The organism is Thalassospira lucentensis, from assembly GCF_001613805.1.
Lineage (GTDB): Bacteria > Pseudomonadota > Alphaproteobacteria > Rhodospirillales > Thalassospiraceae > Thalassospira > Thalassospira lucentensis_A.
The window spans coordinates 285099-342769 of sequence record NZ_LPVY01000021.1 but is presented as its reverse complement, the minus strand read 5'-3'; the positions used below and the strand labels follow the sequence as shown (position 1 = coordinate 342769).

The 57671-nt window shown below is 55.8% G+C and carries 49 protein-coding genes and 1 pseudogene (1 of these 50 only partly in view); 19 read left to right on the top strand and 31 right to left on the bottom strand.

Features of this window, described 5'->3' with window-relative positions; translation table 11 throughout:
• Positions 1–55: 55 nt before the first annotated feature.
• Positions 56–913, bottom strand: a complete 858-nt coding sequence (locus tag AUP42_RS17235; protein WP_062952810.1) for a class I SAM-dependent methyltransferase — start codon at positions 911–913, stop codon at positions 56–58.
• 137 nt (positions 914–1050) lie between these two features.
• Between AUP42_RS17235 and AUP42_RS17230 the strand changes: the two genes are divergently transcribed.
• Together AUP42_RS17230 and AUP42_RS17225 are read left to right on the top strand one after the other, a co-directional pair.
• A complete protein-coding gene (locus AUP42_RS17230; protein ID WP_062952809.1) occupies positions 1051–3186 on the top strand; it encodes a Z1 domain-containing protein in 2136 nt (711 codons plus the stop codon).
• 157 nt (positions 3187–3343) lie between these two features.
• A complete protein-coding gene (locus tag AUP42_RS17225) occupies positions 3344–4462 on the top strand; it encodes a DNA cytosine methyltransferase (protein WP_062952808.1) in 1119 nt (372 codons plus the stop codon).
• A 129-nt stretch (positions 4463–4591) separates the two neighbouring features.
• Here the strand turns inward: AUP42_RS17225 and AUP42_RS17220 are convergent, their stop codons facing one another.
• Positions 4592–5203, bottom strand: a complete 612-nt coding sequence (locus AUP42_RS17220; protein ID WP_197468309.1) for a superoxide dismutase family protein — start codon at positions 5201–5203, stop codon at positions 4592–4594.
• 343 nt (positions 5204–5546) lie between these two features.
• Here AUP42_RS17220 and AUP42_RS17215 point away from each other — a divergent pair, with 343 nt between their 5' ends.
• Positions 5547–6959, top strand: a complete 1413-nt coding sequence (locus AUP42_RS17215) for a hypothetical protein (RefSeq protein ID WP_156484646.1) — start codon at positions 5547–5549, stop codon at positions 6957–6959.
• A gap of 66 nt (positions 6960–7025) precedes the next feature.
• On the opposite strand, the gene AUP42_RS17210 is transcribed toward AUP42_RS17215, so the two are convergent.
• The gene (locus tag AUP42_RS17210) at positions 7026–7700 is read right to left on the bottom strand and encodes a DUF5610 domain-containing protein (RefSeq protein WP_062952806.1); all 675 of its coding nucleotides are present in this window, start codon (positions 7698–7700) and stop codon (positions 7026–7028) included.
• Positions 7701–8095: 395 nt separating this feature from the next.
• Here AUP42_RS17210 and AUP42_RS17205 point away from each other — a divergent pair, with 395 nt between their 5' ends.
• Entirely contained in the window at positions 8096–11098 is a 3003-nt protein-coding gene (locus tag AUP42_RS17205; protein ID WP_062952805.1) for a leucine--tRNA ligase, read from the top strand.
• A gap of 132 nt (positions 11099–11230) precedes the next feature.
• Positions 11231–12520 (top strand): nucleotide sugar dehydrogenase, encoded by a 1290-nt coding sequence (locus tag AUP42_RS17200; protein WP_062952804.1) that lies wholly within the window; start codon positions 11231–11233, stop codon positions 12518–12520.
• Positions 12521–12559: 39 nt separating this feature from the next.
• Here the strand turns inward: AUP42_RS17200 and AUP42_RS17195 are convergent, their stop codons facing one another.
• The 8 genes from AUP42_RS17195 to AUP42_RS17160 are packed head-to-tail and all read right to left on the bottom strand — an operon-like array spanning position 12560 to position 20430.
• The gene (locus AUP42_RS17195; protein WP_062952999.1) at positions 12560–12898 is read right to left on the bottom strand and encodes an MmcQ/YjbR family DNA-binding protein; all 339 of its coding nucleotides are present in this window, start codon (positions 12896–12898) and stop codon (positions 12560–12562) included.
• Positions 12899–12956: 58 nt separating this feature from the next.
• Positions 12957–14048, bottom strand: coding sequence for a glycosyltransferase family 4 protein (locus AUP42_RS17190; RefSeq protein WP_062952803.1), 1092 nt, complete (start codon positions 14046–14048; stop codon positions 12957–12959).
• A complete protein-coding gene (locus AUP42_RS17185; protein ID WP_062952802.1) occupies positions 14045–14782 on the bottom strand; it encodes a glycosyltransferase family A protein in 738 nt (245 codons plus the stop codon). The genes AUP42_RS17190 and AUP42_RS17185 overlap by 4 nt, the downstream gene beginning before the upstream one ends.
• A complete protein-coding gene (locus tag AUP42_RS17180) occupies positions 14779–16257 on the bottom strand; it encodes a hypothetical protein (protein ID WP_062952801.1) in 1479 nt (492 codons plus the stop codon). Before AUP42_RS17180 ends, AUP42_RS17185 begins: the two co-directional genes overlap by 4 nt.
• The gene (locus AUP42_RS17175) at positions 16242–16985 is read right to left on the bottom strand and encodes a hypothetical protein (protein WP_062952800.1); all 744 of its coding nucleotides are present in this window, start codon (positions 16983–16985) and stop codon (positions 16242–16244) included. Before AUP42_RS17175 ends, AUP42_RS17180 begins: the two co-directional genes overlap by 16 nt.
• On the bottom strand, positions 16982–18121 hold the full coding sequence (locus tag AUP42_RS17170) for a hypothetical protein (protein ID WP_062952799.1): 1140 nt from the start codon (positions 18119–18121) through the stop codon (positions 16982–16984). The genes AUP42_RS17175 and AUP42_RS17170 overlap by 4 nt, the downstream gene beginning before the upstream one ends.
• On the bottom strand, positions 18114–19310 hold the full coding sequence (locus tag AUP42_RS17165) for a glycosyltransferase family 4 protein (RefSeq protein ID WP_062952798.1): 1197 nt from the start codon (positions 19308–19310) through the stop codon (positions 18114–18116). Before AUP42_RS17165 ends, AUP42_RS17170 begins: the two co-directional genes overlap by 8 nt.
• Entirely contained in the window at positions 19303–20430 is a 1128-nt protein-coding gene (locus tag AUP42_RS17160) for a glycosyltransferase family 4 protein (protein ID WP_062952797.1), read from the bottom strand. The genes AUP42_RS17165 and AUP42_RS17160 overlap by 8 nt, the downstream gene beginning before the upstream one ends.
• 140 nt (positions 20431–20570) lie before the next feature.
• Here AUP42_RS17160 and AUP42_RS17155 point away from each other — a divergent pair, with 140 nt between their 5' ends.
• The gene (locus AUP42_RS17155; protein ID WP_062952796.1) at positions 20571–21998 is read left to right on the top strand and encodes a WecB/TagA/CpsF family glycosyltransferase; all 1428 of its coding nucleotides are present in this window, start codon (positions 20571–20573) and stop codon (positions 21996–21998) included.
• Between the two features lie 38 nt (positions 21999–22036).
• Positions 22037–24043: a GumC family protein gene (locus AUP42_RS17150; RefSeq protein WP_197468308.1), complete on the top strand. Its 2007-nt coding sequence runs from the start codon at positions 22037–22039 to the stop codon at positions 24041–24043.
• 288 nt (positions 24044–24331) lie between these two features.
• Here the strand turns inward: AUP42_RS17150 and AUP42_RS17145 are convergent, their stop codons facing one another.
• Positions 24332–25696: an O-antigen ligase family protein gene (locus tag AUP42_RS17145; protein ID WP_062952794.1), complete on the bottom strand. Its 1365-nt coding sequence runs from the start codon at positions 25694–25696 to the stop codon at positions 24332–24334.
• A gap of 80 nt (positions 25697–25776) precedes the next feature.
• Between AUP42_RS17145 and AUP42_RS17140 the strand changes: the two genes are divergently transcribed.
• The 4 genes from AUP42_RS17140 to AUP42_RS17125 all read left to right on the top strand — a co-directional run bounded on the left by AUP42_RS17140 (position 25777) and on the right by AUP42_RS17125 (position 31216).
• A complete protein-coding gene (locus AUP42_RS17140) occupies positions 25777–26841 on the top strand; it encodes an O-antigen ligase family protein (RefSeq protein ID WP_062952793.1) in 1065 nt (354 codons plus the stop codon).
• Entirely contained in the window at positions 26828–28159 is a 1332-nt protein-coding gene (locus AUP42_RS17135; protein WP_062952792.1) for a hypothetical protein, read from the top strand. Before AUP42_RS17140 ends, AUP42_RS17135 begins: the two co-directional genes overlap by 14 nt.
• A 74-nt stretch (positions 28160–28233) precedes the next feature.
• The gene (hrpB, locus tag AUP42_RS17130; RefSeq protein ID WP_062952998.1) at positions 28234–30738 is read left to right on the top strand and encodes an ATP-dependent helicase HrpB; all 2505 of its coding nucleotides are present in this window, start codon (positions 28234–28236) and stop codon (positions 30736–30738) included.
• 85 nt (positions 30739–30823) lie between these two features.
• Positions 30824–31216, top strand: a complete 393-nt coding sequence (locus AUP42_RS17125; protein WP_082824826.1) for a VOC family protein — start codon at positions 30824–30826, stop codon at positions 31214–31216.
• A 7-nt stretch (positions 31217–31223) separates the two neighbouring features.
• On the opposite strand, the gene AUP42_RS17120 is transcribed toward AUP42_RS17125, so the two are convergent.
• The 3 genes from AUP42_RS17120 to AUP42_RS17110 all read right to left on the bottom strand — a co-directional run bounded on the left by AUP42_RS17120 (position 31224) and on the right by AUP42_RS17110 (position 33515).
• Positions 31224–31931, bottom strand: a complete 708-nt coding sequence (locus tag AUP42_RS17120) for a class I SAM-dependent methyltransferase (RefSeq protein WP_062952790.1) — start codon at positions 31929–31931, stop codon at positions 31224–31226.
• A gap of 114 nt (positions 31932–32045) precedes the next feature.
• Positions 32046–32528 carry a transcription elongation factor GreB gene (gene greB, locus AUP42_RS17115; protein ID WP_062952789.1) on the bottom strand — a complete coding sequence of 161 codons (483 nt, stop codon included), beginning with the start codon at positions 32526–32528 and terminating at the stop codon, positions 32046–32048.
• A 78-nt stretch (positions 32529–32606) separates the two neighbouring features.
• A complete protein-coding gene (locus tag AUP42_RS17110; protein ID WP_062952788.1) occupies positions 32607–33515 on the bottom strand; it encodes a LysR family transcriptional regulator in 909 nt (302 codons plus the stop codon).
• A gap of 97 nt (positions 33516–33612) precedes the next feature.
• Here AUP42_RS17110 and AUP42_RS17105 point away from each other — a divergent pair, with 97 nt between their 5' ends.
• Together AUP42_RS17105 and AUP42_RS17100 are read left to right on the top strand one after the other, a co-directional pair.
• Positions 33613–34077 carry an ester cyclase gene (locus AUP42_RS17105; protein ID WP_062952997.1) on the top strand — a complete coding sequence of 155 codons (465 nt, stop codon included), beginning with the start codon at positions 33613–33615 and terminating at the stop codon, positions 34075–34077.
• On the top strand, positions 34074–34997 hold the full coding sequence (locus tag AUP42_RS17100) for an NADP-dependent oxidoreductase (RefSeq protein WP_062952787.1): 924 nt from the start codon (positions 34074–34076) through the stop codon (positions 34995–34997). The genes AUP42_RS17105 and AUP42_RS17100 overlap by 4 nt, the downstream gene beginning before the upstream one ends.
• Positions 34998–35060: 63 nt before the next feature.
• Here the strand turns inward: AUP42_RS17100 and AUP42_RS17095 are convergent, their stop codons facing one another.
• From AUP42_RS17095 to AUP42_RS17080, 4 genes are all read right to left on the bottom strand, one after another.
• Positions 35061–36290 carry an MFS transporter gene (locus tag AUP42_RS17095; RefSeq protein ID WP_062952786.1) on the bottom strand — a complete coding sequence of 410 codons (1230 nt, stop codon included), beginning with the start codon at positions 36288–36290 and terminating at the stop codon, positions 35061–35063.
• A 79-nt stretch (positions 36291–36369) separates the two neighbouring features.
• Positions 36370–37323, bottom strand: a complete 954-nt coding sequence (locus tag AUP42_RS17090; protein WP_062952785.1) for a LysR family transcriptional regulator — start codon at positions 37321–37323, stop codon at positions 36370–36372.
• A gap of 67 nt (positions 37324–37390) precedes the next feature.
• Positions 37391–38596 carry a DUF3095 domain-containing protein gene (locus tag AUP42_RS17085; protein ID WP_062952784.1) on the bottom strand — a complete coding sequence of 402 codons (1206 nt, stop codon included), beginning with the start codon at positions 38594–38596 and terminating at the stop codon, positions 37391–37393.
• A 32-nt stretch (positions 38597–38628) separates the two neighbouring features.
• On the bottom strand, positions 38629–38847 hold the full coding sequence (locus tag AUP42_RS17080; RefSeq protein WP_062952783.1) for a SlyX family protein: 219 nt from the start codon (positions 38845–38847) through the stop codon (positions 38629–38631).
• A 110-nt stretch (positions 38848–38957) separates the two neighbouring features.
• Between AUP42_RS17080 and AUP42_RS17075 the strand changes: the two genes are divergently transcribed.
• A complete protein-coding gene (locus tag AUP42_RS17075; RefSeq protein ID WP_062952782.1) occupies positions 38958–39494 on the top strand; it encodes a class I SAM-dependent methyltransferase in 537 nt (178 codons plus the stop codon).
• A 56-nt stretch (positions 39495–39550) separates the two neighbouring features.
• Here the strand turns inward: AUP42_RS17075 and AUP42_RS21990 are convergent, their stop codons facing one another.
• From AUP42_RS21990 to AUP42_RS17065, 3 genes and pseudogenes are all read right to left on the bottom strand, one after another.
• Complete coding sequence (locus AUP42_RS21990; RefSeq protein ID WP_258547313.1) at positions 39551–39916, bottom strand: NAD(P)-dependent oxidoreductase; 366 nt, start codon at positions 39914–39916, stop codon at positions 39551–39553.
• A 30-nt stretch (positions 39917–39946) separates the two neighbouring features.
• Positions 39947–40453, bottom strand: a pseudogene (locus AUP42_RS21985) (NAD(P)-dependent oxidoreductase); the annotation flags it as partial.
• Positions 40454–40715: 262 nt separating this feature from the next.
• Entirely contained in the window at positions 40716–41129 is a 414-nt protein-coding gene (locus AUP42_RS17065) for a tellurite resistance TerB family protein (RefSeq protein ID WP_082824825.1), read from the bottom strand.
• A gap of 368 nt (positions 41130–41497) precedes the next feature.
• Between AUP42_RS17065 and AUP42_RS17060 the strand changes: the two genes are divergently transcribed.
• Entirely contained in the window at positions 41498–44635 is a 3138-nt protein-coding gene (locus tag AUP42_RS17060) for an EAL and GGDEF domain-containing protein (RefSeq protein ID WP_231858328.1), read from the top strand.
• A 47-nt stretch (positions 44636–44682) separates the two neighbouring features.
• Here the strand turns inward: AUP42_RS17060 and AUP42_RS17055 are convergent, their stop codons facing one another.
• From AUP42_RS17055 to AUP42_RS17045, 3 genes are all read right to left on the bottom strand, one after another.
• Complete coding sequence (locus AUP42_RS17055) at positions 44683–45327, bottom strand: Crp/Fnr family transcriptional regulator (protein ID WP_062952780.1); 645 nt, start codon at positions 45325–45327, stop codon at positions 44683–44685.
• A gap of 108 nt (positions 45328–45435) precedes the next feature.
• A complete protein-coding gene (locus AUP42_RS17050) occupies positions 45436–46821 on the bottom strand; it encodes a PepSY-associated TM helix domain-containing protein (protein ID WP_062952779.1) in 1386 nt (461 codons plus the stop codon).
• Between the two features lie 153 nt (positions 46822–46974).
• Entirely contained in the window at positions 46975–47421 is a 447-nt protein-coding gene (locus tag AUP42_RS17045) for a DUF2946 family protein (protein WP_231858327.1), read from the bottom strand.
• A gap of 328 nt (positions 47422–47749) precedes the next feature.
• Here AUP42_RS17045 and AUP42_RS17035 point away from each other — a divergent pair, with 328 nt between their 5' ends.
• Together AUP42_RS17035 and AUP42_RS17030 are read left to right on the top strand one after the other, a co-directional pair.
• Positions 47750–49678, top strand: a complete 1929-nt coding sequence (locus AUP42_RS17035) for a heavy metal translocating P-type ATPase (protein ID WP_197468307.1) — start codon at positions 47750–47752, stop codon at positions 49676–49678.
• A gap of 36 nt (positions 49679–49714) precedes the next feature.
• Entirely contained in the window at positions 49715–50284 is a 570-nt protein-coding gene (locus tag AUP42_RS17030; protein ID WP_062952776.1) for an HdeD family acid-resistance protein, read from the top strand.
• A gap of 10 nt (positions 50285–50294) precedes the next feature.
• Here the strand turns inward: AUP42_RS17030 and AUP42_RS17025 are convergent, their stop codons facing one another.
• The 3 genes from AUP42_RS17025 to AUP42_RS17020 form a co-directional block, all read right to left on the bottom strand.
• Positions 50295–51314: a hypothetical protein gene (locus AUP42_RS17025; RefSeq protein WP_062952775.1), complete on the bottom strand. Its 1020-nt coding sequence runs from the start codon at positions 51312–51314 to the stop codon at positions 50295–50297.
• A gap of 94 nt (positions 51315–51408) precedes the next feature.
• A complete protein-coding gene (locus AUP42_RS21445; RefSeq protein ID WP_156484645.1) occupies positions 51409–51630 on the bottom strand; it encodes a hypothetical protein in 222 nt (73 codons plus the stop codon).
• A gap of 87 nt (positions 51631–51717) precedes the next feature.
• Positions 51718–52635: an SMP-30/gluconolactonase/LRE family protein gene (locus tag AUP42_RS17020; protein ID WP_062952774.1), complete on the bottom strand. Its 918-nt coding sequence runs from the start codon at positions 52633–52635 to the stop codon at positions 51718–51720.
• A 102-nt stretch (positions 52636–52737) separates the two neighbouring features.
• Between AUP42_RS17020 and AUP42_RS17015 the strand changes: the two genes are divergently transcribed.
• A complete protein-coding gene (locus AUP42_RS17015; RefSeq protein WP_062952773.1) occupies positions 52738–53064 on the top strand; it encodes a winged helix-turn-helix transcriptional regulator in 327 nt (108 codons plus the stop codon).
• Between the two features lie 14 nt (positions 53065–53078).
• Here the strand turns inward: AUP42_RS17015 and AUP42_RS17010 are convergent, their stop codons facing one another.
• The gene (locus AUP42_RS17010; RefSeq protein ID WP_062952772.1) at positions 53079–55847 is read right to left on the bottom strand and encodes an ATP-dependent DNA helicase; all 2769 of its coding nucleotides are present in this window, start codon (positions 55845–55847) and stop codon (positions 53079–53081) included.
• 101 nt (positions 55848–55948) lie between these two features.
• Between AUP42_RS17010 and AUP42_RS17005 the strand changes: the two genes are divergently transcribed.
• The gene (locus AUP42_RS17005) at positions 55949–56794 is read left to right on the top strand and encodes an AraC family transcriptional regulator (protein ID WP_062952771.1); all 846 of its coding nucleotides are present in this window, start codon (positions 55949–55951) and stop codon (positions 56792–56794) included.
• A 5-nt stretch (positions 56795–56799) separates the two neighbouring features.
• Here the strand turns inward: AUP42_RS17005 and AUP42_RS17000 are convergent, their stop codons facing one another.
• Positions 56800–57402 carry a LysE family translocator gene (locus tag AUP42_RS17000; protein WP_082824824.1) on the bottom strand — a complete coding sequence of 201 codons (603 nt, stop codon included), beginning with the start codon at positions 57400–57402 and terminating at the stop codon, positions 56800–56802.
• Positions 57403–57578: 176 nt separating this feature from the next.
• Positions 57579–57671, bottom strand: the 3' end of a protein-coding gene (locus AUP42_RS16995; RefSeq protein ID WP_062952770.1) for a hypothetical protein. Its footprint extends 270 nt past the window's final position; 93 of the gene's 363 nt are visible here — the last part of the coding sequence; the start codon falls outside the window, past its right edge; it ends in the stop codon at positions 57579–57581.

Genomic DNA, 57671 nt, shown 5'->3' with positions numbered 1-57671 from the left:
GTTTGACACGAAGGATCACGGAAATCAAGGGAAAAACGCCGTTTTGCGTAGGGGCTTACCCCTTCACCCCGGCAAGTACATGAAAACAAATCGGAACCTGAAAATACCCGTCCGTCACATAAGGACGGAGCGCTTCGAACATTGCGGCATCAATCGCCCCGCGTTCCGCATCCGACGCTTTGCGCAATTGCGGCCCAAACAGCATTTCCATCTGCGGCTTCCAGAATGCCGCGCGTTCCGGGATGCGCCCGGCGGGACTATGGGTGGTGATTGTGACATCGCCAAACCCGGCCCGTGCCATGAGCGAAGTCGCCGACGCGGGATCGGCAAAGCCAAACAGATCAAGCCCCGCATCGTCAAACCCGGTCCCCAGCATATTGCCCAGAACCCCGTCCATGGCGGCAAATAACGGATTATCGACCAGCGGTGCCCACAACATGAAAGCCGCCCGGCCACCGGTACGCAACATCTGGTTGGCTTCGCCAAGGGCGGCATCGGGATCATGGCAAAACATCACACCAAACCGGCACGAAATCGCATCCATCGTCCCCGCCCCAAAGGGCAGCTTTTCCATATTAGCCGCAACCACCGACAGATTGCCAATCCCCTCGGCCCCGGCGCGTTCCGCCAAACCGGAACACATGCCCGGCACGATGTCCGATGCGATCACTTGGCCGTGCAGGGCGGGATCATCTTCGCTAGCCAGCATCCTCGCAATCCCGAAGGCCGGTTCCCCAACCCCAGACGCCAGATCAAGCACAATCAGGTCTTTCCCGCCAGCGGCCTGCGCCAAAGCTGGCAGATCGAGTGCTTCGACCAGATGTCGATTGATCTTTTGTGCCGCGGGGGCGAGTTGATCTGCCCAATTCAGCCAGTCTGAGGAGAGGTGGTGCCAAGTGTTTGTCGATTTCATTTGTTGAATACTATCTTTAAGGGTGGAATTTTTACTCTTGTATAGCTTATGCCGAAGGGGATTTTTTTGTTTTATATTTTGGTGTGTTTTGTTCTACTTTGTTTCAAGTATCTAATTAATTAAATTACGAGGGCTTTATGCAAGGGTTCTACGCGCGTTTAAGAGATAAAAGAAAAGATGACGATAGTCTGGCTGAATGTATTGAAAGGGTAGTAAATCAGTTAGAGAAAGTTTCGACTTCTGGCGATAGACCTGGAATGCTTTTGGGGAAAATTCAGTCGGGAAAGACTAGAGGCTTTGTTGGCGTTATCGCAAGAGCTTTTGATCGTGGTTTCGATATCGCAATCGTTCTTACAAAAGGAACCAAAACTCTATCTGCACAAACGGTTGCACGGCTGAGTTCTGATTTTGATGAGTTCATTGATGAAGATGAGCTTCTGGTTTTAGATATAATGAAGCTTCCGGGGCGGCTAACGAAAAGTGAACTAGGTAGAAAAGTTGTAGTCGTTGCAAAGAAACAAACAAAGAATTTAGAGAGATTGATAAGTTTCATGGAAAACCATGAGGCTTTACATGGGAGGAAAGTTCTTCTCGTCGATGACGAGGCCGATTTGGCAAGCGTTAGATTTGTCCGTAAACAAGGTAAGGGTGATATTGAGCAAGGAAAGATTGCAGATCAGATGGATGAAATTAGAAGGATGACAGATAAAGGAGTCGCCTTTTTACAAGTAACTGCAACCCCGTACTCACTATATCTGCAGCCCGAAGGTTACGAAAACATAAATTCGAATAACTTCGTTTTTAAGCCAAAGAAACCGGCATTCACGGAGTTGCTGCCAATTCACAGTGGTTACATCGGCGGTGACGATTACTTCGGTGGTCATTTGGAAGACGATCCTCGTCATTACCTAATTGTCGATGTTGATGCGAATGAGCAGGACGCGCTTCGGAAGGCCGATAAAAGAAGAATACACCCTGATAAAGTCTTTGAGAGTCCAAACACAGCAGGATTAAGGCGAGCAATCGTGACGTTCGTTGTTGCTGTCTGTGTCCGGCGTTGGCAGCAAAGTGAAATGGGCGAGAAGCGGCAAAAATACGCCATGATCATTCACAATGATACTCAAAAGTCCGCTCATTCATGGCAGGAACAAGTTATCGATTGGATATTTAATAGCCTAATCGAAAAAGCTGAAAGTGATCCTGCGAGCTTAAAGCCTTTGTTCAGAGAGGCATACGATGATTTGTACGCATCTGTTGGTGCGGACAAAGGTAGAATGCCAAGTGAGGATGTTTCTTTCACTCAGTTTATAGAGGCGATATTGAGCGACTCCTTTGTAAAGGAGACTGTTAATTCTGATAAAGATGTTATGAATCTTCTGGATGAAAAGGCAGAACTCAAGCTTCGGACACCTTTTAACATATATGTTGGAGGTAATATTCTGGATAGGGGTATTACCATTCCTAATTTGATCTCCTTCTATTATGGAAGGAACCCAAGAATGATGCAGGCCGATACGGTTCTGCAACATTCACGGATGTATGGAGCGAGAAAGCGGTCAGACTTAGCTGTTACCCGGTTCTATACTTCGGACGATGTATATAATAGATTGTATACGATTAATGAGTTTGAAAATGCCTTACGAGAGGCGTTTGAAACTGGAGCCCACGATTGTGGAGTTGTTTTCATTCAAACAGATGCAGACCGAAAGGTACGTCCCTGTGCGCCGAATAAAATACAATTAAGCGATGTTGTTGCAATTCGTCCTAACGGTATTCTTCTTCCAACTGGTTTCAACGTTCAAACTGGTCAGAAGATGGTAAATTTGCAAAAGCGGTTAAATGATCTAATCCGTGACGAATGGCGTGATTCTCATGATTTGGTTGCGCTTAATAGAGACAGTGCGTTCGAAATTATCGATTTGTGTCAAAAAACTATGAAATTTCCCATTTCTGAATTTGAATGGGACGCTATGAAAGGCCTAATAGACTATTTTTCTGACGTAGCCGGTCAGTCAGATGAGCTTTTTCTACTAGCAGAAACAGGTCGTAAATTAGGACGGGAAAAATCGGGTGACAAATCAGGGCTGTCTATTCTTGGTCCTGCACTTCGCAATAGGGTTGTCGATCCTGGCAGTAAAAAATGTGTTCTTGTTATGTTGCAGCAACAAGGAGATGTTGACAAAGGGTGGGGTGGGACACCGTTTTGGTGGCCTATTCTGATCGCACCCGGCAACATTGAACCATGCGTATTTGCAAGGAAAACGGCAAAGTAAGATTGGGGCAACTTTTAGTTGTTCTCACGCTAAGGTTTTGTTGTGGTTTCCTTGGTATCGAAATAAATTCTAAAATCTTTTAAAAGCAACAATACGGAGAATCTCCGTGTTGTTGCTTGTTTCTGTGTAACCTTTTGCACAGATTATGGGGTCATTGATGAGTACGTTTGCCGAATTTTTCGCTGGTGGGGGCATGGCTAGGTCTGGCCTAGGTCCAGATTGGGCATGTTTGTTTGCAAATGACAAAGATAAAAAGAAAGTGGCATCCTACCAACTTAATTGGGGCAATGCCGAGATTACAGACAAAGATGTGAAAGAGGTATCATCTACAGATATTATTGGTGAAATAGACTTGGTTTGGGCATCCTTTCCATGCCAAGATTTGTCTTTAGCAGGTGGTGGTGCTGGTCTTAAAGGTGAGCATTCGGGTACATTCTATCCATTCTGGAAAGTTATAGAACAACTGATCTTGGAAGAACGTTCGCCTAAAATTATTGTTTTGGAGAATGTGCTGGGAACCCTGTCTTCCCATGATGGAGAGGATTTTAGGGCAATCTGCCGCTCATATAAAAAGTCGGGTTATTGCTTCGGCGCTGTGGTCGTCGATGCTTCACTGTTTGTGCCTCAGTCACGAAAGCGATTGTTCATGATTGGGGTAAAAAACGATATTGGTTTGAATGAAGCTCTTGTCTCACCTGAACCTATCGAGCCATTCCATACTAAACGTCTGAGACAGGCCGTTAATCAATTAGATCCTAATTGTAGAGATAGTTTCGTTTGGTGGAATGTGCCAACTCCTCCACACAGAAATGTAACATTCGCAGACATAATTGAAGATCGCCCAACAGGCGTTGTCTGGCACTCAGAAGCGGAGACCGCACGATTGCTAGAGTTAATGACACCCGTCAATTTGGCTAAGGTGACAGCAGCACAGCGCTCTGAGCGAAGGATGGTAGGGGGGGTTTACCGGCGAATGCGTAAAGATGCAGATGGAAATAAAGTTCAGAGGGCTGAAGTCCAGTTTAGTGACGTTGCGGGATGTTTACGTACACCTCGCGGAGGCTCTAGTCGGCAAACTTTGCTGATCGTAGATGGTCAAAATATCCGATCTCGGCTCATTTCGACGAGAGAGACTGCACGTTTGATGGGGCTTGATGATACTTATAAGCTCCCTGAGAACTATAACGAGGCCTACCATCTTACGGGTGACGGTGTTGTTGCGCCCGTTGTTAGGCACTTGGCCCATCATCTATTTGAGCCCTTATTAAGCTACTGATTTGTTGTCATTTAGTCCTTTTTTAGTTTCATACTTTTGGGTCAAGTAATTATAGATATCTAACTTCTTCTGAAAGATTCGGTGACGCCTAACTCTATAAAAGGGGCTCCCAAAGGGAATGACAATCTGTCATTCAATCACCGCACAAGCAATCCGATCCCCGGCATCGCCTGAGGGCTGGGATTTATAGTCGTCCGCCCCGGCATGGATGATGACGGCTTTGCCGTGGATGTCGGTTTCGCCGGTGCCGTCAAAGCGCACGGCGTTATTGAGGATCTGGGCGTAAAGTTCGCCCTTGTCATTGACATACTGGTTCATTATGTCGCCCGCATGCGGGCCATCGGCGAATTCATGGCCGTGGGATTTGTTCGTCGGGTTGAAATGGCCGCCAGCGGATTTAAAGTCGCCCTGCGCATCGCATTCCCCGTTTTCATGGATATGAAACGCCACCCACTGCCCGGGCGGAAGTTCGCGAAGTTCGATCTTCAGGATCGCGGCATCCGGCACGCCATTGACGGTCAGTGTTCCGATTTCCGCACCACTTGCATTGATAAAGCTTGATTGGGCTTCCTCGCCCGCCCTGGCATGGCCGGGCACAAGTGCCATCGCTGCACCAAGGGCTAGAAGTGCTGCCGTGGCGGCGGTCGCCAGTGCCATGCGGTGGGCATTGTTGACGTTTGTGGCGGTGGGAATGGCAGCGACATTTGATTTCGGGCGGCAGATGTTTTCGCGATGGAACATGGGAAATCCTCTGCTGTTGCGGGCGGGCCCGTGGGCGGCATGGTGCCGGCTTGGCCGTTCTTTGAAAAACTGTCTTTGTAAAACTGGTGAGGTCGGGCTTTGTTCCGTAAATCTTTGGTTTTTTGGTTGAATTGCGACCGGAGTATTGACGGGGTTTGAGGCTATTTTGTGGGGCGGTATGGGCTCCGGACTTTGCGGGTGTGCCGGGGCGGGATTGATGGGGCGACGGGAAGCGCATGACAAAGGGGCCGCTGTCACAAGGGCGGGTCTGGGAGCGTCAGGTTTGAGGCGGCGCGGGCCGCCGTGATCAAGGCATAACCGGACGGAGAGCAAGACGCAGACCATGGCAGAGGAGAATGACCGGCAATCTTCGGGGGCTCCGGCACGGCCACCGTTATCTGGTGCATCTGGCAGCGGCGTAGGCGCAAAAGGATTGGGCGATCTGATCCGGCGTGTTCTGTTTGGCCGGGTTTTATATGTTCGCGGGGCGGCGATTTTGGGCTCTGTCATGCTGACCGGGTTGGTGGTGGTTTTGTATGTAGGGTTTGTCGTGACCCTGTTTGCCGGATTTACCGCCGATATCCAGCGCGAGCTTTTAAGCCGCGAGCTTGAGCTAAGCTCGCCTGGCGATCTGGAGCGGCTGGTGTTTCAGGGTTATCACGAGGCACAGCTTAAGGGCGATATCCATGCCATGCGCACCGAAATCAGGATGCTGGACGCTGCGTCGCTGAATGCGGCCCGGCACGGATTGGCGCTGCGGCAGGATGCGATTGCCGCGTGGCGGGCCGCGTTTGATCTTTATGCTGGGCTAGGCGCGGTGATGGTAGCGCAGCCAGACCGGTTTGACCCGGAATTTCGTACCGATTACCTCGCCGCCCTTAATCAGGCCTTTGCCTTTCTGGCGCAAAGCGATTTCAGTGCCGAGGCGGGGCGACCCTCGCCCGACACGGCGCGTACCGACGAGGGCAAGGAAGTGATCGCCAATCTTGACACTGCCCTGTCGCATATGAAGCTTGCGCCCGGCGTGAGCGAGGCCTTTGCAACCGATATCCAAAGCCGGATCGATGCGATCCGCAATGCGGTGATGAGCTTTGGCGAGAAAGCGGCGCGCGCCCAGGTGGCCTGGGCCAATATCACCGCCGAACAGGCGCAAGCCGACCGGCTGCGCGCCAGCCTGATGGCGGAGCTTTCCGACCTGCGCGAAGAACATGCCGCCCTTTGGGCCGACGAGGATGCGACGGATGATGGCGGGCGACGGTCGCTGGTCGCCCTGTTTCAGCAGCCGCTGGGCGGGGTGCTGTCGCTTCTGCTTCAGATGCCGGGGATTGTCCTGACACTGCTGGTGACGGTGGCGGCGGGCGGCCTTGGCTCCGTCGTCAGCTTCACCCGTCGCTATCGCCGGGTGGGAGAGGGCGGCGAGGCGGATATTGAGATGGCCGGAGGCGATATGGCACCGGTTCCGGCAGAACAGGCGCCCGAAACCGGTTTTGCTGCGGCGGGCCGCCTGATGGTGATGACCGGCGAGGGGATTGCTGCCGCGATTGCGATTTTCCTGTTTACCGAGGCCGGGATGCTGATGGTGACCCAGGGCGGGCCGGACGGATCGGGCAATATCGAAATCAGTGCGTTCCTCGTGACCTTCATGGCGTTCGTGTCGGGCTTCATGGCCGAGGACGCGTTTAACAAGATACAGGATGCGGGGAGAAAGCTTTTTCGCGTTGGCGGTGATGACGGGCCGGGACCGGCGGGGATGTGAGGGCGCAAAACAAAACCGGCAGGGGATGCCTGCCGGTTTGGAGGGATAAGCTTATGACCGCGAGGATCAGATGGCGGACGTGCCGTAACGCGGGGCGTTACGCTGCGTATTGCTGCCGGCTTCGGCATAGGCCTGGCTTGCCTGCGCGGTCTGCGTGACCTGCGACTGAAGGACCTGTTCATCACGTTCCGGCGTTGTATCGGCTGCTTCCTTGGCCGTGCTGTTTTCAAACAGTTCGGTCAGGCGGGCTTCGATGGATTTCAGCCCCTCGTTCAGACGATCTTCGGTTTCGTTGATATTGCCATTGATCGTGTCATTAAGCGCGCCAAGCCCTTCAAGGAATTCACGTGCCTGTTCAAGTCCCTTGGCAATGCCTTCGCTGGCCTGATCGAAAATCTCGCGGGCTTCTTCCTCGCTTCCGGCATTGGCGGCGATCAGATCGCCGACACGGGCAAGGATACGATCAGCCACCGCTTCGGGGGTGTAATCGGACGGATCGACACCCTGGATCGAAAGGCCGGTCGAAGACAGGCTTTCATTGATTGCCGAAACGATCTGATCGGCCGACAGAAGATTGGCTGACTGTGAAGAGAGCGAAACCGAGGTCGCACTGGCAAAAGAGGAGGCAATAGAATTGTTCGACCCGGATTTCGAGTCGTCATTACCGGGCAGGTAAGACTGCGCGCTGCGGCTGGAGCCGTTTGCTGCCTGCGATGTCAGTCCGCCGATGGTGATATCCATGCCGTCCTCCCTGGACGCGGGTTATATGTGTACAAATCCTTGATCGGGCTTGATACACGGTGATTTCCTGATGGCCTGCGCGGGCACCTGCTTGGTACGGATCGCGCGCCGGAAGTCTTTACGCACGGTTAATATCGCACAATCGGGGCGAAAAGGCCATAGACAGTTATATAGGTTCGGTCGGGCGATGTGCAAACCCGTCATGCGCGATACGCGGCTTTTCGGACTTGCATCGGGGCCGGTTGTGGCGGTTATCCTGCACTCTGATATTGCAACAGGGGCCAAGCCCGATTATTGAACAGGGTTTATGCGAGTTATGTTGCAAGAATTTCTTGCCCGGAACGCGTCGAGGTTTTCTCCGCATCCGGTATTTTGAGTTTAGGAGCTGTTTGACGGTGGCGAACTATCAGGAAAGTGCGCGCGAATTTGAAAAGCGCTGGCAGGATTACTGGCGGGAAAACGATATCTATCGTACCCCCAATCCGGGCGATGCCGATTTCGACGCCGCCAAAAAGAAAAAAGTCATCCTTGATATGTTCCCCTATCCAAGCGGGGTTGGTCTTCATATCGGCCATCCGCTGGGTTATATCGCGACCGACGTCAAGGCACGGTTCGAACGGATGCGCGGTTTCAACGTGCTGCATTCCATGGGCTTTGATGCCTTTGGCCTGCCGGCCGAGCAGTTCGCCATCCAGACCGGACAGCATCCGCGCATCACGACCGAAGCCAATATCGAAAACATGCTGCGCCAGTTGCAGGTGATCGGCCTTGGCCATGATCCGCATCGTCGCTTTGCCTCGACCGATGTCGATTATTACAAATGGACGCAATGGATTTTCCTTCAGCTTTTCAACAGCTTCTATGACCCGACCGTCGAATGGAAAGGCCCGCAGGGGCAGACCATCACGGGCCGTGCCCGCCCGATTGCCGAGCTTCGCGGGCTGCTTGAAAGCGGGGAATGGTTGTTGGATGAGGACGGCGTGCCGCAGCCAAAATCCGTCATTGGCGAAGGTACGAAGGCAGAAGGCAAGGAAGTGGACCGTGCGATTGATCGCGGGCGTCTGGCCTATGTCGATGAGGTTCCGGTCAACTGGTGCCCGATGCTGGGTACGGTCCTGTCGAACGAGGAAGTCACCAACGAAGGCAAGTCCGAACGCGGTGATTACCCGGTTTACAAGCGCCCGCTGAAACAGTGGATGTTGCGCATTACCGATTATGCCGATCGTCTGGTTGCTGACCTTGAAGGACTGGACTGGCCCAACGGCGTTGTCGAGATGCAGAAAGGCTGGATCGGTCGTTCCGTCGGTGCGCGGGTCAATTTCCCGGTGGCATTGGCCGATGGCGGCAAGGATAAGATCGCGGTCTATACCACGCGCCCCGATACGATTTTTGGCGCGACCTATATGGTGCTGGCTCCAGAACATCCTCTGGTTGATGCGCTGACGACGGCCGATCAGAAGGACGCGGTTGCGGCCTATCGTGCCGAGGTCAAACTGGCTGGTCCGGTATCGTCCAAGGATGAAGCCAACCGTGAGAAGACAGGTGTGTTTATCGGGGCCTATGCCACCAATCCGGCCAATGGTCAGCAGATTCCGGTGTGGATTGCCGATTATGTCCTGATGGGCTATGGCACCGGCGCGATCATGGCGGTCCCGGCGGGCGATCAGCGCGATTTCGAATTTGCCCATAAATTCGGCCTGCCGATTGTTGCCACCACCAAGCCGTCGGAAAGCTGGCTTCGAGCCAATGCTCCGGCTGATGCGGTCGATCTTGACGATGCGGCCCTGCTGGCGCGTTACGAAACCGCCCCTGGTGATTTCAAAGTCGCGCAGACCGATATCGGCGATACAATCAATTCTGCCAATGACGAGGTTAGCCTGAACGGGCTCTCGACCCCGGATGCCAAGGCAAAAATCATTGAGTGGCTGGAAGCCAGAAACATCGGCCGCGGTCGGGTTCAGTACAAACTGCGCGACTGGCTGTTTTCGCGCCAGCGTTATTGGGGTGAACCGTTCCCGGTGCTGTTTGATCAGGAAACCGGACAGGTGCATGGCGTGGCCGAAGCTGCCCTGCCCGTGGTTCTGCCGGAAATGACCGATTTCAAACCGCAATCAAACGAAGACCCGAATTCCGAGCCTGAGCCGCCGCTGGCACGTGCCAAGGAATGGATGGAAGTCACCGGGATCGTGCTTGCCGATGGTTCGGTCCTGCCGGTGGATGCGGCTGTTGGTTCGACCCACAGCCATGCCGGTGCAGATTACGAAGTACGTTCGTTCCGTCGTGATGCCAACTCGATGCCGAACTGGGCCGGGTCGTGCTGGTATTATCTGCGTTATTTCGACGCACAAAACGATCAGGCTTTTGCATCGGATGCGGCGGCGGCCTATTGGGCCAATACTACCGATGACAATGGCAATGCCAAGCCGGGTGCTGTCGACCTTTATGTTGGCGGCGCGGAACATGCGGTGCTGCATCTTCTATATTCACGCTTCTGGCACAAGGTCCTATTTGACCTTGGCTATGTCGCGACACCCGAACCGTTCCAGAAGCTGTTCAATCAGGGCATGATCACGGCCGATGCCTATACTGACGCGCGCGGCGTTTATGTCGACATCCATGATGTTGAAATGCGCGATGTTGACGGTAAAAAGCAGCCGTTCAATGCTAAAACGAACGAAGCACTGATTACCGTTCCTGGCAAAATGGGCAAGCGGTATAAAAACGGCATCCCGCCGGAAGAAATTTGCGATCAATATACGATTGATACCTTCCGGACTTACGAGATGTATATGGGGCCGCTCGACAGTTCCAAGCCGTGGCAGTCCGATGCGATTGTTGGCATGATGCGTTTCCTCTCCAACGTCTGGAAGGTCGCAACCCAGATGGAACGCACCAGCGACGTCGATGGCAAGATCGAGACGCTTTTGCATAAAACCATCGCCAAGGTGACCAACGACATCGCCGAACTGCGGCTGAATACCGCGATTGCGGCACTGATCGAACTGACCAACGCCATGACCCGCCAGAATGCGGTGCATGACGATCATGTTCGTGCGCTTGCCCTGATGGTCGCACCCTTTGCGCCGCATCTGGGCGAAGAGCTTATGAGCCGTATGGCAGAGGCCGAATTTGGTTCCAAAAAATCGGTGATCAAGTTTGACTGGCCGGCATTTGACGCCGAAAAGGCTAAGGACGACGAATTTGAAGTCCCGGTTCAGGTTAATGGCAAAAAGCGCGGTTCGATCATGGTGGCGGCCGATACCGATCAGGCAACGGTCGAAACAATGGCAAAGGCCGATGAAAATGTCGCCCGCCATCTTGAAGGCATGCAGATCGTCAAGGTGATCTATATCGCCAAGCCGACCCCGAAACTGATCAATATTGTGGTCAAGGGTTAAGCTCATCGCGACAGGTTTCACACAAACAGGGCGTTCTTAAGCGAATACCCTGTTTGTCTTTGACTGGGATTATTGACGGTTGTGCACGTGCTGGCTAGAAGTCAGACAGAATTCAAATTCAAGGGTTAAGCAATGAGCCACGGGCGCAAGATTTCAGTTATTGGTTTGGGTTATGTCGGATTGCCGGTGGCGGTGGCGTTTGGGACCGAAGCCGGTCGTGTCGTGGCGTTTGATATCAACAAGGCGCGTATTGCCCAGCTTAAGGCCGGGCATGACGCGACCGGCGAGGTTGATGATCACGAGCTTGCAGCGGCCGATTTGCTTCTTAGCGATAACCCGGACGATTTGCGTCAGGCCGATTTCCATATTGTGACTGTGCCGACCCCAATTGACAAATCAAACCGCCCGGACCTGTCACCGTTGCGATCTGCATCGAAAACCGTTGGTGCAATCCTTAAGAAGGGCGACATCGTTGTTTATGAAAGCACGGTTTATCCGGGCGCGACCGAGGAAGAATGCGTGCCGATCCTGGAGCAGCTTTCGGGGTTGAAGGCAGGGATCGATTTCACGGTGGGTTATTCGCCTGAACGCATCAATCCTGGAGACCGCGAACATCGCTTTACCACCATAACCAAGGTTGTGTCGGGGCAGACGCCTGAAACGCTTGAAATCGTTGCGGCGGTTTATGGATCTGTCGTCAAGGCTGGGATCCACAAGGCACCGACGATCAAGGCCGCGGAGGCCGCTAAGGTGATTGAAAATACCCAGCGCGATCTGAACATTGCGCTGATGAACGAACTGTCGCTGATCTTTGATCGGGCGGGTATCGATACCCGTGATGTTCTGGATGCCGCGGGCACCAAATGGAACTTCCTGCGCTTTACACCCGGCCTTGTCGGCGGGCATTGCATCGGGGTTGATCCCTATTACCTGACCCACAAATCAGAGGAACTTGGTTATTACCCGCAGGTGGTTCTGGCCGGTCGTCGGGTGAATGACGGCATGGGCGAGGTTGTCGCCAATAAGGTCATTCGGGCGTTGTTGCGCGAAGGAGCGACCAAGAACCCTACTGTGACGGTGCTTGGCCTGACCTTTAAGGAAAACGTGCCCGACATTCGAAATACGCGCGTGATCGATATCATCCGCTCGCTCGAAGATGCCGGGATAAATGTTCAGGTCCATGATCATCATGCCGATGCCGAGGAAGTTCTGCATGAATTCGATGGTCTGAAATTGTGTGGTGATGCCGACCTGAAACCGGCGGATGCCGTCGTGCTGGCGGTGTCACACCGGGAATATGTTGCCAAGGGGTGGCCACTAGTAGAGGGGCTTTTGAAGGATGGTACCGGCTTCGTTGTCGATGTGCGCGCCATTCTGCCGCGTGATGACGTGCCCGCAGGCATCGACCTTTGGCGGTTGTAAAAGCCGCGCCGTTTATTCCTGATACAGATTAAGCTCGCGCTACATCTTTTTGGTCAGGCCGCGCGAGACGATTTTGTGGGATGCTGCCAAATGGTCACGCAGGCTCGCATCATCAAGTCCCGGTGCGTCATAATGCTGGATCCATTTCATCCCGCGCGAGGCAAGATACGGAGCAGGGCGCAAACCTGGTTGTTCCTTTAAAACCTCGTAGGCGATGTCGGATACCTTGAAGGTAATGCCAAGCGTATGACCCTTGGTCCAGCCGCCAATCGCAAAGACCTTGCCGCCGACCTTCCAGACATCCGCACCGCCCCATTGCACAACATGGGTTGTGACCGGCAGAGATTTGCAAAATGTGTTGAATTCATCGCGGGTCATGACGGTATCTTTCACGATTAAGGCTTGCTGGATATTTGGGCCGGCGTGGTTAAAGAGATCAAGAAATGATTTCCTTGATCAGTTGTTGAAGTTCCTTCTCAAACCGATCTGTCCGGAAGTTCTGGTTGCAAAAGGCCTTTGCAGCCCGCGCCATTTCGTGGGATTTGGTTGGTTGGATCAGGGCATCTGAAACAATATTTGCCAGCATTTCCGGATTGCCGGGCTGGCAGATGCGGCCGGTTTCGCCATCGCGAACGATATCAACCAAAGTTCCGATTGCGGAGCTGATGACGGGAACTCCTGCGGCCATGGCTTCGAGCACGACAAGAGGTTGTGCTTCGTTCGGGGAGCGTGACGGAAACAGAAAAAGGTTGGCGTTGGATAGAAGTTCGGTGCGGATATCCGCATCGACCGGACCATGATAGTGGCAGTGATCCGAAAGGTTCAAATTACGGATCAATTGTGCAAGTTCGCAGGTTGAGAGGTCGCCTTCGGCGCCTGCGATATCAAGCGCGAAATCGATATTACGCTGTTTGAGGATTGCACAGGCCGCCAGCACATCATCGATACCTTTGCTGCGAAAAAGGTTTGATAGATAAAGCATACGCGGCGTTATGGTGCTGATCGGGTCGTGATCGATCATGAAGGCCGTATCGGGCAGGCAATTGGCGATGATTTTTGATCGGCATTGAAGGCCATCAATTTCATTGCGCAACGCCTTGCCTAGAATAATGGCGGTTTGCCCGGCAAAGGCATGGCGTTGCAAAAATGCGATTAACCATTGGCTGCGCCCGGTTTGCAATCCACGGCCATGCAGATGCAGTATGGTTGCGATGCCAAGGATTTTGGCCGTCATCACATAAAGACAATCGCGATAAAACGCGCCCCCAGTTGGGGCGAAGCAGACATAAAGTGCATCGGGTTTTCGCCGGAGTGCGAGCAATAGTTTTAGCCAAAGTCCCAGAGCCATAACCAGTTTGCCCAATCTCATCCTGGCAATATCGCGGGGATTTTTGGCAAAGCGCATTTCAAGCACTGTCACATCACAGATTTTGCGAAGCGCGACCAAAGCCCGTTCATTCATGGTTGCCGCCCCGTGCATCGGCGGGGGCAGTTGCACCAAGGCAATGATCCGCGGTGGTTTCGTCATCGGCCAATCCCCGACAAACGTTTCAGATCGAAAATGCGCATCCAATGTGGTGGCGCGATAGCCCGGCGATGTCGGGCCAGAACAATGCGTAAAGTTTCTTGATAGACCGGGTCGGGGATGGAGGCAAAATGGCGTGTCTCGGGATTAGTGTTTCGCGTAATCAATTGTCGGCGAAACTGCCAGATGGAGGTCATGGGCAGGCTTGCGACGCGTAGATAAAAATCAAGATCGATGCAGCACGGCAGTACCGGGTCATAGCCACTGGCCATTTCCCAGATATCGCGATGAAACGCCAATGACGAGTGATGCAGCGGGTTGCTGCGATAAAGCCGTGTGGCCGGGATTTGTTGCCACGGGTTGCGGGCGTTTGGTGTGGCTGTTTCCTGTCCTGTGGCGAAGGCAAGGGCGTTTGGACGATCCATGAGAAAGGCGGCCTGTATCGACAGGCGATCCGGGTGAGACACATCATCGATATCCTGAATGGCAATCAGGTGGGTTGTCGCATTGGAAATGGCAAGATTAAGGGCGGCTCCCCTGCCAATCGGGGGGCAGCAAATCAGTTTGACTCTTGTTGCTTGGCCGGGAAGGATGACCGGGTTTACCGAACCATCATCGACAAGGATGGCAACATCCTGCGGGCGGAGAATTTTGTAAAGATTGGCAAAATAGCGTTCCAGAAAGGCATCGCCATCCCGAACCGTGGTGATCATGGTGATCGCATCATCCTTGGTCATGAGGGTCTCCAGACGATGCGAAGTGTTGCGGTGCCTTGGTTCGGGACAAAGATCGTTCTGACCGGGCCGGTTACGGCAAACAGGCTATCATCGGTGATATGGAGCGGATGGTCCGCGATCAGGTGGAGGTTCAAATCGGGGAAATCAATCCGGTTTTCGCCGGGTTTTTCGAAGGCCAAACCGGCGGGGACCAGCAGGCGGAACAGATGCAGGTTGGATCGGCTGTCTGTATCGACCTGATCATGGATGACAATTTCGTTCTCGTTGAATGTGATGTCGCGCTGGCCCCGGCGACCTGCCAGCCTGAATGTGATCTTTGCGGTGCTATCGCTTATCGTGCCGGATGTGAAGGTGCTCCACGCCTGTTGACCGGCAAAGGCCGGAAGTGGCAGTGATGCCGGGCCATAAAGGCTTGAAAAGTCCTCTTCGCCGCCGGTGGGAGGCAGGAACACATGACCGTTTGTGATCAGCACCGGCGCGGTCGTGATATGATAGGACGACTTTCCGCGCAGGCACATGCGGGCGTGATAATGATCGGTGTCGTGGATCAGCAGGAAATCGGCATTGGCGCGAATTGTTGGCGCATGTTCGGGCGAACTATCGATTGCTGCGCGCAGCAGCCAGAAGCCGGTAAAAGCCAGATAATCGTAATGCCGGTTATAGCTGTACCAGCCCGGTGTTTGTGGATTATCCGGGCCGGGATCATCTGGTAAAGGATTGGGGGCAAGCAGGTTGAGCGACAATGTTTCGGTTTGCAGCAAGGTCTGTTCAAGGCGAAACAGGATGGCTTCGGCCTCAGCGCGATAGCCGTGTTTGAGCAGGGCATAAAGGGCGGTCGTTGCGCCAAAGCTCTGTCCGGCACCGCGCCCGACAAGGTTGGGGATGCCTGTTGTTGCGCAAAGTCGGGCAATCAGATCAGTGGCCTTCGCCGCGATTTTGCGTTGGGCTGGCATAGGGCTATCGGTCAGCAAGGCGGCGCAGAAGGCATGATATTGCGCGGAAAAACAGCCGGGGCGGTCCATGAAGACCGGTGCGCGCCAGAAGCGGGTACGAGTATAAAGCCAGTCCAGTTTTGCACGCAGTTTATCCCGCCATGAACCGGATTGGCGGATACGCATTGCAAGGATGTGCCAGTTTGCGACACTGGGCGATTGGTATGGGGAGTTTCGCAAGATGGCATTACAGGTTTCGGCGTTTATGTCCGGGCAGTTTTCCAGTGCGTATTCGATGAATTCGCGATGATAACGGTGGTCCTGAATTTCGGTTTTCAGCGCATTGACGGCCGCCCTAATTTGTGGCGTGTAGTGATCGTCACCAAGGTTTTGCCAAAGGGCGACGGCATAGGCCTTGGCGTAAAAGCTGTGCTGGGGGAAATCGCCATTTTCGCATTGCTGATCGGCCAGTTGATCCGCGATCAGCCGGGCAAGGCGAAGGCAGCGTTCGTGCAAATCCGATTGGCCTAAGCGAAGCGACATGTGACCTCCAGCATCAGGGACTGACTTGATTTCAGCCTGTTAAGCGGGACTGCCTGTATTTCGGGACAGCGTCGGCCAAGTCGTTCGCGCAAGCGCCAGAAAGCAGCTTTGCCACCCGGAAAATTCCAGACCAGATGCGCCAGCCAATCCGGGGCGGACAGGGTGAACAATCGGTTGGCCCAGCGCAACCAGACGTGATCAACCGGACCGATTGGCAGCAGGCGGGCGTGAATGATCCAGTGATCGCCGCGATCACGCAGATAAATGTAAGGCGTAAAGCGACCGGCCCCGTCATAACGATCAAGCGTGACGGAAATGATTGTGCCATCGGTTCCCATCAGTCGGACGGTGCGGACGGGATGCAGGCGGTATCTGTCACTGTCGGTGTGGTGATATTTGCGACCGGCAATTTCGCCGGATTGAATGGTGGGTTTGTCAAAGATCAGCCGGATGACGGCATCCTGTAACAGCCCATCGCGGCGAGCGGAGAGTGTTGCCCGGATGCGAAGCGTTACGGGATCAATCCGGCTTGTCTGGTAATCAAGCGCCCAGTCGCCTTCGGCCAGTTGCCAGTGATCGCCAATCTGGCGTGTGTTGCGGCATTGATCGCTGAGTGTGACGAAAGAGTGCCGATCAGAGCATTCAAAACCCCATGGTCCAAAACGGATATCACCATACTGGCCGGTGATGAGGCGGTTATTGATGATTTCGGCCTGCAATTTCTTCATGCCGGTTTGTTCCGCAAAATGGGATTGCGGTGACATATCGCGATCAGGAGCAGGCAAAGGCTCAGGCGAAGCTGCATAATGATCACAGCATCGGTTTCATGAGGGGAAGCCGGAGGAAGCACGCCTGAGACAACCATAAGAGCAAGGCAAATCCAGCCGGGGAAGAACTGGTTTTCGGTTTCCTGCGATATCAGGATTTGACGCGAGACCATCGCAAGCAGCACGGGCCAGAAGGCCCCTGTGCGCAACAAGGCGACGAGGTCGACATTGACAGTGCCGTAAAAAAGCAGGGCAAGCGTTTCGGGCAGCATCAGAAGTATTGCAGTCATGGCAAGTGGTGGTGCGATCAGCCAGATATCGCGGAGCAGCCCGGCCTGCTTTTTGGCAAATAATGCCGCCGAAATGCTGGCGATGATCGCCGCCGTGATCAGGAAGATGCGTTGGGCCAGCATCAGATTGGCGTGCGCTGCGTCGGGCAGGGTTTGGTCGAGCAGCACGAAATCAAGATTGGGGAGTGCGCCAGCCAGCAGCGTGAAGCCGATCAGATTGATCATCTGGCTGTGGGTGATTTTGGTTATGGCAGTTGGGTGAGTGGCATGACTGCGAAGGGCAAGCAAGGCTCCAGCGATCAGGCTTGCCAGTGAGATTGCTGGTGCGATGGCAAAGAGGGCCAGATTGCTTTGGGTGACGATGGCAACGAAAGCGACGGTGATCCCGGCGATTTGTCCTAGAACGGCGATCAGGGCGATTTTGGAAAGCTGACCGCGTGCCGTGATGATCCAGTCCGGGGCAAGAGCCGCGACCATGGGCATCAGAAGGATCGGCGATGGGGGGATGTCTGTCATGATGACGGCAAACGCGGTTGCCGCGATAGCAAGTGTGAGGCGAAGCGCGCAAAGGGCGAAGGCGGCGCGGCGCTGGTTTGCCTGATAGAGCCGGATCAGAAGCAGGCCGCATCCGGCCTGCGCGATGGTTACGGCAAGGCCGATGGTGGCAACGGCCGCGAAATAGGCCCCTAACTGATCGGGGGCGAAATGATGGCCGATCAAAAGCAGAATGATCATACCGCCAAGGCGTGTGATCAGATTGGCTGAGAGCATCCAGAGCGGATAAATATACGTGCGGAACCTATGCATGGTGGGCAAGAACCCTTTCATAGGCGGCTTCGGATCGAGTGCCGTAATCCATGGTGATATTGGTTGCGATCAGGTCGCGGGCGGCGACGCCAAGTGCCTGAACACGTGCCGGGGCGGCATGCAGGGCCTGGATGGCGTCAATCAGAGCGTTGCTATCGCGGGGCTGGATCAGGAGCCCATTTTTTTGATGGGTAATTGGGATTCCGGCATCTGGGGTCGTGATCACGGCACAGCCAGCCGCCATGGCTTCAAGCACGGCAAGACTACTGCCTTCGGACAGGCTGGGGAAGACGAATATATCGTCGGAGAGCAAGTGCTCGGCAAGCTTCGCCTGTGGCATTGCACCGTGCCAGACGCAACCCTGCGGCAGTTTGGAAAGATAGGCGAACGCACAGGGCTGTGCCGCACCGATCAGATCAAGCGTGATGGAAGGCCCATGACGGGTGCGCAGCGCACGGAAGGCTTCGATCAAAATTCGGATGCCCTTGGCAATCGAGATATTGCCGATATAGAGAAGGCGGGTGATGCTGGGATTTTGTGTCGTTCGTTCGACTTTGACCAATTGAGAACACAGGCCGGACGCAAAGGGCACCAGATGAATGTGTGCCGGATCAATGCCGCATTCTTCAAGTCCGGCGGCAACCACGTTGGAGGGTGCAAAAACGCCATCGGCAAATCGGGCTTCTGCGATGCGGCGGCGGGCAAGGAAGTTTGATATCTCGCGATAACGCAAACCGTGATGGTGATATTCGTCGGCGAGCTGGCGATAGCGGACCGGGGCAAGCTGGCCGGTGACATCCAAAATGATCGTCATGCCATGCGCACGGGCAGCTCGCATGGCGGGAAGGCTGTAATTTCCCTGACCGTGGAGGATACGGGCATCGGGCATATGGAGACGCGCCAGCCATGACAGAGGCAGATCAGAATAGAGGTTTCGCGCGGGAAGATGAAGCTTTTGTGCGAGCTTTCCCAGAATATCGGGCAAGAGGTGTCGGCCGGGAACAGTGGAAAGATGTGGTTCCACCCGCCGGGCCGGCGGGGTGAGAAAACCGCTACCGTCATGACGCCAGAAACTGTCCCAGCGGACCAGCCGGTTATGGTGTGCTAGATGGGCGGCGAGAATGCGGAGCTGGTCATTGCGGCCAATCATCCAGACCGGGGCATTACTGACCAAAACGCGGTTATGCATCAGGCACCTCCGCGCTGGTTGCCATCTTGCAAGCCCGCAAGATGGTTTCGGCGTGATGGGCGGGGGTGTTGTTGGCGATGCGGGAATGCTGCCGGGCTTGGGTTTTCTGCCATGCGGCGCGATCACTTAGCAATCGCGCGCAGGCCGTCATCCATGCGGGCACGATGTTACAAGGCAGAATTTCGGCGGTGCCGAGAATATCGGGAACGCAGCCGACCCGGTTGCTTGCGAGGGCGACTGTGCCGCATGCAATGGCCTCGATCACGGTGACGCCATAGGCATCATTGCGGCTGGGCAGGAGGCAGAGTTTGGCCTGCTGATAGATGCCGGGCAATTTCGCCGGGGGGATTTCTGGCATATGGTAGGTGGCCTTGCTCAGACCTAGTCCCGCAAGCCGGTTTGCAAGGTCGTTCTGGTCGCAGGCCCCGACGATTTGTATACGCTTTGCGTGGCCTTGGCGGTGTAGCCCGGCTGCAATTTCAAGGAAGGTTTCGAAGCCCTTGGATAATGTCGGCCTTCCGCACCATAAAAGATCGACGGGGCGGTCATCAAAGCTGGGAAGATGATTGGGAGCCTTGAAGGAAGGCGGGATCGGGGCGATCAGGATATTGTTTCTGACCTTGCCGGATTCGACAAACCAGTCTTGGCCATTTTCCCCTGTGGCAATGCAGATTTTGGCATGCGCCATCATCGTTTTCCGGATGCAATCGCGAAGACGGTTTTGATAGGTGGCGTCCGATCCGGCCCAACCATCGAACTGTAAAATGGTCGGAATATTGTGTCGGCGGGCATAAAGATGTGCCTGCCAGTGTGCCAGTCCGAAACCGGCAAGGATCAGGACATCAGGCCGGGCGGCGTCAAGGGCGCGGATTAGACCGAAATTAATCGGGATCGTCCGGTTTTCACCAAGCGGGATTTTGATGCCGGGTAGGATTGATTGGGCGAAATCGCCGGTCAGCATCGGCCATGCGCGTTGCGGTTCGTGACGGTGGGTGCAGGTGACGTGGAAGTCGCCATCTGGATTGCGGGCCGGGTTGCAGGCATGAACAAGGCGGGCCAACATGCCATAGGCGCGTTGCCGGTAGGGCGGAACGATATTCGTAAGCAGAATGACCTTCACGCGCCATCACTCTTTGGTGTTTGTCTTGATGACAAAACAATCATAAGTTACTTTGAATTTCAATGCTTTGTCAGATGGTTGTCGGGGTGCGAACAATTGCAGCCATCACATAAAGGGACATTGGGGAGAGAGCGGCGGGGATGACCAGCGACCGAGGGGACTTTTTCGGCCTGATGCTTGATCTGCGCAGGCAGGCGTCATTGGCCGATCACATCTGTTCCAATATCCATCAAGAAGGCTGTTTCCGCCATTTGTCGTTAAATGCGGTCAAATTCGCACAAGCGTGTCGGGATGGCGGTCTTTGGCGTGTTTTGGCGCAGGCCGATTGCCTGTCGGCGGATGGGATGGGGATTGTCTGGTCGGGCCGATTGCTGGGCCTTGCGGTGCCCGAACGGGTGACCGGCATTGATTTGATGGAAAGCCTTTTGCCAAGGTTTGAGGCGGCGGGACATTCGGTCTTTTTGCTAGGCGCCCGTGATGATGTTCTGCATCGCGTGCAAGCACGCCTTCGCCGCGATTTTCCCGAACTGATCATTGCCGGGGTCCATCACGGTTACGACCCCGATGATGCCAAACTGGCCGAAAAGGTTCGGGCCAGCGGTGCGGACGTGGTGTTTGTTGCCCTTCCCAGTCCGCGCAAGGATGCGTTTGTGGTGAATTACGGGCCGAAAACGGGATGCCGTTTTATCATGGGGGTTGGGGGGGCTTTTGATGTGCTGGCCGGTGATATCAGGCGGGCACCGGCGATGATGCAGCGATGCGGGCTGGAATTTGCATGGCGCATTGCCATGGCACCGCGCACGATGGGGCCACGGTATGGCCGCGGGCTTTGGCGGTTTGCCGGTGGTATCATTCCGGCAATCTTGCGGGCATGGGCTGGACGATTTTACCGCGCCGCAGGTTGGGTCGTGATTGTCGGATTTGCGATCTGGCTTGTGTTGACACCCGCCGATGCCAGCGGACAGGTGGTTTTACCCCCACCTGAAATCGAAGCGGCCGAGGCAAATGCAAGCCAGATCATGCAATTCCTGACCGATCAGCTATCCGAAAACGACACTGTGGAAATTGACGATACGGTCGATGCCCTGATTGCAAGATTGTTGGGGCGGGATGTGGTGACAAGCGAAGGCAATCTGGGGCCAGAGGATTTCAGGATGGTCTTGCTGGTTCTGGATCGGGTTCTGGCATTGACGCAGATGCTCATGTCCGGCGGGACAGGCAGTTTTCTGATGGAATTGATCGTTATGAAGGCAGTGCTTCGGGTGGTGGCAATGTATCCCGAACCCATGATGCGTGACGCGATGGCAGCAGGAACGATGCCTGAAATCTCAAGGCGGTTTTTTGATGCGGGATATCGTGCGCAAGCCGTTGCTTCAGAGACAACCGACAATACCAGTCCCGGATCGATATCAAAGCCACCTCAGCCCTTTTTGCCAATTCGTTTCAGCATGTATTACAGGCAATGGGACCCGGCGGCGGCGCAAAGCTGGAACACGAGCCTTACGGAAGAAAGGGCAGATACCGATCAGTCGGACTGGATTGAACAGCCGTCGGTCAGCCCGCGATGAGGCATTCGGATCAACTGCAAACCGACAAGGATACAGACTTGACGTTGATCGATCTGTTCGCGGTGCTGTGGCAGCGCCGCGGGATTGTGATGCTGGTTTTTGTTGCGGTGTTGATGGTGGCCGCGGCTCTTATTCCCCGACTGATGCCAACCTATCGTTCGGTGGCCGAAATTGCCTTTGTGATCGATCGCGAAGATACCCCGATAGACGGGGGCGGGGTCGCGCAGCATCTGGAAACCGCAATGGCGGAGCTTCGCGGGAATGAAGTACTGGCAATCGCACTTTCGGTCCTGCGCGGTGAGGGCGTTCAGATCGTGCCCGCGATTGACGGAAGTGAAGGAAATGAAGCAGGCGATAACCGCGTACTTGGTGCCCTGCGATCACGGATCGAGGTGGTGCGCATTGGCAATGCGTCCGTGATCAAGGTTAGTGTGACCGATCATGATGCGGCGCAAAGCCAGAAAATCCTGAATGCTGTTATCGACAGTTACCTTTGGCAGCGCGAAAGTGCACGCAAACAGGGACTTCGCGCGAGGTTGATGGAAACGTCCGAACAGCTTTTGGCCGCGAACGCAAAGCTGGCGCAGGCCGAAACCGATCTTTCGGCGTGGCAGCAGCAGGCAGGCTTTATCGAACCCGATGAAAGCCGTTTGATGCTGGACCGGATTTATCAATTGAATGGCATGCTGGAGGTTGCGCGGCGTGATCTGGAACGGGCACGCCTGATGGCAGATGCGCGTAAGAATGCGCAGTCGATTGATGCCCTTCTGGCCCTGCCACCGATTGCCAATAATGAAACGGTTCGAAGGCTTTCTGGGCAATATGACGAGGTGCGTCGAAATCATGCGGCATTGGATCAGCGATACGGTCCCAAGCATCCGGCGATGATTGCTGTTCATCGCGAACTTGAAACCGTGCAGCGGCATCTGCGCGACGCCGTGTTGGTGGCGGCAGAGAAGATCGCGCTTGATCTGCGAGATGCGCAAAAACAATATGATGTGATCAGAAGCCAGCGTGATGACTGGCAGGAAAAATTGACTGTCCGCCATGAAAAGGCACAGGGGCAGGCCGCCCTTTTGCGCGCGGTGGAACTGATGCGCAGCGAAGCCGACAAGCTTGGCACAACGGAGCAGGAACTTCGTATCGCATTGGCTGCATTTCAAAGTGATGTGACGGTGATGCAGGCCGCAAGCCTGCCTGAAACGGCGGAGTTTCCGACTAGGCGCGATTTGTGGATGGCGGCAGTTCTGGTCGCGCTTTTTGCCGCTGTTGTTGCGGGGATGCTAAGACACTATTTCGATCAGGCGATCCATGATGACGGGAATTTGGAAGACCGGTTTGGTATTCCGCTTTATGCTCGGACTCCCCAAGTTGATGACCCCTTTGCCAGTGCGGTTTCGATGGAGGAAGCGGTTGGCCATCTGGCGGTTTTGATCAATATCCTTGCCAAAACGCGCGTGCATGCGGGCCGCGCCCATGTCAGTTGCATCGGGTCGGCTGTGCCGGGCGAGGGCAAAAGCAGACTGGCGCGTGATCTTGCGACAAGCTTTGCGACTGCGGGGATGAAGACTATTCTGCTTGATGGCGATCTGCGCCACCCAGCGGGATTTGCGCGTGTCGGCAACGTGTCGGATTTGACGGCGGCTCTGGCCGGTGACGGGACGTTGGAGGACGCTATTCAAAGCGGGGAAGATCACGAATCCTTTGACTATATCGGTGCGCGGGCGTCCGTACCGGGAAGTTTTGCGACCGGCTTGCTTCAGAATGGATTACGGGATGTTCTGGATCATCTGCGCGGTCGTTATGACCGGATCGTGATTGATACTCCGCCGGTTTTATCGGTGGCCGATGCGATACTGCTGATGGGGGCGGCGGATGCACGGTTGCTGGTGCTGCGCCGTGGTTACAGCAAACGCCGTGATGTGCGCGATGCGATCAGTCAGTTGAACGCCGCCGGGTTGGTGCCCGATGGCCTTGTCCTGGCTGCCACACGGGGCAGACCGGCGTATGGTCGGGACAATGCCGACAGGGCGGAGGACGCCTGATGCGTTTTCGCCGAACCCCTATATTTGCCGGGCTGGTTTTGATCGGGATCGGTTTGGGTCGCCTTGGGGCGGAGATGGCGGCATTGCGGAATGTGCCGGATATCGAGGCCGCTTTGCGTGATGGGGATGGATTTGCCGATTACGCAAAGCAGCACGCGGTAACGGCGGCTTTTAAATCAGGCGACTGGATGGCTTTAGAGATATTGACGAGTGCGGAGCTTTTGGATGCGCCGTTTGATCCGGTTTTGATGTCGCTTCGGGCTTTGGCACGGGCGCAGCAACAAGATTTTAATCCGCAGGCGATTGGCGAAGAACTGGATCGGGCCGCACGGATTGCCGGGGATCGTTACGATATTGTGATGCTGCGCGGCTTTGTAATTTCGGCCTTGCTTCAAGTACGGCCAGAAGGGACAGGAAGGGCAGAATGAGTGCAGGCATCGACGCGACCCAGCCGATGCTGGACATGATACCGACCAGAGCCGCAAGGCTGATCATAAGCGTTCGATCCAGACGGTTTTCGGCTGCTCGGAAAGTGCGTGTCAGCCGATACAGGATAAAACCAGCCATCGCTAGCGTTGCGGGAATGCCAAAGATGAGGGCGGCATCCAGCCATAAATTATGGCTGCTGAACCATGCGGCTTTGCGGTTAAGGTCAAGGGTTGCGAAATGATCCATCACCAGCGCAATCGCGTTCGGGCCAAAGCCGGTAAATGGGCGATGGGATATGGCGATGATGGCAGTGTGCCATGCCTCATCGCGCTGGATCAGATCGGGGCGGGCCAGTTCGGCAAAGCGATTGCCAAGATCGGGAATGAGCATGGCGATGACGATCAGGGCGGTTGTAACGCAGGCTACGACAAGAACGGGATAGGTGATGCGTGGCAGCAGGCGGTCTGCTTTTGGGCGAAGCATGATTGCAAAGGTGATGAGGGCAATCGCCAGTGTGAGAACCGCACTTCGCGAATGGCTGGCGAACAGGGCGGATGTGAAAATCAGCACAAGTGCGATCCAGCCAGCCGCGTGATCAATCCGGCTTCCGATTGTGGCCGTGACGTTGGCGCAGAAAAGGTAAAGGGCGCAGATCGCCGCAATCGTCATCAGGCCGCCAAAGGCGTTGCGATTGGCAAAGCTTCCGGTCCAGTCACCAAGATGGGCCTGCTTGGCAAACCAATAGGTGCTTTCAAACGAGAAGATATCGGCAAGACAGGCAAGTGCGACTTGCAGAATTGCCGCAATTATCACGGCCCATGCGATTATGCGGGTGAATTGATTACCTTGCATTTGCGCGCATCCGGCGGCCATCGCATAGACACCGACCAGCCACAAAACACTGCCGATCATTGGCAGGAAGGCGGTTGGGTAAAGGGCAAGGTGCGATGTGTTGAACGGGGCAGGCTGCGTTGGCCAAATCGGTGCGGCCTGCACGGCCAGCCATACAGACAGGAGAGCCCCGGCAATGCCAACCTGTTTGATCGGGCGGGTCAGTTTCGCGTGGCCGAACCATCCCGCCGCCAGCAACCCGATGCCGGTCAGGATGGTCAGAACCGCTATCGCCCAAGGTCGTGCACTGCCCAGCATGATCGGGGCCAGAACGATCTGGGATGTCAGGCAAAATGGCACCAGTCGCTGCATCAGCGTTCCGAAAATATCCATGATTTCAAGCTGATCACGATAGCGGAGTTTTTCGGGTTTGTCCTGTGGTGTGGCGGGGCCAGTTTCGGGTGGAGATGTTTATGGCCGAGCTAAACCTGAAATCGGGCAGGGCCGCGCCATTAAAGGGTGTTTCTATATCCGTCATCTTGCCGGGTACCTTCGCAATGCTGATATCCCTTTGGCTGACCGGGTTTGGTGGGATGGCGGCGAAGCTTGTTTTGATCGGATTCTGGGGTATTTGGGTATTTCCTTTGGTTTTCCGGGCCCGATTGACGGGCGATGGATTGGTCGCCTGCCTTTTGCTGTGTGGGTTGATCGCAATTGTCGGGGCTGGCAATGGTGATAGTGACGAGAAGCTGCGGCTGATCGGCAATATTTTGATTCTGCCGCTGGGGCTGGTTTGCGGGATTTGTCTCGGGCGGGAGTGTTTGCGCGTCATTGTACCCGCACTTGCGGTTTATCTGCCGGTTGCCAGTGTTTTTCAGGCAACGCACGAGGGATGGCGGCTTAATCACCCGTTTTTGTTTCTGGGGTTGTTTGTGCTGGCCTGTGTGATGGCGCGGCCTGCACGTGGTGTCATCGGTGCGATCAGCGGCATCGCCGTCTTGTTGAGTCAGACGCGGATTGCGGTTCTGGCACTTGTGATTGTTCTACTTGGGCGTGTGCGGCTTTCGCATGCGATGACCTGGCTTTTGGGGATACCGGTTTTGCTCGGCGCTTTGGTGATGGCAGCTATCTGGCTGCCGCGTCTCCTGATGACCCATGGCAGCGGGAGATTGGCGTTCTGGCAGATGTTTTGGGATGATTGGTTACAGGCTGACACCGTTCAGCAGTGGCTTGGTTTTGGCGCGGGAAGTGTAGAGGCAGTTTTGCAGCGGTTGCCATCTGCAGCGGCTTTTGGCGCGCTGCATAACGACCATTTCCGCATCCTTTTCGAGACGGGATTGATCGGTATAATTCTTTGGGTGATGGGCTGGGGGATGCTGATATGGCTTGTGCGGGGTTCACGGGTGGCTGTCTGTATTCTGGCATCGGTAGCTGTAACCATGGTGACGGATAATACGCTTTCATACGGGCATTACCTGATCTGTTGCGGGATGGCCGCCGGGATCGCGATGCGGGAGGGCATAGTTGAAAATCGATGATCTGATCGCCGTGCGCGATCGGGTGATGGTTGCGATTGTTGCCGCCGATTTTACCGGGGCCGATCCGTTTGACGGGCTTGAAAGCCGATTGTTCCGGGTAAGTGGTTTGGGGCGGTTTCGTATGGCGCGGCTGGTGTGGTTGCAGGCGATAAAGCGTGGGCCACGGGCACTGCGCCACATCGCGATGATTCCCGCATTGCAAAACCCGAAAACATTGGCGTTGCTTCTGGGTACCGCCGACGGCGTGCGGCTTTGCAATGTGGCGGGCAGGCTTTACCAGATGCAAAACGAGGATGGTGGTTGGGGATATCCGTTTGCGTGGCAGGCGCGCGCCTTTTATGTGGCGCGCGGTGCGTCCAATGCGATTGTCACGAGCTTTGCGGTTGATGCGCTAATGGAGCGGGGTATGTCCTCAACCGATCCGGTGATGCAACGTGCGGCGGGGTTTATGCGTGGGCTTTGGCGAGAGGGATATTTTGCCTATGTCGACCAAGGGAATGCCGAAATCCACAATGCCAGCCTTTGGTCAGCGTGGGCATTGCATCGGATTGATCCTGATAATGAGATGAGCCAGAAGTCGGTTGCGCGGGTTTTGACCTCACAGCGGCCCGATGGGGCCTGGGAATATGGCACGCGGGTGCATCATCGTTTTGTTGATGGCTTTCATACCGGATACATCCTTGATCTTCTTGATCGGTTCCGCGCATCCGGGATGGTCGGGTTGGATGACGCTATCATGCGCGGATATGCGTTTTATCGCGCGGAATGCTTTGATGCGAATGGCCATCCGCGCAGCTTTGCCGGGCGGGAAGGTTATGTGGATTGTCATGCGGTGGCACAAGCCATAGCGACACTTTGCCGGTTTGGTGAACTGACAGCAGCACAGAAAATTGCAGATTGGGTCTGTGATGCATTGTTTGATGCCAAGCGCGGAGTTTTTTATGCCGGGCGCTGGCGGTTTGGTGTGGATCGGCGTAATTACATGCGCTGGACGCAGGCATGGATGGTCTGGGCATTGTCGATTGTGATAGAAAAGACCACGATGACAGAAGCACTCAACCCTGGCCAACCCTTGGTTTTCGAACATCCGGATCCGGCCCGGCTGGAGAAGGAGGAAGCCCTTCTTGCGCTTTCCGAGGATGCATTTCGCGAACTGTTTAAAGTGACCCGGATTGAAGCGCAGAAAATGCGGGTAAGCGGGGATATGGAAGCGCTTTATCGCCTGACTCGGGGGCTTAAAACCCTGCAACGGATTGGCGGGGAGCGGGGAATTATCCTGAAGGCGGGGCGGATTGAGGCGATTGCCAGCGACACGTAACCTTGCCCGTTTGCGCATTTTGGGAAATAACCGGGGCAGATACCGGCCCCAAACCAGAAATCAGAAAGCCGTTCATGCCCAAAGCCTTTCCCGTCCTTCCGATTGATGCTGTTCTGCCCGACCTTTGTGCCGTGCTGGAAACCGGTACCAATGCGGTTTTGCAGGCCCCGCCGGGGGCTGGGAAAACGACCAAGGTTCCCTTGGCGTTGCTGGAAAGTGCATGGCGGAATGATCAGAAGATCGTGATGCTCGAACCTCGGCGGCTTGCCGCGCGGGCGGCAGCGCGCCGGATGGCCCAGTTGATGGGCGAGGGCGTCGGCGAGACAGTCGGCTATCGCGTGCGATTTGACAGCAAGGTTTCCGCCAGAACCCGGATCGAGGTCGTGACCGAGGGTATTCTGGTGCGCATGATCCAGGATGACCCGGAACTGTCAGGCATTGGCTGCGTGATTTTTGATGAATTTCACGAACGGTCGCTTGATGCCGATCTGGGATTGGCATTAGCGATGGAAACGCAGGCCGCCCTTCGCGATGATTTGCGCATTGTCGTAATGTCGGCAACCCTTGATGGCGATCCGATTGCGGCCCTGATGGGCGGTTGCCCGGTGATCACCAGCGAAGGCCGCGCTTTTCCGGTTGAAACAAAATATATCCCGATCCGCCCCGATGCGTGGATTGATCGGGAAATGACGGCGGCGATCCGGTTGGCACTTCGCGACGAAAGCGGGTCGATCCTGGCCTTCCTGCCCGGGCAGGGGGAAATCACGCGGGTTGAGGCGGCGTTGAAAGACGGGCTTGATCCATCGGTGATCATTGCGCCGCTTTATGGCGCGATGGAAACCAGGGCACAGGATATTGCGATTGAGCCAGCACCCGATGGCATGCGCAAGGTGGTGCTGGCGACTGCGATTGCCGAAACGTCATTAACGATTGATGGCATTCGGGTGGTGGTCGATTGCGGATTGCAGCGTTTGCCAAGATTTGACCCGGCATCGGGCATGACGCGGCTGGTGACGGTCAAATCATCGCAGGCCAGTGCCGAACAACGTCGCGGTCGTGCCGGACGATTGGAGCCAGGCGTGTGCTATCGCCTGTGGGCAGAAGCCGAACATCGCGCCCGTCCGCCTTTTACCACGCCGGAAATTGCCGATGCCGATCTGGCGCCACTGACGCTGGAGCTCGCCCGCTGGGGCGTGTCTGATCCGGCAAGCCTGCCGTGGCTGGATCAGCCCGACGGGGCAAAGATCGAACAGGCACGTGATGTGTTACGGCGGCTTGAGGCGATTGACGATGCTAACCGGATCACGCCAATGGGAACTGCGATGGCCGGATTGCCAGTGCATCCGCGGTTGGCACATATGATGTTGCGTGGCGCGCGCCTTGGACTGGGCGAGGTTGCCTGTGCGCTGGCAGCACTTTTGTCGGATCGGGATTTCATGCGCGGGCGTGGGGTGGATTTAAGGCTTCGGGTCGAGGCGATTCTGGCCCGCAAGGCCCCAAAAATGATCACGGAAGCCGCAAGACAGCTTGCAGGGCGACTGGGTGAGGTCGCAAAGAAAGAAGTGGCGTCCGACGCAGGCAACATTGAGGTCGGCCCTGTAGATCATGCGGATCAGGTCGGGTTGCTTCTGGCATTTGCCTATCCCGACCGGATTGGCGAACGACGCAAGGGTACGGATGCGCGGTATCGCCTGTCGGGCGGGCGTGGCGGGATACTGGCCAATGACGATGCATTGGCGAACGAACCCTATATCGCGGTGGCGGAGCTTGACGGGCAGGCGCGCGAAGCACGGATTTACCTTGCCGCACCTTTGTCGCGCGCAAATCTTGAAACCCATTTTGCCGATCAGATTTCCGAAGGAACAGAGGTCTTCTGGGAAGTGCAAAGCGATGCAGTGCAGGCACGATGGCAACGGCGGATCGGGGCGCTGGTGCTTGATGAAAAGACCACCCGTGACGAGGCCGGATCGGATGCGATTGCGACCGCGATGATCGAAGGCATTCGTCGTCTTGGCCTGCATTGTTTGCCTTGGGACAAGGCGGCCGAGGGACTGCGCGAACGGATCGCGTTCCTGCATCGGGTCGATCCGGAAAACTGGCCCGACATGAGCGATGATGCGCTTTTGGCATCGCTTGAGGATTGGCTGATGCCATATCTTGGCGGGATCAATAAACGCAGCCAGCTTAAACAGGTCAATATGGCCGAGGCATTGGTATCGGGCATTGACTGGAACAGGCGCCAAGAGCTTGATCGTCTGGCACCGACCCACTGGACCGTGCCGACCGGATCACACATCCGCATTGATTATAGTGCTGAAACACCGGCACTTCCGGTCCGGTTGCAGGAAATGTTTGGCGTGACCGGAACCCCCAAAATCGCCGGGGGCAAGGTGGCGGTGACGTTGCATCTGCTGTCGCCAGCACAAAGGCCGCTTCAGGTAACGTCTGATCTGGTCGGGTTCTGGAAAGGCTCCTATGCGCAGGTCAAGGCCGAGATGAAGGGACGTTATCCCAAACATTACTGGCCCGACGATCCGTTGCAGGCCGAACCGACCCGGCGGGTCAAAAGCCGGATGTAAGGATAAGACCAGGTCGCGTGGCAGGGCTATACGCATTTGACGCAGGCGGGCATAATCGTGCCTCGATTTTGCGTTTAACAGGATCATGATGATCACAGCCGCCACACCGCTTTTAAACGTTGCCGAGATCAACCGCAGCATCGATTTTTACCGTTTGCTGGGGTTTGAGGTGGTGGCGCGTACCTTGTCCGATCTGGATGAGCAACCGGTCTGGGCGATGCTGGAGGCAGGTGACGGGGATACCAGAATCCGTTTGATGCTGGCCGCGCATGGCGGTGTTTCGCATGAAGAGCGCCGGATGCGACCATCCTTTGCCGGGCTGGTCTGGTATCTGGAATGCAATGATGTCGACGGCATGTTTGACACGATAAACGATGCCGGGTTCAAGCCAGAGCCGGTGACGGAGCTTGAGGACGGCACGCATCAGTTCTTTGTCCGTGATCCGGACGGATATGAAATCGCCCTGACCGGGGGATGACATCCGGTTACGGCTTTTCCCATTCCATGATGTGGAAATAAGGGGCCCGGTAGTATCGTTCGTACATACCGCCATGTTCAGAGCCGGGCAATGGTTCGTCAAAATGGCGCAGTACAAGATTGTGAGATAACAGAATTTTCATATAGCGGCTAAAGGGTCTATGCCAGTTTTTGATACGAATGCCGCGCCATTGAACCCATTCCGGACGCTCTTCCATATAGCGATCAAGGCAGAAATGTTCGGATCCATTGTCACCTTTTACCCAAGTTGTCGGCGTTGCGGCTGTGCTGAAACTGTTCAGATTGGCAATGAGTAAGGTGCCACCAGGACGTAAAACACGCACCATTTCAGAAACAGCAGCATCAATATCCGTAATATCGATCATGCTAAGATAACTGATTACAAGATCGAATGCTCCATCGGGGAGATCGAGCTTTTCAGCATAGTGAACATAGTATGCGCCGTTTGGGTCACAGGATCGGGCATGTTCGATCAGGCGTTCTGTGGGATCAATGCCGGTGGCGGCGATACCTAGGTTGGAAAGCATGCGACAAAAACGTCCTTCACCGCAGCCGATGTCCAGTGCAGTGGCAAATTTTTGTTTGTTAATGCGCTCAAGCATTGGGCGGTCGAGGACATGTTGGCGGCTGAAATCCCCATCGCCGGAGTTATCCGCAATCCATGCATCAGCAGATTCATTCCATCCATTAGACATTTGGGGCTCCGTTAGTGGCTGGTGCAATTTGGAGAATGTTGGCTGTTGGGCGTGTTGGAAAAGCAATGCGTGACGGTCGCGTGTGGCTGATACAGCGACAATTTACGAACGTGTTTAGCTTTTCGGATAGCTGATTTCGAGGACTTCAAGCTCGTCCTCGCCCGCTGGCGTGCGTAGCGTCACCACATCACCGACACCGGCTTTCATCAGGGCGCGCGCGACGGGGGAAATCCAGCTTATTTTGCCTTTGAGGCTTTCGGCCTCGTCCTCGCCAACGATGCGGATGGTGACTTCTTCGTCCCGCGCATTCACATAGGTGACCGTGGCACCAAAGAAGACCCGGCTGTGGTCGGGTTGTTCGTGCGGATCGACAACAACCGCGTCCTCGATCCGTTTGCGAAGATAGCGCACCCGGCGATCAATTTCGCGCAGGCGTTTCTTGCCATAGATGTAGTCACCATTTTCCGACCGGTCACCATTGCCTGCCGCCCATGAAACCACGGCAACGGTTTCGGGCCGTTCCTTCTTCCACAGGTGATCAAGTTCTGAGCGAAGGGCTGCGAGCCCTTCGGGGGTCATGTAAATCGGTCTGTCCATCAGCGGGTTTTAGCTTAACGCTGCGCCGCGGGAAAGAGGCGATTTGGGTCGGCGGTGTAGCAGATGCCGGGCGTCTTGTTATCCATCAAGCGGCAGGCCCGCGACAAAATCGCGCAGCCAGCGTTGTGCGGGATGGACATCATTGCGGCGATGCCAAGACATGGTGAAGCCGATCGGATCAAGATCGAAGGGAAGCGATCGAATGGCAAGAGCATCGTCCTGGCCAGACGCTGGAATGACGCCAGCCATCAGGGTTGCGATCAGGTCGGAGCGTGCAATCACAAGCGGGGCGGCGTACATCGTTGGCAGGGTCACGGCAAGGCGGCGTTTATGGCCCATTTTTGCCAGTGCCGCATCCACCAGACCAAAGCGGTCATTTTCCGGTGATACCAGCAAATGCGATAGCGAAAGGAAAGCCGGAAGATCCAGCGGTGCCTTGGTTGCTGGGTGGTCACGGCGCAGAACGCAAACGAAGTCTTCCGAAAACAGTGGTCGGGTCAGTATGCGCCCGCTTGCCGTGGGGGAGACGCCAATCGTTAGGTCGGCTTCCCCCGCGTCAAGCAGGGTAATGGCGTCATCCCGCGCGGTGAAGTTACCGATCCGCAGCGTGATGCCCGGTGCCTTTTGACGTAGGGCATCAAGGAGTACCGGCAGGACCCTAAAGGTCGGGTGATCCGAAAGTGCGACGGAAAAGGTCGCGGTTGAGGTCGTCGGATCGAATGTCTGGGTGAAATCAAGCGTGCGCTGAATTTCGGCGAGCGCATGACCGAGTGGTTCGGCAAGATCAAGGGCGCGTGGGGTTGGTTGTAACCCGCCCGGGCTTCGGATGAAAAGTTCATCATTAAGCAATCCGCGCAGCCGCGATAGTGCGGCACTCATGGCTGGCTGAGTACGGCCAATACGTATGCCCGCACGCGTGACGCTGCGTTCTTTCATCAGCGCGTCGAAGGCCACCAGAAGATTGAGGTCGATGCCATGTAAATCCATGAGATGGATGTTGTCACATATTTTATATTGATTTCAAGTATGTCGAGAGGGTCGGTAGCATTTCCCCATATCCAGCAATCCTGAATGGGAAATGAAAATGACGGATCAAATTAATACGCCCGCGATTACCGGGGTATCAGACCCGGATCGCAACGCCATCGAAGCACTGTACCGGGCTTTCAGCAAAGGTGCCGACCTTTTGGATGAGGCGGTTTGCAGCGACTGGCAGGATATCCCGCTGGCCCCCGGGCAGGAACCGGGACGCGACGGCATGAAGCCGCTGATCAGGGCGTTTCAGGCTGCCTTTCCAGACGTGAAAATCATCGTCCACGAAATGATTGGCGGACCGGGCCGGGTTGCCGTGCGCGCCGAAATCACCGGCACGCATTCAGGCGAATGGTTCGGGATTGCGCCGACAGGCAGGGCATTTCGCATGCCGATCCACGAATTCCATTATGTCGAAAACGGCAAAGTGACCCATACGTGGCATCTGGAAGACTGGCTTGGCTGGTTGTATCAGGTGGGCGCATGGCCAATCACTGATCAGGAGGCCTCGCAATGAAAGCCGTCAGACTTGATGATTACAATACGGCACCTGTCATCCGCGATATTGCCACACCGGAAATCGGCCCGGAGGACGTGCTGGTCCGGGTGGGAGCAGCAGCTCTTAATCCGCTGGATGTCAAATTGCAAAGCGGCGTGTTGCAGGGCTATTTCCCGCTGGAATTCCGATACACGATGGGATCAGATATTTCCGGGATGATCGAGGACGTCGGCGCAAATGTGATCGGCTGGCAGAAAGGTGACAAGGTTATTGCCCGGCTTGATCCGGTCGCAGGTGGTGCCTTTGCCGGGTTCGCCTGTGTTCCGGCAAATTACCTTGTGAAGCTACCTGAAGACATGCCGCTTGAAGTGGCCGCAGGCATTCCGACGGCGGCGGGAACAGCGTGGCAGGTGCTGTTCGAGATGGGCGATCTTGGTGTCGGGCAGACCGTTCTGATCCATGCCGGGGCAGGCGGGGTGGGCAGCTTTGCCATCCAGTTTGCCCGTGCGGCCGGCGCGCGCGTGATTGCAACCGCATCCGGGGACGGGATCGACATTGCGCGGACATTGGGCGCAGATCAGGTGATTGATTATCGTCATGCCGATTTTGCTGAAATGCTTTCGGACATCGATCTGGTGATCGACAGCATTGGCGGCGAAACACAGCAAAAATCGTTTGGAGTTCTGCGAAGCGGCGGCAGGTTGCTATCGCTTGTTGCCCCGCCGGACGAGGCATTGGCACATGCGCACAATGTCAATGCGCAGTTTGTGTTTCATATGTCTGACGGGGAACGGTTGGCGCGGGTTGTTTCAGCGATACACGAGAATAAAGTGAAGGTCCTGATCGACCGGACCGTGCCAATCGATCAGTTCGGCGATGCCTTTACCCGGCAAGCATCGGGCCGGGTGCGCGGCAAGATCATTGTGACGATGGTTTAATATGAGAAAACCGTGACGCAGACTGTCTGTGTCACGGTTTTTGTTTTCTGAGATCGTCACTGGTCAGGCGTTGGCTTCAACCCGAAGGGCTTTGTCGTCAATCGGCATATGCACGAGGGCGGCAAAGATGCCAAGCGCGATGGAAGCGATCCAGACGCCATCGAAACTGCCGGTCAGATCAAAGATGACCCCACCCATCCACGCGCCAAAGAACGCACCGATCTGGTGGGACAGCATGACAATGCCAAACAGCGTTGCCATATAGCGCGGGCCGAAAACCTGCACGATGATGCCGCTAGTGAGCGGCACGGTTGACAGCCACAAGGCCCCCATCACCGCCGAGAACAGCCAGATGGTCTCAGCCGTTTTGGGTGCAATCATAAAGATCAGAATGACCAATGCGCGCATGCCGTAAATAAACGACAGGCCCCATTTCTTGCGCCATTTGCCGCCCGCCCAACCAGCCGTCAGGGTGCCGACAATGTTAAACAGGCCGACAATAGCAAGTCCCTGTGCCGCGACCGAACCGGGCAATCCGCAAAGCTGGGTAAAGGTCGGAAGGTGGGTTGCGATCACAGCGATATGAAAGCCGCAGACAAAGAAGCCGGCATTCAAAAGCAGAAAACCGCGATGTTTGCGCGCCTCGTGAAAGGCCGCGACCAACCCGGTCGGGCCAAGATCAACACCCCCCGAATTGGGGCCGTGGGCCTCGGCCTTGCCCGTAAGTGCAAAGGCAAACGGGACGATGATCATTGACATGACGGCAAGGATTGCAAGGGCAGACACATAGCCGACACTGTCATTCAGAAACTGGGTTGTCGGGGCCATGATAAACTGGCCGACCGAGCCCCCGGCAGATGCCAGGCCAAGGGCGAAGCTGCGTTTGTTGGGTGGGAAGGTACGGCTGATGGCGGCCAGAATGACCGGGAAGCTGGTCGCACCGACACCCGCCCCGATCAGGAAGCCTGATGTCAGATGCAGTTCAAGTGGGGAGGTCGAAGTCCCCATCAGATACAGACCCAGCGCATAAAACAGTGCCCCGCCGATCAGGGTGCGGGTTGTGCCATAGCGATCGGCAAGGGCACCGGCAATCGGGGCGGCAACACCCCACATCAGGTTCTGAATGGCAAAGGCCAGACCAAAGGTGGAAGCACTCCAACCGGTGGCCGTCAGCATATCGGGGATAAACAGGCCAAGCGACGGTCGGATTCCAAGATTGACTGCCAGGACAAGACAGCCAGCGACAAGAACAAGCCAGGGAAACCATCTGGCGGTGCGAAGAGTGGGGCTCATCGGGCTACTCCGGAGCGGATTTCAATAATTGTTCCGATTTTGAACGCGATGGCGCAATGCGTCCAATTCATTCGGATTATTATGTTGATAACATTTGCGCATTATTATCTGGCAGCGGATCGGATATCGCTCCGGCTTCGACGACAATTTTGCCAACGGTATCAATGATATCATCAAGATCGGTATTGGCCTGACGGCGGATCAGCATGATCCCCATATCCCAGTTCATGCCGGGAATATCAAGGATGCGAATGCGGTTTGCCGCCGGACTGTGCATGCAGAACCGCCGTGCCATGATGCCGTATCCCGCACCGGCGGCAACCATTTCGATCTGCAATTCAAGGGCGGAAACTTCGAGCACGGATTTGAACTGCACCCCGTTCTGACGCGCCCACGCATTGCCAAGTGCCCGGAAAGTACAGCCATCCGGCATCAGAACCATTGGATGTTCGGCCAGTTCGGCAATGTTTTTCGGGTGGTGTTTGGCCGATCGTGGTCCGATGGCAACGATTTGGTCATCAAGAAGCTTTTGCGCGCGCAGACTTGCCGGAATATCTCGGACATCGGTCCCACCGATTGTGCCATGTGGACCATCCAGCGACAGCATGGCATCAATTTCACCCCGCCGCATCAGCGGCAACAGCTCGCTTGACCAGCCGCTTTTGATCGTAAGCGACATGTCAGGAAAACGTGTGTGCAGGTCGCGCAGTTCACGTGCCGCCAGCAGAGGCGCTGCCCCGTGGCTGACGCCAAGGCGGAAGGGGCCCGTCACGGCATTGTTGCCGGTGATGCTTTCGGTGAAACCGTTAAGGCGGCGCAAAAGATCACGGGCTTCGGCCAATGCACGATGCCCGGCAGGGGTCGGTTGCAATGGTTTCAATGACCGGTCAAAAAGCTGTGTGCCAATGCGTTCTTCAAGGCGCTGGATGCGGCGCGTGATGGCGGGCTGCGTCAGGCCAAGGTGGGCTGCCGCCCCATGAAAGGATTTTTCATCGGCCACGGCAATCAATGCCTGAAGTTCGCGGGTATCCATAACGATCCATCCTTGATGCTGGAAGCGACAAGGATCGCGCAATTATACTCACGATGCAAGAAAAGCATCATGCTGGATCTGGCGATATATTTGATGCATGTCTGGCCTGTTTCAAGGCATCGGCCATTTTCTGCATTTTGGTTTTGCATGCTGTTGCTGCCGCGGTATAGCCGCCTTCGCCGCCATCAAGAAAATGAAAATGCGCATCGTTGGTGACGGATGGTACGATGCAGGTCATCAGGGCGGTTTTCTGGTGATGCACGCCGAAGTGAATGTCGCCGTGCTGTTCGGCTTCGAGCAGAAGGTCTTCAATATCGCGTGACTGATCGGGTGTGCAATTGACCGTCATCCACAGTCCATCACCGAATTTGCGAAAATCGGTATTCAGTGCCGTATAGTCGCGATAGCGCACCGGATCAAAGCCGCCGACGGATTTCCCGGTTTTAAACAGGATCAGCGCGATCAGGGAAATATACAGCGCCTGTGCCCATGCCTTGAAAAGCGATCCGCCTGGTGCGCGCGTTGCCAGCGCTTCAAGCCGCAGACCCGATGGCGGGAATTTGAATGCGGGTCCGGCAGCGGGGATCGGGCTGCTTTTTCGCGGGCTGCTATCAAGGATGTCAAACAGCTTGGCAGCACAGATATCAAATAGAGGTCGGTCTTCGCCGGGCAGAACGATGATCGACAGGATTTCGCTATCCTTGGTCGCCTTGATCGGTGACCAGCGACATGACAGGCCGCTAAGGTTTGGCTGGGTTCCTGCGGGGGCCGGGGCAACGAGATTGTTCCCCTGTTTCATCCGGTCTTCGGCCCATTTCATGCCGCGCCCGGAAAACATCGCATAGGAAACCGGCGGTGAAACCGCGTAACGTGCCACCCTTACATTGCGCCCGGTTGCCCGGATTTCGGCAATCCGTATCAGGGCAACCCTCAGATCAAAACCAAGGGCTTCGTTCGCCCATGTCGCGGTGGCTGCAAGGGCATCGCGCACGGCATCAATATGATCGGGCGGGCAGGCAAAACCGGCACCATCGCCGCCAAAAATAAAGGGATAATCGGAATGGCCAAGCGCATTGCTTACCGCGCAAATTACCGAGGCCCCGACCATGTTGACATCCTTGAACCGGCCAGCTGCGACGGCTTTGGTCGATCCGGCAATATCGGATGTGCCGACCCACCAGTCATCTGGCAGTTCGTGATAGATTGACGGATCAAGAACCTTGGCGAAATCGTTAAAAACCGGGATGTCGAGATAGGGATTGTTCACAGGCATCTCGCAGTTTCGCAGGGCCGGACTATGCCGCCTTAGTAATGAGGCGGCGGTGCATCATCTTCTGGTGATGTACGCAGGAAATCAACAAGCCGTTTAATATCTTCGGCCATCAATTTGTTGCGCCGTTCCAGCAGATCAATCCGGTCCCACTGCGATTTGATCATGTCGGACATGTCATGCATCGCGCTTTCGAGATGGGCAATATGGATTTCGAGTTCGTTGATGCGGGTATCGGGGTCTTGCTGGCTCATGTTGGCGTATTTGCTCTGACTGCGGGTGGAAAACTTGCCGGGCTTCAGTCCCTGTGGCAGGAGTAGGGAATGGACCGTAACATACATTGCCAAGATTGGTTAGCCGACCTGTGAGCGAATTATCCATCCTTGTCATTCTGGGCGTCGTTATTGCCTTGATCCTGATTTATGCGATCCGGCTGCGTGCGGTGCCGATGCCAAGTGGTCGCAAGGCACGAACGGAAATCATATCCTATCTGCCCAAGGAACCCTGCCGGGTGACGGATTTCGGATCGGGGTGGGGAGATTTGGCAATCAGCATCGCGCGAGCACGGCCTGACATTACCGTGACAGGTATCGAACTATCGCCTTTGCCCTATACTGTCAGCCGCATTCGTGCACGGCTCGCCCAGCTTGAAAACCTCTCTTTGGTGCGTGCGGATTTTAGAAAGCGTGATCAGGACCCGGGGGATGTTGTTGTGTGCTTCCTTGACCCGCGCGTGATGGCTGATGTCGGCGATGTACTAAATCAGCGTATGGTGCCCGGCGGGATCGTAATATCGCGCGCCTTTGTCATTCCCGGCTGGCAGGCATTTGGCGAGGTCCCGATGCAGTCGGGGAGCGATATGCTTTATCTTTATCGGGTGGGATCGCATCTGTCAGGATAAGGTGAAGCGCGGTTTGCAAAAAGCAGGGGCGCTTTGTGCGACCCTGCGTTTCGGCGTTATTCTTCTTCATAAATCTTGATCAGGGCGGAATGGTCAAGATCGCCCCCGCCCATTTCGATCAGTTCTTCGTAAAGTTCGAGTGCGAGGCGCGAGAAGGGCAATTCAAGGCCAAGCTCGCCTTCGGAAAATTCAAGCGCCTGATACAGATCCTTGCGCTGGGTGACGACCTTGCCGCCTGGTTCGAAATTACGTTCGATCATGCGTTCGCCGTGCTTTTGCAGGATGGCAGAATCCGCAAAGCCGCCGGTCAGGGCGGATCGCAATTTGTGCAGATCGACCCCGGCCTCGTCCGCCATGGAAAAGGCTTCGGCAATGGCACCGATGGTGATGCCGACAATCATCTGGTTGGCGGCTTTTGCGATCTGGCCTGATCCGATTTCCCCGACATGGGTGACGCGTGATCCAAGAACGCCAAAGACACGCTGGACACGTTGGAAGTCTTCTTCCTCGGCTCCAACCATGATGGTGAGTGTACCGTTTTCCGCGCCGTGTGTGCCGCCCGATACCGGGGCATCGATCCAGTGGCCGCCTGCTTCTTCGACGGCATCGGCAAAACGCCGCGTTGCATCGATGGCGGTTGTGCCCATATCGACAACGATGGTGCCTTCTTCCATACCATCAATAACGCCGTCTTCGCCAAGCAGGACATTCTCAAGCGCCTCGGTATTGGCGACACAGATGATGACGATGTCGGCATCGGCGGCGGCATCGGCGGGGGTCGGGGCGGTTGCAACGCCCAGATCGTCAAAGGCATTGAGCGTTTCGGGATTTCGCGTATTGACGGTCAGGATCGCGCCAGCCTTTTCAAGATTGAGCGCCATCGGGCGGCCCATCAGTCCCAAACCGATGAATGCGATATTTTCCCCGGCAAGTGCGGTCATAACGGTGTTCCTTCGTTTTGGCCAACGCGTGGGCCTTCAATGTGACGGTCAAAGCGATCAGGCAATCAAAAACATCCCGGTTCGTGGAACCGGGCGGGCGGCAGTAAAAATGCAGGTGCGGCCATAACATGGCGGTCTGACAAAGAAAGCAGCAATTCAAGGCACTTGCCTGATGTTATGCGCGTTTCATTCGAGTTCCGTCACTATCGGCCGACGCTATGTCGTCGGAATGGAAATTATGTGGTCGTTCTGTGCTGTCTTCGCTTTTATCTTCACGGGCCTAGAATTCGCCAGGGCGGACATAACGCGCGGCCATCGCGCGTTCAATGGCTGCACCTACAAGGCGGTCGATATCAAGGCGGTGACGTATCAATTCGAGAATGCGAAGTTCTTCCTGACTGATTTCGCTGTCAGACAGGACAATTTCACAGGCAAAGACATAGGCTGTTTCGCGCAATTTGCGCGGCAGGGCTTCGCGGATCATATCCAGCGTGCTGTCGAGCCCGTCTTCTTCGGCAAGTAACTTGGCACAGTCACGTGCAACTGCGGTGACACCGTCATTGTCAAAGCCGGCAAAAATCGGAAGGTAACGAACCCGACGCCCCATTGCGGACAGTTCTGCGTCGGTAATATCGTTATCCGAGGCCGAAACCATAACCATTGTGTAAATCAAGGCGTCCTGATGCGAGATCACGATGATTACTCCTTTTCCGGGTGACTGACCGTTAACGGATATTCCCGCCGAACGTCGACGCACCGGCTGATGGCGTGTGACAACTCCGATGGACATAGAACCTAAGACGGTATTTGATCCCCGGCAACAGTTAACCGTTTAAATCCTCACGATTTTAATGATTGCGTAGTGAAGTATGAGGCATCCTTTGGTCGTCGGGACACAGGGGGGGCTTGCTACGCATTCATGCGTAGAGGCTGTGAACCGAAGGGGATGCTTAAAAAATTACAACATGTTAGCGTCAGGAACGCATCGCATTCTCTCTTGGGAATAAAATAGGCCTTTGCAGCGCATGGGGTAATAGTTATGGTCTCGCAGCGATAACAAAAATGACGAATAAGCCGGGTATGGGAGTTATCATTTCAAGCAATGCTGCGGGAACTCTTGCGGCGTTGATTGGGCATCTTCGTGTACCGTCGGGGGTTTATGATCCCATCGGCGAGAGCCTTCTTGTCAATGCGCCGTGGGTACAGACGATCTCGCCTGACCTTGCCGATGATACCTGGCAAAAAATCGATACCCATCCCGAAATTGCCCGAAACATTCGTGAAATCAGTGCCGAAGCCCTTAATGCCGTCGGCTATTTTTCGCGCGTTGACCATATCGACGGTCGCGATGTTCAGTTTTTTGCCTGGCAGCTTTCATTTTCCGAACAGGTTTATGTTCGCATCATCGCCTTGCAGGATGCCGACGCAACGACAGGCACCGGGGTTCTGATTTCCCCGCAACCGGTTCTTGTGGTCGAACGCGATGGCGGTTTGCGATTCTCGAACAAGGCAGCAGAACAGGCTGCCCTTGAAATGGGGCTGCCCGGTGCATTGTCGCTGACCAAGCCAACCGGACAACGTGCCCTGTTCGAAGAAGGGGAGGATAACGGCGACTGGGATGAGGTTCGAACGGTCCATTACGGGCAGCGGATTTACCAGTGGCAGCGCATGCCTTTGCCGACGCAGGATGCGATTGCGCTGTTCGGGCAGGAACGCACGCGCGAGGAAAGCTATCGCCGGGCACTTGAACATGCCGTGCATGGTATTATCGATCTGGCGGCTGATGGCACCCTGACCAGTGTGAACGAAGAAGCCGCAACATTGTTTGGCTATGACAATGTCCGTGAACTCCGTCAGGCCTATCTGACCAATCCCGAAAAGTTCTATGCCCGATCCGAGGATTTGCGCGATTTGCGCCGCGATCTTGTATCGGGCAACGGCATTCAGGCGCGCGATGTGGAAATGCGCCGTCAGGATGGCAGTCAGCTTTGGGTGCGGATCAACGCGACAGAAATCCGCGGCGAGGGCGGATCGCTTCTGGGGTATAGCGTTACTGTTACCGACATCACCAAAAGCCGTCAGGCGGAATATGATCTACGCCGTCGACAGGAACGTTATCGTGCGTTGGTGCAAACTGCGGGTAGCGTGATCCTGTTCCTTGATAGCGAAGGACGCATTCTGGAATATAACCGCGAATGCGAATGGACATTCGGCTATTCCTGGATGGAAGCAGCGGGGCAGAATTTCTTTGATTTTCTGTTGCTTCCGGGGGAACGCGATCAGGTGCGTCAGGCGATCAAGCGCCTGATTTCCGGAGAGATCATCAAGGACGAAGTCATTTCATTCCGTCGTCGCGACGGCGAGGTGCGCCTGTTGCAATGGAATGCGCGTGCGCATTTTGGTGAAGATGGCGACGTATCGGGTGTGATCTGCATCGGGCAGGATGTGACCGAAAAACTGTCGGTCGAACGTGCTCTTCGCCGGGCCGAGGAAAAATATCGCGGTATTTTCGAAAATTCCGCCGAAGGTCTTTATCAAAGCCGCCCGCTTGGCGATATCCTGTCGGCTAATCCGGCATTTGTGTCGATCCTTGGGTATGACAGTGCCGATGAATTGCTTGTGTCACAAAGCGGGTTTTCGCAATGTTACCTGAACCCGACCAATCGGTTACGTTTGACGGGTAAACTGTTGCGTGATGGCGCGGTTCAGGGTTTTGAAGCCGAAATGCGCCGCCGGGACGGCAAGATCATCTGGGTCGAGGAAAATGCCCGGCTGGTCCGCGATGACAAGGGTGTTCCGGTTCTGATCGAAGGATCGATCACGGATATCACGGATCGAAAACGCAGCGAAGCCCGCATCCAGTTCCTGGCTCATCATGACGGATTGACCGGACTTCCCAACCGAACCCTGTTTCAGGAACGTCTTGCTGCCGCGGTCAAGCGCGGCAAGCATGAAAAGCGCAGTTTTGTGCTGATGCTGTTTGATCTGGATAACTTCAAGGACATCAATGATACGCTTGGGCATCCCATCGGCGACCTACTCTTGCAGGGGGTGGGGGAGCGCATGCGTGTCTGCCTGCGTAACGAGGATGTTGTCGCACGCCTTGGCGGGGATGAATTTGCCGTCCTGATCCATGATCCGGGCACGGTCGAGGAAGTGACCCTTGTTGCGCAGCGCCTGATTGAACGGGTGTCTGAACGCTTCATGCTGGACGGGAACGAGGTGCAGGCATCGACATCGGTCGGGATTTGCATGTTCCCGCAGGACGGGCGCGATGAAAAAGACCTGTTTCGGAATGTCGATCTGGCGCTGTATTGCTCCAAGGCCGAAGGGCGCAACCGGTATCATTTCTTCGAGCCGCGTTTGCAGGTCGAAGTGCAGGAACGCAAGGCGCTGGAACGCGACCTTAGCCACGCGATTGAAAATGACGAGCTGGAGCTGTTCTATCAGCCGATCATTGATATCGCGAACCACAAGATCATCGGGATGGAGGCACTGGTACGCTGGTTCCATCCGTCCCGCGGGCAGGTGAGTCCGGTCGATTTCATTCCCGTGGCCGAACGCATGGGAATCATTGCCGATGTCGGGCGCTGGGTGCTCAATCAGGCCTGCAAACAGACCCGGCAATGGGTCGATGCCGGTTATGGCGAACTGACGATTTCGGTCAATCTTTCGCCGCTGGAACTGGCGCGGCACGAGGATCTGATTGAAAGTGTCGGCGATGTTCTGGAACGGTCGCGTCTGAACCCGACTCAGTTGCAGTTCGAAGTCACCGAAAGTGCGGTGATGGATAACCCGCGCGAAGCGGCGATCACACTGGGCATTCTGCGCAATCAGGGGATCCGGATTGCGATTGATGATTTCGGGACCGGTTATTCATCGCTGGCCTATCTGAAACGGTTCCCGGTCGACAAGATCAAGATCGACAGGTCGTTTATCATTGATTTGGACAGTCGCGATGGCAATGCGGCAATCGTGCGCGCGGTGGTCTTCCTGGCGCGGTCGTTTGGCATGGCGGTCAATGTCGAGGGGATCGAGACGGAAATGCAACTTGAACGCATCGTTTCCGAAGGGGTCGACGAGGTGCAGGGCTTCTATTTCAGCAAGCCGATCCCGGCCAGCGATTTTGAAGTGCTGTTGAAATCGAACGTGACCATGCCGTTTGATGTGTCCTTTGGCGGGAACTCGCGGCCGCACTGATCATGCAGGCGACCGCATTCCCGGTTTTCAACAGGTTTCGTCCGTTATCACGCGGCGCGGTGATCCCAGAAATCACCGGCCTTCTGGCGCACGCGATCCCGGTCGATCACCACCGTTAACGGGCGTGACCGGCTTTTGCGCAGGACACCCTGACGACGTAGATCGGCAATCATGCGGCTTGCGGTTTCGGTGGTTGTGGCGATGATGCTGCCCAGCTTGTCGCGTGTCGGTAGAGGGCAGTGATCATCCTTGGCACTCCAGAGCAGGAACCGGCAAATCCGGCGCATCGCCGACCCGGTCCCCAGATTGACCTTCCAGTTATAGCCATCGACAACCTCACGCGCGAGCAGACGCAGGATCGCCTGTTGCAGTTCGGGATTGTTTGTCTGGGCCATGCGAACACGCGCAACCGGAATGCGCATTAGCACCGTTGGTGTCAGGGTTTCGCTGATCAGTGACAGACCCGGTTCGACAACGGTCTCAAGTCCGATGAGGTCGCCGGGACGAAACACGCGGCAGACCTGACGTTCGCCATCTTCGGCATAGTGACACTGCATCACAAGGCCCGACAGGATGCGATAAATATATTCGCTGTCCCCTTCGTGATGTCCGATGGCTGTATTGGCCCCCATATCAAGGGCCGGGTTTTCAGCAAGTTTCTCAAGATGTTTCAAGGCGTCTTCGTTGTTCATGGGGGAACTCCCGATGGCACAAGGGAGATACGCGGCATCTTGCGGGGTGCCGCGTATCGACACCAGATCTTTTGTCCGGCCGGATGGCCGGTTTGCTTTGTCTAACAATCAGGCCGCGCGTAATGCGCGGGCGGGCCGGGCAACAAACAACCAGTCCAGCAACCAGATCACCAGCATGGATACACCGACAACCGGGTAAATGATGCCGCCAATCGCAAGGATTGCTGTGACTCCGACCAGACTTTTTGTTCTTCGTGGCAAGGGTGGTACGCCAAGCGATCCGGCAGGGCGGCGTTTCCACCACATAACCCCGCCCGAAACGGCCATAAAGACAATCGCGGCACAGACAATCATCAGAACAATTTGGTTGATCACCCCGTATTCCTGACCAAGATGGACATTGATCGACCATTCCATGATCCGGCCAAAGATGCCGTAATCCTGATATCCCATATTGATCAGCGGTCGACCTGAATACTGGTCCAGATGAATGACACGCTGTTTGGACAGGTCATCGGGATAGATTGATGCACTGTAAACACCGGTTTCGCCACCTGGCAGTGAAATCGCATAGCCCGGCGCAATGCCAAGTTCCTCGAACTTTGTCACGGCTGCATCAATGCCGATGGGCGTTGGTTTGACACCCCCGGCATTTGCGATGCCGTCAACCGACATCGGGATCGGGGCGTTTTCGGTAGTCCAGCCGGTTTCGCCAAATGCGTCAATCATCGGCACGGTCGAAAGCGGTACATCGACGCGCACACCCGATGGATAGCCACTGGGTGTGCCGTTGGCGAATTCGTTGGCATATTTGCCCCAGAACACCGACCAGAACATGCCGGTCGCGGCTAGAAACACGATAAAGAAGCCAACAAAAATACCGGTTACCGCATGGGCATCGCGCCACCAGCGCCTGCGTGCAGGCGTATCGCGCACGGTCAGCACGCCGCCTGTCTGATCGCTGCGCGGCCACCAAAGGTATGTGCCGGTTGCGACCAGCAGGATGCTCCAGCCCGCGGCAATTTCGATCAGGTAATTGGCAATGGTGCCGAATTCGGCCAGGCTGTGGATGCGGCGCACCAGCCACATGATTGTGCCGCGATCAGGCATCGACCCCTGAACCAATCCTGTATAGGGATCGACATAAACCGACCGACGATCACCGCCCGATGTGGCAATGACGATTTCGGTGCTGCGGTCCGGCGAGGCCGGCGTGATGATTTTGACCGGTTTGTCGCCAACGAAATAGCGCACGGCATCAACCTGTGTGCTGATCGGAAGCGGCGGTACATCCAGAACATTGACGAATTTCAGGTCGGAATAAATCCAGTCATCGATTTCGTCACGGAAAAGATAGGCCGCACCAGTGACGGCCAGCAGAATCATAAAAGGCAGGACAAAAAGTCCGGCATAGAAATGCCAGCGCCAGACAGCGCGATAGAGGCTGCTTGTCCCTTTGGGCGCATTTTTGGCATGTGCCGATGCATTTGGCATCACGATATCCCCAATTCGGTCGCGGGTCTGTTGGAATACAGGCGCATAGGCCGGCCAATCCCTACCCGGAACTTAAACAATCTGAAATTGGCCGTGCTGGGTGGTCCGATGCCAAGAATGGCAACAGACATCATCCATCAGGCCGGGAGACCGTCAGACGGGAAAGGGCGGGGCACGTGGTGATGCCGCAATCGGGCAGAAGTCATGCAGGCGTGCCGTGATATGAAGGGCGGTGACCGTATTGGACATCCGCACGCGATGGATCAGGGGCAATTCCGGTTCGACGGGCAGGCCGACCGCATGATTGCCAAGGCCGCAGATCGCGCACTGGAAACCTTCATAGGCACTGGAATGGGGGGATGATCCGCTTTCTTCTGTAGCAGCGGCAGGGACGGATATCGTCTTGATGCCATTGGCTGTACAGATGATCAGCGGAATAAAGTTCTGATCGGCGTTGCCTGCGGCAACGGCCGGTGTATTGGCAAGCGCGACCGGCGCATGCATAAAGCCGAACATCAGGGCATTCGCCAGCAAAAAGCACGCGACAGCAACCGACAGGCTGCGTCTGAGTGCCGAATATGTCTGGCAGGTTTTGATCACGGCTTTCAATCCATTCCGGAAAGATACACGCCCTCAATAATCCCTTGAAGACGGGGTGTCAAAACTTGTTGGTGTGAACCACTTATCACCGATTTTTTATAATCGTTCCTGTAATAATTGAAATCCGTTGGTTTGCCTTGGATACGGGGAAAGGTCGTCTTGATCCAACGTTCGGAAAGCCAAGGAAATTCCGTCCCCGGTTTACACGGCTTGATCGCGATTATGGCTATCGCGTCCCCCATGATGCTGTTGGCAAATAGTTTTCGGCGAAAACCCCGTTTCGGATTAGGCTGTTCATCCTGCTTTGGCCATTCGGGGAGAAACCGATATGCAAGCCGATCAGCCCGGCGGTATGCGATTGCACACAAAGCCTTTGTGGTCGGCTGAGCGTGTCAACCGCGCGGTGCTGGCGTTAACCGTGACCGGGATTGTTGCGCATTTTGCCCTGATGCCGATAGGAATGGCACCGGTTTTCGGGGTTGCGGCAACGGATTGGCCGTTATTTATTCTTTTGGCCTTGGGCGGCGGGGTTTTGCTTTTTGAAATTGCCCAGAAGGTGCTGCAACGCGATTTCGGGGCGGATTTTCTGGCCGTCATTGCCTTTATCACCGGTGTTATTCTGGGCGAATATCTGGCGGCGTCGCTAATTATCCTGATGCTAAGCGGTGGTCAGGTTCTGGAAGCCTTTGCCATGCGAAAGGCGTCATCGGCGCTGAACGCGCTGGCGGATCGCATGCCGACAATCGCGCATCGCAAAGATGGTGAAAACATCACCGATATCGGACTTGATGATATTGCCATCGGCGACCTGATTGCCATTTTTCCCCATGATACCGTCCCGGTGGACGGGGTGGTTGTGGATGGTCATGGCAGCATGGATGAAAGCTATCTGACCGGGGAACCTTATGTTGTCAGCAAGGCACCCGGGGCATCGGTGCTTTCGGGGGCGATCAATGGTGATGCGGTGCTGGTGGTCCGGGCCGAACGGCGTGCACGTGAGTCGCGCTATGCCCAGATCATGCAGGTGATGCAGGAAGCCGAACAAAAACGCCCGAAAATCCGGCGGCTGGGCGACCAGATCGGTGCATGGTTCGCGCCCTTCGCGCTGCTGGTGGCGTTTGCTGCCTGGTATCTAAGCGGCGATGCTGTGCGGTTTCTGGCGGTTCTTGTCGTGGCAACACCCTGTCCGCTTTTAATTGCCATTCCGATCACGATCATGAGCGCGATTTCCATGGCGGCAAGGCGCGGGATCGTGATCCGCGATCCGACGGTTCTGGAACGGTTGCCAACCTGCAGAACCGCAATCTTCGATAAGACCGGCACCCTGACTTACGGGCGTCCGGAACTGGTCGAAATCCTGCCGGCTGCGGGGAACTCGGCCAACGATGTTCTGCGGCTTGCTGCCAGTCTGGAACGGTATTCCAAACATCCATTGGCGATGGCGGTTCTGGCGGCGGCGGATGCGCGAATGCTTACACTGGGTGATGTGGTGCGGGTTTCGGAAAAACCGGGCCAGGGTTTGACCGGTGTAGTTGATGGCCACGAAATTGCGGTGACTCATCGTAAAAAGCTGATTGCAGGCGATCCGGCGATGGTCGATATCCTGCCGCCCAGTGTCAGCGGGCTGGAATGTGCGATCATGATAGACGGGGCTTATCGTGCGACCTTTCGTTTCCGCGACAGTCCGCGTTCGGACGGCAAACATTTTGTCGGCCATCTGGCGCCGATCCACCATTTCAAAAAGATCATGCTGTTATCTGGGGACCGCGAAAGCGAGGTCAGCCATCTTTCGCAATTGCTGGGTATTCAAGAAAGCCTTGCATCGCAAAGCCCGGAACAAAAGGTTGCCATCGTACGCCGCGAGGCGGCAAGCGCACCGACGCTTTTCATGGGGGATGGCATCAATGATGCCCCGGCATTGGCGGCGGCAACCGTTGGCATCGCCTTTGGCAAGCACAGTTCGGTTACCGCCGAGGCCGCAGGTGCCGTGATCCCCGAAAGTTCGCTGCAAACCGTCGATGAACTGTTTCATATCAGTACCGCCATGCGCCGTATTTTATTGCAAAGCGTGATTGGCGGTATGGTGTTATCGATCATTGCCATGGGCTTTGCCGCCTTTGGCCTCATCAGCCCGGTGACAGGGGCAATTCTGCAGGAAGGTATTGATGTTATTGCGATCCTCAATGCTTTGCGCCTTGCACTTGTGCGTAACATCAATGCAGATTTGGTAGGGGATGAGGGCGAGTACAGGCTATAGTTGCAACTGGCGTCTTTGAAGCAAAGGAACAGGGTAATGACACTTATCGTGAATGACGGCACGCCGGAAATGCGCGGACTTCTGGGAAAGGGGCGCAAACGGTTGCGCATCGTCGGACTGGTTTTGCTGGTGCTCGGTATCCTTGCCGTTGCCTTTCCGTTTGCGACCACAATTGCCTTTAAAACCGTGATCGGCTGGTTGTTTATCATTGGGGCTGTCGGGCACTTTTACGGTGCATGGAATGCCGATACCCCGACACGACGCTGGATCGACATCGTTCAGGGTGTTTTGTTCGGGCTTGTTGGCGGGTGGCTTGCGTTCTTCCCGCTGACCGGGATTGTGACCCTGACGGTTTTGCTGGCGATCGCCTTTATCCTGCAGGGGATTCTCGAGCTCGTCATGGCGTTTCGGCTCAGCCAGTTTCCCGGTTGGAAATGGATGCTGTTCTCTGGCGGGATTGCCGTACTTGCCGGTATCCTGATATTCGCCGAGCTGCCAAGTTCGGCCACATGGGCCATAGGGCTTTTGCTGGGTATCAATCTGCTGTCATCGGGTTTCAGTTACCTGATGGTGTCGATGGCGATGGGCAAGGTTTCCGTCCGCTAAAGCCCGTCGGTCATGGATCATGCGGAAAGGCGCCGGGCGCGATCAATTCAAGGTCAAGTTCCTTCATCACGACCTCAATCGGGGTGATGATGGTTGTGCCCGGATCGCGCGCGGTACTTTCCGATCCGGCAAACAGCAACCCGACGCAGACATTGTCATCGTCATAAACCAGCGAACCGGAATCACCACCGCGTGAAAAATCACCCTGACCCAGCGGTTGGGAAATGATCACCTGATCGACGAAAACCGCGTTTCCGGCTTCGCCGTAATTGACCTGAACGGTGGCATAAAGACCCTGTATCGATCCCTTGGTATGGCCGGTGGTGCGCCCGGTTTTATGAACTGCCGTGCCAAGGTCGCCATCGCCAAGATTGCGGGTTTTTCCCGGTGTTTCCGGCCCGATATTCTGCGTGTGCCAGCGGACATATTCGGTCGCGGGTTCAAGCGGTGCGGCAATCGCCGCATCCATACGGTTTTCGGCATTGTCGCGAAAATCGATCGGTACAAACCGGGCCAGACCGGCAATCACATCATTCGGATCATGGCCACCATCGGCGATGCCCGGTTGCAGGATGGCATCGCCCGGCCGCGCATCGTTCGAATTGGCCAGAACATGATTGTTCGACAGGATGACGACCGCCCCGCTACGCCGGTCACGCATCAGTCCGCCCAGGGTTCCGGCGGTGATATCGGCATGCCCAATGCTGATGCCGCTGGTGGCCGGACGTTCGCGCGCGGTTAACGGGCGGCGCGAGAAGCTTGCTTCCTGCACATCGGTAATGAAATCGACCGTGCCACCGCTACTGGCGGGGTGCTGTACCAGATTGGGGATGCGGTGCGACAGTGCAAGCTGGCTTGCCGCGATTTTCCGGTTCACGAAAATGACGATGGCAAGCTCGCCCGTATCAGTGCCCTTGACGGTTTTCCGACCCAGCGAATAACCGTTTATCTCGCCGCGTTCCAGCAGCGGATCGAACTGGTTGGTTTGACGGATGAAGTCCCGATATTGCGCAAAATTGGCCCGTGTCATGGTTGGAATTCCCTATTGCTGTTATCACGGCTTGCCCCGGATTATTCCGGCTTTCATCGCCGGTTTTATTCAGCATGGCAGGGGTTTATGGCACTCAGAAGGCTGTAAAACCCTTGCTTGGGATCAACTCTACGTCGTAGCCGTCAACATCATTGGGAACGCCGTCTGGCCAGCCGGGACAGGATACATAAACATGAATGCATTGGCGGTCGGGATGGATGCGCGACACACCGGCCGCCACGCCAACCACACCCGAGGCCGCCATAACCTTGGCCCGGCAATGTTCTATCGCTTCCTTCAGGGGTGGACGGGACATCGGTTTATCCTCTTATGTGTCGGCTCATCTCGCCCTTCGGATATGGGGTGAAAGGTCGCGTTGGTCAAACGCGCTGTGCCCATTGCCTTAAAATGTCCGAAGGCCTGTGGTCGGCAGCAGGATGGAATAAAGCGATCCGGTCGCGGTGATGAACAGGCGATTGTTTTTCGGGCCGCCAAAACAGACATTCGATACCCGTTCAGGCACAAGAACCTTGCCGATCAGATCACCGGTATCGGACAGGCAATGCACACCATCGGTGGCGCTGCACCAAAGCCGTCCGGCATTGTCCAACCGGAAGCCGTCAAACAGCCCGTTGCTGCATTGGGCAAAAACTTCGCCACCTGCAAGGCTGTTGTCATCGCGGACATCGAAAACCCTTATGTGGCGTTCGCCGCTTTCGAAATGGGTGGCACCGGTATCGGCGATGTAAAGTTTGCTTTCATCGGGTGAGAATGCCAATCCGTTGGGGCGTTTGAAGTCATCGGCAACGCGGGTGATTTTGCCTGTCACGCCGTCAATCCGGTAGACGTGGCAACCATCGATTTCGGGTTCGGCGCGAAAGCCCTCATAATCGGAATCAATGCCATATGCCGGATCGGTAAACCAGATCGAGCCATCAGATTTGGCGACAAGGTCATTGGGGCTGTTGAACCGTTTGCCCTCATAACGGTCGGCCAGAACGGTCAAGCGACCATCATGTTCGGTACGTGTAATGCACCGCCCGCCATGTTCGCAACTGATCAGCCGACCCTGCCGGTCGACGGTATTACCATTTACATAACGATCACGCCCGCCCATCAGAATGCCAGTCTGACCTGTAGTCTCGTCAAACCGCATCAGACGGTCATTCGGTATATCGGAAAACACCAGCGATTTAAGCGCAGGGAAATAGGCGGGGCCTTCGGTCCAGCGGCCACCTGACCAGAGTTTTTCGATCACCGCACTGGTTTTCACCAGCGTTTTAAACCGCGGATCAAGGATTTCAAAATCCGTTTCGGCCATATCGGTTTCCTTCCTGTAGGGCGAGTGCTACAATATTCATAGCAATAAAAGGCCAATTCGGCAAATGCTACCATTTGTGTAGCGCGTAAGAGGGACCGAAGGATGAAAATACCTGCCCCCGGAAAACCCGTTCGCGGTTCGCAAAGCGGCGCGCCGATCATGGCACTATTCGATCTTTTGGGGCGGCGTTGGGCGATGGGAATTGTCTGGACCCTGTCCGAACAGGGTCCCTGTACCTTCCGCGAACTTCAGGAAAAATGTGATAACCTGTCGCCCACAACGCTCAATACGCGGATCGCCGAGCTGCGCGCTGCCTGTCTTGTTGATCACGATGCCACGGGATATCGCGTTACGCCGCGAGGACGGGAACTTTATGAAATGCTGGTGCCTTTGGGATTGTGGGCGAAAGAGTGGGGGAAAGACCTGTAAGGTGTCCCCGGTACTCAATCCTGACCGGGGCGCAAAAATGTGCGCGTCTGTTCAATCGCTTCGCGCATGCCGACCCGTTGGACATTGACGTCTTCGGGGAAGGCACCCAGCAATCGCGACGGCATCCGGTTATCAAGCAGCACAAATACCCCACGGTCTTCCGCGCGGCGAACAAGGCGACCAAAGGCCTGCTTCATTCGCAGACGGGTCAGCATGTCGTCATAGCGTGCCCCATGAAATGCGGCCTTGCGAGCCCGGTGCAGGATATCGGGGCGGGGCCATGGCACGCGATCAAAGACGATAAGGCGGAGGCTATCCCCCGGCACATCGACCCCGTCGCGTACCGCATCGGTACCCAATAGACAGGCATCGCGTTCAACCCGGAAAATATCAATCAGGGTGGATACATCCATGCCGTCAATATGCTGCGCCAGAAGTTGCAACCCGGCATCATCTAGCGGCCCGGTCAGGCGTTCGTAAACCGCGCGCAAACGGTTGATCGCGGTAAACAGGCCTAGTGCACCGCCACCGGACGCGAGAAACAGTTCGCGATAGGCGGCTGCCACATGGTCGGGGTTATCGCGCCCAAGGTCATTGATGATGAAAACCTTGGTCTGTTTGGCGTAGTCATAAGGGCTCTTCATCGCCGCCCGGATCGCAGGCATCGGCATGTGCGATGCCCCGGTGCGATCTTCGGCGACACCCCAGTCAAACATTTCATCGCCCGTGCCGTCACGGAGCGTGGCCGATGTGATCACAAGCCCATGGGCTGAGGGCGCCAAGGCCGCGGTCAGGGGCAGTGTGGGGTCGATATGATGGCGGTGCATGCCAACATCGAAATCGCGGCCAAACTGCCGTTCAATGGCAAACCAGTCGACAAATTCCGGTGGGGTGGCATCGACAAGGCTTTCAAGCATGCCGCGCCACGCCGCCACCTGCATGATCGCACGCCGTTCAAGGGAACGGATCGCGGCATCAAGACGCTGGCGTTCGGCACTTTCAAGCTCGTCTGCCTTTTCATCCAGCATATGGGCGATGATCTTGATCAGGGCCTTGGCCGGTTTTTCAAGGGCGGCCAGCGCACGATCAAGATCGGCCGCACTGGCCAGAACCGGGTCAATGGCCGGTTTGCAATCGGTTTCAATCGAATAACCCCGGTCGCCTTCGGCGGCACGTGCCATGACCTGTGCCCGCACATGGGCAAGGAACAATTCCGCCGGGCCCTTGGCATGTTCGGCCCCGTCATGAATGCGCATCAGCCAGCCCTGTTCGGGCAGGCATTGGGCTGCAACAATCACGGCATTGACGGCATCGCGGAGTTCGTCCCGATCCATGATCAGGGTTTCAAGCCGTTGCTTAAGACCACGGGCACGCGACTGGCCCTTGTTTTCGGCCCCCAGTAACCAGCGACGTAGCTCCGCCCCTTCCTGCCCGGTGAGGTGGGCGGAAAAGGCTTTGTCGGCGGCGTCAAAAAGGTGATGCCCCTCGTCAAAGACATAACGTGTCGGCATCGATGCATCGTCAAGCCCGCCAAGGGCGGCCTGAACCATCACCAATGCATGGTTGGCGACAACGATTTCTGCGGATCGTGCACGGCGCACGGTTTTTTCAACAAAACAGCGCGAATAATGCGGGCAGGCGGCATAAATGCATTCGCCGCGCTGATCGGCCAATGCACCGGTAAAACGGTTGCCGATCAGTTCCGTCAGCCATGCCGGGAAATCACCGCCAACCATGTCGCCATCGCGCGTTTGCGATGCCCAGCGCGCCATCAGCCCCAGCGGGATCGCCTGATGGGGTTGTTGCGCCAAGGGTCTCTGGGCTTCTTCGAAATTCAGAAGGCACAGGTAATTTTCGCGACCCTTTCGGACAACCGCCTTCAGGCGTTTGTCCTTGGGATCGTCATAAAGACGATTCAGTTCCTGATCGATCTGACGTTGCAGGTTGCGGGTATAGGTTGAAATCCATACCGCCCCGTCATTCTTTTGCGCCCAGATCGAGGCCGGGGCAACATAACCCAGCGTCTTGCCCGTCCCGGTCCCTGCCTCGGCCAGAACAATATTGGGCGTGCCTTCGGCGGTTCGGGGCGCGAAGGCCGAACAGACGGCGGATGCATAATCAGCCTGTTGGGGGCGTTCCTCGGCCCCTTCGCCCAGAAGCTTTTTCAGCCGTTCACGGGCATCCTTGGGATCGACCGGAATATTGCCGGGCGGCGGCGGTGGGGCATGTTCGGCCCATTCGCCCATTTTCTTCCAGACTTTAAGCCCTTCATAGACGGCAAATTTATGTGGCCCGTCACCATCCGCACCAAGGGCGGCCAGAACCGGTACCCCCCACATCCAGTGTCCGCGCGCCATTGGCCATGCGATGGAAAGTGCACGTGCACGTTTTTCACGCGGCAGGGTGGCAAGTTCCTGCAACAATCGTTTCATCGCCTCGGCCAAGGCTTCGGCCTGTCCGATCAGATCATCAGACGCCCGCTGCCCGGTCGCCATGGCAAGCCCGCGTGGGGTAGGGACGCAAAACTGCGCCGGGCGGACAAAGGCAAACAGTTCCAAAAGGTCATGGGCCGGAAACGGATCGGATTTCATCCGCCGTGCCGATGCCGGGGTATGCACAAGGATTGGACGTTGGGATCGCGCGCGTTTGGCGGCCGCGCCATGTGGTAGTTCCTCGACCTCGCCATCGGGTGACAGGAAAACAGCGTGCCGCAATCCGACGACCATGACAGGTGCGTCGGGCGGCATGAATTTTGGCGTGGGATCAGAACGATCATCGAACATTTGGGGGACTATAATCAGGTCCGGCCACTGGTGCCACCGGGGAAATTAACCTATCTTCGGATTTTCGCGTTTTCATTCCCAAAGATGGTGCGGGCGTTTCAATGGGCAAGGCAAAATCAGAGAACCAGTGTTTCTGGCGTGATGCCGGTTTGCCGTTTGTCGAGCTGCGCCGGGTCGATGACGGGCGGGCTGTTTGTTATGAACGCCACAGCCACGACACGTTTTCAATGGGCATCGTCAAGGGTGGGCGCAGTACCTATTGGAACCGGGGGAAGACCCATGAAACCGGCAAGGGATCGGTTGTTGTTCTCAATCCCGAGGATGTTCATGGCTGTAACCCGGTGCCGGGTGGTGGATGGTGCTATGATATGTTGTTTGTTGATCCGGCGTGGCTTCTGGATTTGCAAGTCGAAATCGATGCCGATGCAGCCGGGCGGTTTGCGATGTTTTCCGACACCATCAGCCATAATCCGGTGCTGTATTCCGGTTTGCAAAACCTTGCCGATACATTGATCAATCCTGATTGTGATCGGTTGGTCAAGGAAAGCACGATGGTTTCCTTCTTTGCCGATCTGCATGTGGTGCTGGACCGGCGCGGTATATTGCGCAGGGATACCGGTGCAACGGATAAAAACAAAATGGACCGGGTTGCGGACTATATCCGGGCCTATTGCGCCGAAGACGTCAATCTGGATGACCTTGCCGCTGTGATCGGGGTTTCGCGATCCTATCTGGTGCGCGCGTTCAAAAAGACACATGGCATGACGCCCTATGCCTATCTGATTAATTGCCGGGTCCAGAAGGCGCGCCATGCCCTAAAGCGTGGGGAGCGGATAGTTGACGTTGCCCTTGATTGCGGCTTTGCCGATCAGGCGCATTTTCAACGGGTTTTCAAACGCCTGATGGCGACCACTCCTCGCCAATATGCGATGGCGCATGTTGCCTGATGCCATCAGTTGACGATCAGATAAGCCGCACTTGCGATCAACAGGGCAGCCATGATCCGGTTAAACAGCCGGATATGGGCGGCATCATTTAAAAATCGTCCCAGAAACGCCCCGGCATAAGCCCAGCATGTGACCGAGGCAAAGCATACCGCGAAATAAAGCACGGTGAATTCCCATACCAGTTCCGGTGCGCCATTGGCGGCATAGGCCCCCATTCCGGCAACCGCCGCCAGCCATGCCTTGGGATTAACCCATTGCAGCAATGCCCCGGTGATCATTGATGGCCCCTTGTCCGCACGGGTTTTGCCAAGCGTCCCCGATGCGGTGGCAAGTTTGAAGGCCATGAACAGCAAAAAGGCGACCCCGGCCCATTGGATGATTGTCGTCAGGTTCGGGAAAATCACCAGCAATTCATGTAGTCCCAACCCGATCAAAAGCAGCAACAGGCAAAAGCCGCTGGTGGCCCCGAATACAAGGCGCAGGCTGGGACGGAAACCGTAATGCACGCCGGAACTCAGGATCAGGATATTGACCGGGCCGGGCGTGATGGAGGCGGCAAGCGCGAAGGCAGCCATTGAAAGATAAAGGCTTGGGGCGGCGGCAAGCATCGGGCGGCGTTCCTCTGGTGTTTTTGATTGATCCCAGAATGCGCCGCGGGCTTGCCGGTTTATTGAACGATATTGCCCTGCCTGTTGTAATCTTCCTTAAAGAAACGGCATCCGGGAGTTGGCCCGAATGCCGCCTTGGACGGATCAATTACCTCGGGGGAGGTGATCCGCTTGGTTTATGTCAGCTTCATCAGCTGTTCCGCACAGGCGTCGGCGATTTCCTTGGTCGGGGCATCGTTACCGGGCATGGTGGCCCAGCCGCCTTCAAC

What these genes read in the sequence shown, in the direction of transcription:
- AUP42_RS17235 (WP_062952810.1), bottom strand. Translation starts at nt 913, where the DNA reads ATGAAATCGACAAACACTTGGCACCACCTCTCCTCAGACTGGCTGAAT.
- AUP42_RS17230 (WP_062952809.1), top strand. Translation starts at nt 1,051, where the DNA reads ATGCAAGGGTTCTACGCGCGTTTAAGAGATAAAAGAAAAGATGACGAT.
- AUP42_RS17225 (WP_062952808.1), top strand. Translation starts at nt 3,344, where the DNA reads ATGAGTACGTTTGCCGAATTTTTCGCTGGTGGGGGCATGGCTAGGTCT.
- AUP42_RS17220 (WP_197468309.1), bottom strand. Translation starts at nt 5,203, where the DNA reads ATGTTCCATCGCGAAAACATCTGCCGCCCGAAATCAAATGTCGCTGCC.
- AUP42_RS17215 (WP_156484646.1), top strand. Translation starts at nt 5,547, where the DNA reads ATGGCAGAGGAGAATGACCGGCAATCTTCGGGGGCTCCGGCACGGCCA.
- AUP42_RS17210 (WP_062952806.1), bottom strand. Translation starts at nt 7,700, where the DNA reads ATGGATATCACCATCGGCGGACTGACATCGCAGGCAGCAAACGGCTCC.
- AUP42_RS17200 (WP_062952804.1), top strand. Translation starts at nt 11,231, where the DNA reads ATGAGCCACGGGCGCAAGATTTCAGTTATTGGTTTGGGTTATGTCGGA.
- AUP42_RS17195 (WP_062952999.1), bottom strand. Translation starts at nt 12,898, where the DNA reads ATGACCCGCGATGAATTCAACACATTTTGCAAATCTCTGCCGGTCACA.
- AUP42_RS17190 (WP_062952803.1), bottom strand. Translation starts at nt 14,048, where the DNA reads ATGACGAAACCACCGCGGATCATTGCCTTGGTGCAACTGCCCCCGCCG.
- AUP42_RS17185 (WP_062952802.1), bottom strand. Translation starts at nt 14,782, where the DNA reads ATGACCAAGGATGATGCGATCACCATGATCACCACGGTTCGGGATGGC.
- AUP42_RS17180 (WP_062952801.1), bottom strand. Translation starts at nt 16,257, where the DNA reads ATGTCGCTTCGCTTAGGCCAATCGGATTTGCACGAACGCTGCCTTCGC.
- AUP42_RS17175 (WP_062952800.1), bottom strand. Translation starts at nt 16,985, where the DNA reads ATGAAGAAATTGCAGGCCGAAATCATCAATAACCGCCTCATCACCGGC.
- AUP42_RS17170 (WP_062952799.1), bottom strand. Translation starts at nt 18,121, where the DNA reads ATGCATAGGTTCCGCACGTATATTTATCCGCTCTGGATGCTCTCAGCC.
- AUP42_RS17165 (WP_062952798.1), bottom strand. Translation starts at nt 19,310, where the DNA reads ATGCATAACCGCGTTTTGGTCAGTAATGCCCCGGTCTGGATGATTGGC.
- AUP42_RS17155 (WP_062952796.1), top strand. Translation starts at nt 20,571, where the DNA reads ATGACCAGCGACCGAGGGGACTTTTTCGGCCTGATGCTTGATCTGCGC.
- AUP42_RS17145 (WP_062952794.1), bottom strand. Translation starts at nt 25,696, where the DNA reads ATGGATATTTTCGGAACGCTGATGCAGCGACTGGTGCCATTTTGCCTG.
- AUP42_RS17140 (WP_062952793.1), top strand. Translation starts at nt 25,777, where the DNA reads ATGGCCGAGCTAAACCTGAAATCGGGCAGGGCCGCGCCATTAAAGGGT.
- hrpB (WP_062952998.1), top strand. Translation starts at nt 28,234, where the DNA reads ATGCCCAAAGCCTTTCCCGTCCTTCCGATTGATGCTGTTCTGCCCGAC.
- AUP42_RS17125 (WP_082824826.1), top strand. Translation starts at nt 30,824, where the DNA reads ATGATGATCACAGCCGCCACACCGCTTTTAAACGTTGCCGAGATCAAC.
- AUP42_RS17120 (WP_062952790.1), bottom strand. Translation starts at nt 31,931, where the DNA reads ATGTCTAATGGATGGAATGAATCTGCTGATGCATGGATTGCGGATAAC.
- greB (WP_062952789.1), bottom strand. Translation starts at nt 32,528, where the DNA reads ATGGACAGACCGATTTACATGACCCCCGAAGGGCTCGCAGCCCTTCGC.
- AUP42_RS17110 (WP_062952788.1), bottom strand. Translation starts at nt 33,515, where the DNA reads ATGGATTTACATGGCATCGACCTCAATCTTCTGGTGGCCTTCGACGCG.
- AUP42_RS17105 (WP_062952997.1), top strand. Translation starts at nt 33,613, where the DNA reads ATGACGGATCAAATTAATACGCCCGCGATTACCGGGGTATCAGACCCG.
- AUP42_RS17100 (WP_062952787.1), top strand. Translation starts at nt 34,074, where the DNA reads ATGAAAGCCGTCAGACTTGATGATTACAATACGGCACCTGTCATCCGC.
- AUP42_RS17095 (WP_062952786.1), bottom strand. Translation starts at nt 36,290, where the DNA reads ATGAGCCCCACTCTTCGCACCGCCAGATGGTTTCCCTGGCTTGTTCTT.
- AUP42_RS17090 (WP_062952785.1), bottom strand. Translation starts at nt 37,323, where the DNA reads ATGGATACCCGCGAACTTCAGGCATTGATTGCCGTGGCCGATGAAAAA.
- AUP42_RS17085 (WP_062952784.1), bottom strand. Translation starts at nt 38,596, where the DNA reads ATGCCTGTGAACAATCCCTATCTCGACATCCCGGTTTTTAACGATTTC.
- AUP42_RS17080 (WP_062952783.1), bottom strand. Translation starts at nt 38,847, where the DNA reads ATGAGCCAGCAAGACCCCGATACCCGCATCAACGAACTCGAAATCCAT.
- AUP42_RS17060 (WP_231858328.1), top strand. Translation starts at nt 41,498, where the DNA reads ATGACGAATAAGCCGGGTATGGGAGTTATCATTTCAAGCAATGCTGCG.
- AUP42_RS17055 (WP_062952780.1), bottom strand. Translation starts at nt 45,327, where the DNA reads ATGAACAACGAAGACGCCTTGAAACATCTTGAGAAACTTGCTGAAAAC.
- AUP42_RS17050 (WP_062952779.1), bottom strand. Translation starts at nt 46,821, where the DNA reads ATGCCAAATGCATCGGCACATGCCAAAAATGCGCCCAAAGGGACAAGC.
- AUP42_RS17035 (WP_197468307.1), top strand. Translation starts at nt 47,750, where the DNA reads ATGCAAGCCGATCAGCCCGGCGGTATGCGATTGCACACAAAGCCTTTG.
- AUP42_RS17030 (WP_062952776.1), top strand. Translation starts at nt 49,715, where the DNA reads ATGACACTTATCGTGAATGACGGCACGCCGGAAATGCGCGGACTTCTG.
- AUP42_RS17025 (WP_062952775.1), bottom strand. Translation starts at nt 51,314, where the DNA reads ATGACACGGGCCAATTTTGCGCAATATCGGGACTTCATCCGTCAAACC.
- AUP42_RS21445 (WP_156484645.1), bottom strand. Translation starts at nt 51,630, where the DNA reads ATGTCCCGTCCACCCCTGAAGGAAGCGATAGAACATTGCCGGGCCAAG.
- AUP42_RS17020 (WP_062952774.1), bottom strand. Translation starts at nt 52,635, where the DNA reads ATGGCCGAAACGGATTTTGAAATCCTTGATCCGCGGTTTAAAACGCTG.
- AUP42_RS17015 (WP_062952773.1), top strand. Translation starts at nt 52,738, where the DNA reads ATGAAAATACCTGCCCCCGGAAAACCCGTTCGCGGTTCGCAAAGCGGC.
- AUP42_RS17010 (WP_062952772.1), bottom strand. Translation starts at nt 55,847, where the DNA reads ATGTTCGATGATCGTTCTGATCCCACGCCAAAATTCATGCCGCCCGAC.
- AUP42_RS17005 (WP_062952771.1), top strand. Translation starts at nt 55,949, where the DNA reads ATGGGCAAGGCAAAATCAGAGAACCAGTGTTTCTGGCGTGATGCCGGT.
- AUP42_RS17000 (WP_082824824.1), bottom strand. Translation starts at nt 57,402, where the DNA reads ATGCTTGCCGCCGCCCCAAGCCTTTATCTTTCAATGGCTGCCTTCGCG.